At 39.1% G+C, this 57,671-nt stretch carries 54 protein-coding genes (2 of these 54 running past the window's edge); 14 read left to right on the top strand and 40 right to left on the bottom strand.

The annotated features are described in order from the left end of the window. From lepA to IGI68_RS09665, 10 genes are all read left to right on the top strand, one after another. On the top strand, nt 1-1,692 hold the 3' portion of the coding sequence (lepA, locus tag IGI68_RS09710) for a translation elongation factor 4 (protein WP_071873741.1). The gene continues 138 nt to the left of window position 1, outside the view; 1,692 of the gene's 1,830 nt are visible here — the last part of the coding sequence; its start codon lies off the left edge, out of view; it ends in the stop codon at nt 1,690-1,692. Between the two features lie 486 nt (nt 1,693-2,178). Beyond that, nucleotides 2,179-2,601, top strand: a complete 423-nt coding sequence (locus IGI68_RS09705; protein WP_438732507.1) for an ImmA/IrrE family metallo-endopeptidase — start codon at nt 2,179-2,181, stop codon at nt 2,599-2,601. Nucleotides 2,602-2,635: 34 nt separating this feature from the next. After that, complete coding sequence (locus IGI68_RS09700; RefSeq protein ID WP_438732505.1) at nt 2,636-3,043, top strand: hypothetical protein; 408 nt, start codon at nt 2,636-2,638, stop codon at nt 3,041-3,043. A gap of 197 nt (nt 3,044-3,240) precedes the next feature. After that, complete coding sequence (locus IGI68_RS09695; RefSeq protein ID WP_438732503.1) at nt 3,241-3,837, top strand: hypothetical protein; 597 nt, start codon at nt 3,241-3,243, stop codon at nt 3,835-3,837. A 47-nt stretch (nt 3,838-3,884) separates the two neighbouring features. Continuing rightward, on the top strand, nt 3,885-4,508 hold the full coding sequence (locus IGI68_RS09690) for a hypothetical protein (RefSeq protein WP_438732501.1): 624 nt from the start codon (nt 3,885-3,887) through the stop codon (nt 4,506-4,508). Nucleotides 4,509-4,569: 61 nt separating this feature from the next. Next, nucleotides 4,570-5,397 carry an EbhA gene (locus IGI68_RS09685; protein WP_438732499.1) on the top strand — a complete coding sequence of 276 codons (828 nt, stop codon included), beginning with the start codon at nt 4,570-4,572 and terminating at the stop codon, nt 5,395-5,397. 66 nt (nt 5,398-5,463) lie between these two features. Then, complete coding sequence (locus IGI68_RS09680; protein ID WP_438733270.1) at nt 5,464-6,711, top strand: DNA/RNA non-specific endonuclease; 1,248 nt, start codon at nt 5,464-5,466, stop codon at nt 6,709-6,711. A 252-nt stretch (nt 6,712-6,963) separates the two neighbouring features. Then, nucleotides 6,964-8,238: a Y-family DNA polymerase gene (locus IGI68_RS09675; RefSeq protein ID WP_438732497.1), complete on the top strand. Its 1,275-nt coding sequence runs from the start codon at nt 6,964-6,966 to the stop codon at nt 8,236-8,238. A 34-nt stretch (nt 8,239-8,272) separates the two neighbouring features. Next, nucleotides 8,273-8,626 (top strand): hypothetical protein, encoded by a 354-nt coding sequence (locus tag IGI68_RS09670; protein ID WP_071873738.1) that lies wholly within the window; start codon nt 8,273-8,275, stop codon nt 8,624-8,626. Between the two features lie 135 nt (nt 8,627-8,761). Next, a complete protein-coding gene (locus IGI68_RS09665) occupies nt 8,762-9,940 on the top strand; it encodes an AI-2E family transporter (RefSeq protein ID WP_438732495.1) in 1,179 nt (392 codons plus the stop codon). A 131-nt stretch (nt 9,941-10,071) separates the two neighbouring features. Here IGI68_RS09665 and clpB read toward each other — a convergent pair whose 3' ends face one another. The 20 genes from clpB to IGI68_RS09565 all read right to left on the bottom strand — a co-directional run bounded on the left by clpB (nt 10,072) and on the right by IGI68_RS09565 (nt 32,015). After that, on the bottom strand, nt 10,072-12,678 hold the full coding sequence (clpB, locus tag IGI68_RS09660; RefSeq protein WP_438732493.1) for an ATP-dependent chaperone ClpB: 2,607 nt from the start codon (nt 12,676-12,678) through the stop codon (nt 10,072-10,074). A gap of 180 nt (nt 12,679-12,858) precedes the next feature. After that, nucleotides 12,859-13,908: a lysylphosphatidylglycerol synthase transmembrane domain-containing protein gene (locus IGI68_RS09655; RefSeq protein WP_169818071.1), complete on the bottom strand. Its 1,050-nt coding sequence runs from the start codon at nt 13,906-13,908 to the stop codon at nt 12,859-12,861. Between the two features lie 168 nt (nt 13,909-14,076). Next, nucleotides 14,077-15,309, bottom strand: a complete 1,233-nt coding sequence (gene pepT, locus IGI68_RS09650; protein ID WP_438732491.1) for a peptidase T — start codon at nt 15,307-15,309, stop codon at nt 14,077-14,079. 21 nt (nt 15,310-15,330) lie between these two features. Beyond that, on the bottom strand, nt 15,331-16,452 hold the full coding sequence (locus IGI68_RS09645) for a Nif3-like dinuclear metal center hexameric protein (protein ID WP_084131106.1): 1,122 nt from the start codon (nt 16,450-16,452) through the stop codon (nt 15,331-15,333). After that, nucleotides 16,449-17,150, bottom strand: a complete 702-nt coding sequence (locus tag IGI68_RS09640; protein ID WP_438732489.1) for a tRNA (adenine(22)-N(1))-methyltransferase — start codon at nt 17,148-17,150, stop codon at nt 16,449-16,451. Before IGI68_RS09640 ends, IGI68_RS09645 begins: the two co-directional genes overlap by 4 nt. Nucleotides 17,151-17,222: 72 nt before the next feature. Further along, on the bottom strand, nt 17,223-17,663 hold the full coding sequence (locus IGI68_RS09635) for a hypothetical protein (RefSeq protein WP_071873733.1): 441 nt from the start codon (nt 17,661-17,663) through the stop codon (nt 17,223-17,225). Nucleotides 17,664-17,679: 16 nt separating this feature from the next. After that, a complete protein-coding gene (dnaI, locus tag IGI68_RS09630; RefSeq protein ID WP_071873732.1) occupies nt 17,680-18,609 on the bottom strand; it encodes a primosomal protein DnaI in 930 nt (309 codons plus the stop codon). Further along, nucleotides 18,609-20,009 carry a replication initiation and membrane attachment family protein gene (locus tag IGI68_RS09625; RefSeq protein WP_438732486.1) on the bottom strand — a complete coding sequence of 467 codons (1,401 nt, stop codon included), beginning with the start codon at nt 20,007-20,009 and terminating at the stop codon, nt 18,609-18,611. Before IGI68_RS09625 ends, dnaI begins: the two co-directional genes overlap by 1 nt. A 12-nt stretch (nt 20,010-20,021) precedes the next feature. After that, entirely contained in the window at nt 20,022-20,495 is a 474-nt protein-coding gene (gene nrdR, locus IGI68_RS09620; protein WP_071873730.1) for a transcriptional regulator NrdR, read from the bottom strand. A 186-nt stretch (nt 20,496-20,681) separates the two neighbouring features. Further along, nucleotides 20,682-21,281: a dephospho-CoA kinase gene (gene coaE, locus IGI68_RS09615; protein WP_438732484.1), complete on the bottom strand. Its 600-nt coding sequence runs from the start codon at nt 21,279-21,281 to the stop codon at nt 20,682-20,684. A 4-nt stretch (nt 21,282-21,285) separates the two neighbouring features. Continuing rightward, entirely contained in the window at nt 21,286-22,122 is an 837-nt protein-coding gene (mutM, locus tag IGI68_RS09610; protein WP_438732482.1) for a DNA-formamidopyrimidine glycosylase, read from the bottom strand. A gap of 20 nt (nt 22,123-22,142) precedes the next feature. After that, complete coding sequence (polA, locus tag IGI68_RS09605) at nt 22,143-24,782, bottom strand: DNA polymerase I (protein ID WP_438732480.1); 2,640 nt, start codon at nt 24,780-24,782, stop codon at nt 22,143-22,145. 140 nt (nt 24,783-24,922) lie between these two features. Next, nucleotides 24,923-25,294, bottom strand: coding sequence for an MmcQ/YjbR family DNA-binding protein (locus IGI68_RS09600; RefSeq protein ID WP_438732478.1), 372 nt, complete (start codon nt 25,292-25,294; stop codon nt 24,923-24,925). A gap of 87 nt (nt 25,295-25,381) precedes the next feature. Further along, on the bottom strand, nt 25,382-26,065 hold the full coding sequence (locus IGI68_RS09595) for a Bax inhibitor-1/YccA family protein (protein WP_071873725.1): 684 nt from the start codon (nt 26,063-26,065) through the stop codon (nt 25,382-25,384). 152 nt (nt 26,066-26,217) lie between these two features. Next, nucleotides 26,218-27,555: a UDP-N-acetylmuramate--L-alanine ligase gene (gene murC / locus IGI68_RS09590; protein ID WP_438732476.1), complete on the bottom strand. Its 1,338-nt coding sequence runs from the start codon at nt 27,553-27,555 to the stop codon at nt 26,218-26,220. 126 nt (nt 27,556-27,681) lie between these two features. Next, on the bottom strand, nt 27,682-29,853 hold the full coding sequence (locus tag IGI68_RS09585) for a Tex family protein (protein ID WP_438732474.1): 2,172 nt from the start codon (nt 29,851-29,853) through the stop codon (nt 27,682-27,684). A 16-nt stretch (nt 29,854-29,869) separates the two neighbouring features. Then, nucleotides 29,870-30,604 (bottom strand): metallophosphoesterase family protein, encoded by a 735-nt coding sequence (locus tag IGI68_RS09580; protein ID WP_071873722.1) that lies wholly within the window; start codon nt 30,602-30,604, stop codon nt 29,870-29,872. Nucleotides 30,605-30,670: 66 nt separating this feature from the next. Beyond that, nucleotides 30,671-31,051 carry a VOC family protein gene (locus tag IGI68_RS09575; protein WP_438732472.1) on the bottom strand — a complete coding sequence of 127 codons (381 nt, stop codon included), beginning with the start codon at nt 31,049-31,051 and terminating at the stop codon, nt 30,671-30,673. Between the two features lie 3 nt (nt 31,052-31,054). Beyond that, nucleotides 31,055-31,438 carry a DUF1149 family protein gene (locus tag IGI68_RS09570; protein ID WP_071873720.1) on the bottom strand — a complete coding sequence of 128 codons (384 nt, stop codon included), beginning with the start codon at nt 31,436-31,438 and terminating at the stop codon, nt 31,055-31,057. Nucleotides 31,439-31,640: 202 nt separating this feature from the next. After that, complete coding sequence (locus IGI68_RS09565) at nt 31,641-32,015, bottom strand: hypothetical protein (protein ID WP_438732470.1); 375 nt, start codon at nt 32,013-32,015, stop codon at nt 31,641-31,643. A gap of 271 nt (nt 32,016-32,286) precedes the next feature. On the opposite strand from IGI68_RS09565, the gene IGI68_RS09560 reads away from it, so the two are divergent. Then, nucleotides 32,287-32,688 (top strand): VOC family protein, encoded by a 402-nt coding sequence (locus tag IGI68_RS09560; protein ID WP_438732468.1) that lies wholly within the window; start codon nt 32,287-32,289, stop codon nt 32,686-32,688. 99 nt (nt 32,689-32,787) lie between these two features. On the opposite strand, the gene IGI68_RS09555 is transcribed toward IGI68_RS09560, so the two are convergent. Both IGI68_RS09555 and IGI68_RS09550 read right to left on the bottom strand, forming a co-directional pair. After that, nucleotides 32,788-33,612, bottom strand: a complete 825-nt coding sequence (locus IGI68_RS09555; RefSeq protein ID WP_438732466.1) for an endonuclease/exonuclease/phosphatase family protein — start codon at nt 33,610-33,612, stop codon at nt 32,788-32,790. Between the two features lie 107 nt (nt 33,613-33,719). Beyond that, a complete protein-coding gene (locus IGI68_RS09550) occupies nt 33,720-35,891 on the bottom strand; it encodes a PTS transporter subunit IIBC (RefSeq protein WP_438732464.1) in 2,172 nt (723 codons plus the stop codon). A 191-nt stretch (nt 35,892-36,082) separates the two neighbouring features. Between IGI68_RS09550 and IGI68_RS09545 the strand changes: the two genes are divergently transcribed. Genes IGI68_RS09545 through IGI68_RS09535 form a run of 3 tightly spaced genes read left to right on the top strand, consistent with a single transcriptional unit; the run spans nt 36,083 to nt 40,082 of the window. Then, nucleotides 36,083-38,362 carry a glycoside hydrolase family 65 protein gene (locus tag IGI68_RS09545; protein ID WP_438732462.1) on the top strand — a complete coding sequence of 760 codons (2,280 nt, stop codon included), beginning with the start codon at nt 36,083-36,085 and terminating at the stop codon, nt 38,360-38,362. A 56-nt stretch (nt 38,363-38,418) separates the two neighbouring features. Further along, complete coding sequence (gene pgmB, locus IGI68_RS09540; RefSeq protein ID WP_438732460.1) at nt 38,419-39,081, top strand: beta-phosphoglucomutase; 663 nt, start codon at nt 38,419-38,421, stop codon at nt 39,079-39,081. Next, entirely contained in the window at nt 39,078-40,082 is a 1,005-nt protein-coding gene (locus IGI68_RS09535) for an aldose epimerase family protein (protein ID WP_438732458.1), read from the top strand. The genes pgmB and IGI68_RS09535 overlap by 4 nt, the downstream gene beginning before the upstream one ends. Before the next feature lie 156 nt (nt 40,083-40,238). On the opposite strand, the gene IGI68_RS09530 is transcribed toward IGI68_RS09535, so the two are convergent. The 18 genes from IGI68_RS09530 to fabG all read right to left on the bottom strand — a co-directional run. Then, entirely contained in the window at nt 40,239-41,285 is a 1,047-nt protein-coding gene (locus IGI68_RS09530) for a SepM family pheromone-processing serine protease (protein WP_438732456.1), read from the bottom strand. Then, nucleotides 41,278-41,772, bottom strand: a complete 495-nt coding sequence (gene coaD / locus IGI68_RS09525) for a pantetheine-phosphate adenylyltransferase (protein ID WP_071873711.1) — start codon at nt 41,770-41,772, stop codon at nt 41,278-41,280. The genes IGI68_RS09530 and coaD overlap by 8 nt, the downstream gene beginning before the upstream one ends. Nucleotides 41,773-41,774: 2 nt before the next feature. Continuing rightward, a complete protein-coding gene (gene rsmD / locus IGI68_RS09520) occupies nt 41,775-42,329 on the bottom strand; it encodes a 16S rRNA (guanine(966)-N(2))-methyltransferase RsmD (protein WP_438732454.1) in 555 nt (184 codons plus the stop codon). A 119-nt stretch (nt 42,330-42,448) separates the two neighbouring features. Continuing rightward, the gene (locus tag IGI68_RS09515; RefSeq protein ID WP_071873709.1) at nt 42,449-42,784 is read right to left on the bottom strand and encodes a YlbG family protein; all 336 of its coding nucleotides are present in this window, start codon (nt 42,782-42,784) and stop codon (nt 42,449-42,451) included. After that, nucleotides 42,777-43,202 carry a YlbF family regulator gene (locus tag IGI68_RS09510; protein WP_438732452.1) on the bottom strand — a complete coding sequence of 142 codons (426 nt, stop codon included), beginning with the start codon at nt 43,200-43,202 and terminating at the stop codon, nt 42,777-42,779. Before IGI68_RS09510 ends, IGI68_RS09515 begins: the two co-directional genes overlap by 8 nt. Further along, nucleotides 43,199-44,323, bottom strand: a complete 1,125-nt coding sequence (locus IGI68_RS09505; RefSeq protein WP_071873707.1) for a CAP-associated domain-containing protein — start codon at nt 44,321-44,323, stop codon at nt 43,199-43,201. The genes IGI68_RS09510 and IGI68_RS09505 overlap by 4 nt, the downstream gene beginning before the upstream one ends. A 33-nt stretch (nt 44,324-44,356) precedes the next feature. Next, nucleotides 44,357-47,788 carry a pyruvate carboxylase gene (locus IGI68_RS09500; protein WP_438732449.1) on the bottom strand — a complete coding sequence of 1,144 codons (3,432 nt, stop codon included), beginning with the start codon at nt 47,786-47,788 and terminating at the stop codon, nt 44,357-44,359. 21 nt (nt 47,789-47,809) lie between these two features. After that, nucleotides 47,810-48,970 (bottom strand): FtsW/RodA/SpoVE family cell cycle protein, encoded by a 1,161-nt coding sequence (locus IGI68_RS09495; RefSeq protein ID WP_438732447.1) that lies wholly within the window; start codon nt 48,968-48,970, stop codon nt 47,810-47,812. 2 nt (nt 48,971-48,972) lie between these two features. Next, the gene (locus IGI68_RS09490) at nt 48,973-49,272 is read right to left on the bottom strand and encodes a DUF1507 family protein (RefSeq protein ID WP_071873704.1); all 300 of its coding nucleotides are present in this window, start codon (nt 49,270-49,272) and stop codon (nt 48,973-48,975) included. Nucleotides 49,273-49,730: 458 nt separating this feature from the next. Then, nucleotides 49,731-51,560: a translational GTPase TypA gene (typA, locus tag IGI68_RS09485; RefSeq protein ID WP_071873703.1), complete on the bottom strand. Its 1,830-nt coding sequence runs from the start codon at nt 51,558-51,560 to the stop codon at nt 49,731-49,733. 106 nt (nt 51,561-51,666) lie between these two features. Beyond that, complete coding sequence (locus IGI68_RS09480) at nt 51,667-52,191, bottom strand: acyl-CoA thioesterase (RefSeq protein ID WP_273230494.1); 525 nt, start codon at nt 52,189-52,191, stop codon at nt 51,667-51,669. Between the two features lie 106 nt (nt 52,192-52,297). Beyond that, entirely contained in the window at nt 52,298-53,083 is a 786-nt protein-coding gene (locus IGI68_RS09475; RefSeq protein WP_273230496.1) for an acetyl-CoA carboxylase carboxyl transferase subunit alpha, read from the bottom strand. After that, the gene (gene accD / locus IGI68_RS09470) at nt 53,076-53,948 is read right to left on the bottom strand and encodes an acetyl-CoA carboxylase, carboxyltransferase subunit beta (RefSeq protein ID WP_071873700.1); all 873 of its coding nucleotides are present in this window, start codon (nt 53,946-53,948) and stop codon (nt 53,076-53,078) included. Before accD ends, IGI68_RS09475 begins: the two co-directional genes overlap by 8 nt. A gap of 14 nt (nt 53,949-53,962) precedes the next feature. After that, nucleotides 53,963-55,327: an acetyl-CoA carboxylase biotin carboxylase subunit gene (locus IGI68_RS09465; protein WP_438732444.1), complete on the bottom strand. Its 1,365-nt coding sequence runs from the start codon at nt 55,325-55,327 to the stop codon at nt 53,963-53,965. Nucleotides 55,328-55,334: 7 nt separating this feature from the next. Then, nucleotides 55,335-55,763, bottom strand: a complete 429-nt coding sequence (gene fabZ, locus IGI68_RS09460) for a 3-hydroxyacyl-ACP dehydratase FabZ (RefSeq protein WP_071873698.1) — start codon at nt 55,761-55,763, stop codon at nt 55,335-55,337. A 1-nt stretch (nt 55,764) separates the two neighbouring features. Further along, nucleotides 55,765-56,271 (bottom strand): acetyl-CoA carboxylase biotin carboxyl carrier protein, encoded by a 507-nt coding sequence (gene accB, locus IGI68_RS09455; protein WP_438732441.1) that lies wholly within the window; start codon nt 56,269-56,271, stop codon nt 55,765-55,767. An 8-nt stretch (nt 56,272-56,279) separates the two neighbouring features. Continuing rightward, on the bottom strand, nt 56,280-57,515 hold the full coding sequence (gene fabF, locus IGI68_RS09450; RefSeq protein WP_438732439.1) for a beta-ketoacyl-ACP synthase II: 1,236 nt from the start codon (nt 57,513-57,515) through the stop codon (nt 56,280-56,282). Nucleotides 57,516-57,531: 16 nt separating this feature from the next. Beyond that, nucleotides 57,532-57,671, bottom strand: partial view of a 3-oxoacyl-[acyl-carrier-protein] reductase gene (gene fabG / locus IGI68_RS09445; protein WP_438732437.1) — the 3' end only. 598 nt of this gene lie beyond the right edge of the window; only the last 140 of its 738 coding nucleotides appear in the window; its start codon lies beyond the right edge, outside the window; the stop codon is at nt 57,532-57,534.

Raw genomic sequence — 57,671 nt, 5'->3', positions numbered from 1 at the left:
CAAGCGCAACTGCTTGATTCCATGGATTTAGAAAGAGAACGTGGTATTACGATCAAATTAAATGCGGTCGAACTTAATTATACTGCAAAAGACGGAGAAACGTATACATTCCACTTAATCGATACCCCCGGACACGTCGACTTTACCTACGAAGTTTCTCGTAGTTTAGCTGCCTGTGAAGGAGCGATTTTAGTCGTTGATGCTGCGCAAGGGATTGAGGCACAGACTTTAGCGAACGTTTACCTCGCGTTAGACAACGACTTGGAAATTTTACCAGTCATTAATAAAATCGATTTACCTGCGGCTGATCCTGAAAGAGTCAGAAAAGAAATTGAAGATGTGATTGGACTTGATGCTAGTGAAGCAGTATTAGCCAGTGCTAAAGCCGGTATTGGAATTGAAGAAATTTTGGAACAAATTGTTGAAAAAGTTCCTGCCCCTTCCGGAGACGTTGATGCGCCTTTAAAAGCTTTAATCTTCGACTCTATCTATGATGCTTATCGTGGTGTTGTCTTAAATATTCGTGTCATTGATGGTGTCGTCCGACCAGGTGATAAAATTCAATTGATGAGTAACGGCAAAACGTTTGATGTGACAGAAGTTGGTGTCTTTTCACCAAAAGCCGTTGAGCGTGACTACTTAATGGTTGGTGACGTGGGTTATGTCACAGCTGCAATTAAAACGATTAAAGATACTCAAGTCGGTGATACCGTTACACTTGCCAATAATCCCGCAGAAAAAGCACTCGAAGGGTATCGTAAAATGACGCCAATGGTTTATTGTGGTCTCTATCCTATCGATAACTCACGATACAATGATCTGAGAGAAGCACTTGAAAAACTACAATTAAACGATGCGGCGTTACAATTTGAACCAGAGTCTTCTCAAGCACTTGGATTTGGTTTCCGCTGTGGTTTCTTAGGTCTGTTGCATATGGATGTTATCCAAGAACGCTTAGAGCGTGAGTTTAATTTAGATATGATTACGACTGCCCCGTCCGTTGTCTATCATGTCAACTTAACCGATGGAAGCACGGTCGTCGTTGATAACCCTGCTGAATTCCCGGATCCAGTACGCATTGAAAACGTGGAAGAACCTTACGTTAAAGCCCAAATCATGGTGCCAAATGAGTACGTCGGTGCTGTAATGGAACTCGCTCAAAGAAAACGTGGCGATTTTGTTACAATGGATTACCTCGATGAATTTCGTGTCAATGTTATCTACGATATTCCATTATCTGAAATCGTTTATGACTTCTTTGATAAATTAAAGTCCAGTACAAAAGGATATGCGTCACTTGATTATGAAATTTCTGGCTATCGTCCAAGTAATTTAGTCAAGATGGATATCTTGTTAAATGCCGAAAAAGTCGATGCGTTAAGCTTTATCGTTCACCGTAACTTCTCCTTCGAACGAGGAAAAGCAATCGTTGAAAAACTAAGAAAACTAATCCCGCGTCAACAATTTGAAGTACCTATCCAAGCAGCCATTGGACAAAAAATTGTTGCTCGTTCAGACATTAAAGCATTACGTAAAAACGTGCTAGCAAAATGTTATGGCGGAGACGTCTCTCGTAAACGTAAATTATTAGAAAAACAAAAACAAGGGAAAAAACGAATGAAACAAATCGGTTCAGTAGAAGTCCCTCAAGACGCCTTCATGGCCGTTCTGAAAATGGATGACGATGCCTAGGCTTTTGAATCAGCGTTTGTTTGAAAAAGACTGAAATATTTTAGCTGTTTTCAGTGAATCTCCCCCCATTCTTCCCCCATTGAAAAATTTTGTGGAAGAATTAAGTTGTAAGCTACAAAAAATAAGACCACTTTTAAAGAAGCGTATCAGCGTGCACAATTTGAAAGTGGTCTTTTTTTATATATTCTATAATTTAGTACTCCAAGAAAATAATTACCTATGAGGTAGATCTCCAAACAAAAAATACTATGAACTTAATGATAAAAATGAACGAGACATCGCAAACGATCTTGAAAAAATGATTAACGATCTTTCAGGGAACGGATTGCTCTTCTCGAAGGATTCAAGTGAAGTAGACAAAGAAACAAGAAAACTACTCATCGCTTCACTTGAACAATCTCTGCGTATCGCAAAAATGGAATCGAAAAAGAAATTTACACCTAAGAAACACCGAGATTAATCTACTATTCAAAAGGGGGTCAGCTTATGGTTATTGATTCTATCGACAAGAAAATCGAAATGTTGGTCTCGCATCATGAAACACGAGATCCTTATAAAATTGCGAAAAACATGGGTATTTTCGTTGTCGAAGAAGATTTAGGGGAAATATATGGCTATTACAATCACTATAAACGAATTAAGTTTCTTCATATCAATTCTCGTTTAAATGCAACAGAACGATTAGTAACGTGCGCCCATGAACTTGGGCACGCTATGTGCCACCCTAACGAAAACACCCCCACCCTCACTCATAGCAACTTAGTATCAGAATACAAGATAGAAAAAGAAGCAAATTATTTTGCTACAAAGTTGCTTGTTGATGGTAGTCACATTGAAGATTTTGTAACAGGAAAATATGATGTTTTAAGATATTATGGTTTACCGAAGTCTTTTGAGAGATTTTTGTGAACTTTTTCTCAATATTATTTAATGGAGGGATAAAATGAAAAAGTTATTGATATTAGGATTAAGCGTTTTATTTTTGGTAGGTTGTGATACGAATAATCAAAATGAACTCACTAATAAAGAAGAAATTACGTCTCTTTCTTCTGTTTATGACATAGATGCAGAATTCAAGAAAGCAAAAAAAATGGTAGAAGAAGATCTTACTAAACCTAAAAATCTTGGAATAAGTACGACTGACATCCTTAATATATTTACTCAAGAAACAGATAGTGATATATCCTTTCAAAAAGATTTTGAACAAGAGAACGGCATTGTAGCCAAGACGTACCAAAATGATTTAGGTACAATAAAGATGGTTTTATCTTTCGAAAAAGACAACGATACTTCATTCTCAGCTATTCTTTTCGCTGATAGTAGTAACGATAGTGCTAAAAAACAATATTAAACATTATTGATAAAATCAAAAATGAAATTCCTTCTAATTTACTTTCTAATATTGGTGAACTAGCAGAAGATTTTGGCGATGGCAGATATGCAGCAGGTTTTAAAGTAATAGATAGCCACAAGACATTCTCGTTATATAAAGATTTAAATCCGGATGATTTCCTTTCTGATATAAATCGTTTAAATGATGTAAAAAAAATGATTTTCGAACTTCGCTTTAAAGATCTCTCTTTGTATATCGAAAAATTTATAAATACAAATAAACCTAATGAAAATGATTTTAGCTATTCTTTATTGTCTTTATTGAGCGACGAAGATAAAAAAGAAATTATCGAGAACCTATTCGTGGATGAAGATAAGATTGAATTCAAAAACAAGCTTTACTATAAAAATAAAAATAATATATCGGAAAATACGTTAGTTGTTCCGTATATAAATGATAGTGGATTTTTAGTTTTAGATTCAGGATTTATTAAAAACGACTGGTTGTTTGCAAACAAAGTTATTTTCACAATTAACGATAAAGAAAATGTTGAAGTTTCAGATACCTCTCCTATTAGGAATGTTTTAGACAATGGAATGATAGAAGAAATAATAACTGGTGGATACCAAACAGATTCATTTGCGGAGAAATTCAATAACGCTACCGAGATAAATATTCGATTCAAAGGTAAAGATGAAGACTTTGATAGTGAGTTAAGTTTTGAAGAAGTGGAATCTATTCGGAGTTTATCTAAAATCAATGGGTTAAAAAATAAATTATCTAACGTTGTTTTTTACTACGAAAATAAATGAAATCATTGTAATGATGGTTAAATAATAAAACAGTTAGGAGAATGAGAATGGATAAGAAATTACTTGTGGTATGCGGAATCTCTATTGCGTTGATTGGAGGAGCATTTTTCATCGGCTCAACTCAAGCAAAAGCTGAATTAAACGATGAAATTGTAACAATTAAAATAGCAGAAGAAAAATATAATAATCTAATAAAAAATATCGAAACCTCTGAAAAAATGTTAGAGAGTTTAAAGCTTGATACAGATAATAAAAGAAATGATTTAGAAGAAGCAAAAAAGCTAATAGATCAAAAAGATTCTTTAAAAAAAGAAGTCAGTACCCTTACGTCGGAAATAGACTCAAAAACAGAAAGTGTTGAATCATTAACTCTTGATATCAATAATAAAAACAAGGAAATAGAAAGGCTCCAAAAAGGAATAGTAGAGTTAAAATCAAAACCAATAAAATTGCCTGCTGGGGATTTTACTGTGGGTGTTGATATTGATGCTGGAAGATACAGAGTCACTCCTAGCGGTAGTAACACAGGGAATTTCTCTGTTAACGACGGGAGAATAGCGGGTGTTATGTTAGGAAATGATTCCTATTCAGTAAAAGAGTATATTGTAACAGTATTAGATGGGGACGATATAACCCAAACTCTCCCAGTGATTTTTCAGGCAGTTGAATAGACAATTCGCATGAAATATCATTATTTATAATATTAAATTAATTAAAAACAGGAGGTTTCAAATGAAAAATAAGAAAGTTGTTATTTCGATTGCCATTATTGCAGTTGTTTTGTTAGGAGGTTTAGGATATTGGTATACACAAATTAAAGTCCCTTACGATAATTCCGTTAAAGCTTTTGAATTAGTAAAAAAATCTGTATTAGATAATAATAATGAATTAGAAAAAAATATTGAAAACTCAGAATTGGTTATAAAATCTGATAAAAAAGCTCTAAATGAAGACTTGATTACTGAACTAGAAAGTGAAATTTCTGTTGCTAAAGATTCAATAGTGATTGTTCCTGAATTACCAAAGAAAAAAATAGATATCGATAATGCAACAAAACAGTTGTCACCCATTAAAGATTACACCTCTATTATAAATAATCTAAACGCAAAAACAGAAGATGTTTTGTTAAGTATAAGCCAGCTAGAGCAATTAACAAACCCTTCTGAAGAATTTGTAATCTCAAGATTAGAGCCCATCGAAGATATTATTGAAATAAAAGCCGTTACCGAGGATAACGATCCTAATGGTCAGCTAAATAAAGCTGGTGGTTATACATCCGCCATCTTCTTTGCTAGCGATAAAATAGATCAGAGAGAAGTATCCGGAAGAGATGTAATAGATAAAGGGACAGTTGCTGGAGGATCAATCGAAGTATACCCTACTGTTGACGAAGCGGAGAGAAGAAATATGTATTTATCTGCTTTTGACGTAGGAATGCTATCGCCAGGATCGCATTCAACTATTGGAACGCTTGTAATTAGAACTTCATACAACCTAACAGCTACTCAACAAAAAGAACTAGAAGAAAAAATAATTAATGAATTAATTAGATTAAAATAAATCTTTAAACTATCAATTATTATTCAATAAATTAATCACATTAACTAGGAGAAAAAAATGAACACTTTGTTTGGGCTGTTAATGTTTGCGAGTATGGGCGGTGTTGTTTATGGAGGGTTTCACGGAGTAAAAAATCTTGTTAAGAGAAATAATCCAAGAAAAAAAGATGCTAAGCGCATCGCTTTAAGCTCTACGGCTGCTTTTGTTATTTCTATAGTTGGTATTGGAATGACTGATGGCTCTCCTGTTGAAAAACCTGCACAAGCTAATAATACGGAGCTAGTATCATCGGAAACAAAAGAAGATTCAAAAGAAGATTCAAAAGAACAAGAAAAGATAGAAAAAGAAAAGCTTGAAAAAGAAAGAATTGAAAAAGAAAAACAAGAAATTGAATTATTAGCTGCTAAGCAAAAAGAAGAACAGTCATCGTCTGATACAAAATTAAAAGACCTAAGAGCGACGCTCACCGATTTAGAATATGACGGTACACAAACCATCGAAATAAACGACAAAGAGCCTATCTTCGGCCCTCTCGACCTTTCATTAGAAAACGGCAGTTGGGAAACGTATGGAGATCTTGATAAGTTAAATCGTGCTACATCTGCCGAAGCGATGTTAAATCAAGATTTAATGCCTACTGAAAAACGTGGGGACATTTCGAATGTCGAGCCTACTGGATGGAAAAACAAGAAATTAGGTAAGAGCTATCTTTACAACCGTACTCATCTTATCGGATTTGCTCTTTCTGGCGAAAATGATAACTGGAAGAATCTTATTACAGGTACTACTCAGTTAAACAATCCTGAAATGCTACGTCATGAAATGGATATTAAATACTACCTGGAACAAGATAAAAACAATTACGTCCGCTACTCTGTCACTCCTATATTTAAAGATAATGAACTGTTAGCTCGTGGTGTTCATTTAATGGCAAAATCCGTCAATGATGATACGATTCGCTTTAACGTGTATATCTTCAATATTCAAGACGGCGTTGAATTAAATTATGCTGATGGTTCAAGCCTCACGGAAGAAGAAATAGCTGAGAAAGATCGTATCGCTGCTCAAAATGAAGATCAAGATCGCATTGCTGCCGAGGATGCTAGTGTACAAGCTGAACAAATAGAAGCTACTACTCAATCACAAGAAACGCAGTATGTTGATGCGAATGACCAAGGAACGATTAAAGGTTCCAATTCTGGAATTTATCATCTTCCAGGAAGTACGTATTATCATAAAACAACAAATGTGGCTCAATGGTTTAAAACCATTAGTGAAGCAGAAAACGCAGGCTATAGAGCGCCTAAAAGATAATCTACTTCCCCTTCCCAAGTAAAATCTATCGTTTGCTTATTGACCAATCATTCGAAAAGGGAAATGACTCCATCAAACGATTGCCTCGCTTATTTCAACGAACAACAATAAAAGAATCTCTCTGCCGTAGAAAATGTATCATTTTCTACGGCTTTTTTCTGTCTTCTAAAGATTTAATTATTTGTTCCCCTTCACAAACAGAACAAACGTTCGTATAATTAGTGTAATAAGCGAACGAAAGGAGAACAATCGATGTATTTTAATTATGATGATGAGCCTCGAAGTGATTATCTTTGTATTGATTGTCGATCTTTTTATGCAAGTTGTGAAGCTGTGCTACGTGGACTCAATCCGTTAGAAACGATGCTTGTAGTGATGAGTGGTGGTGATCGCCCAGGGGGATTAATTTTATCTGCTTCCCCTAAAGCAAAGGAAGTTCTCGGAATTTCCAACGTCACTCGACGATTCGAATTACCTGATCATCCGGATTTAATCATCGCCCCTCCTCAAATGCAAAAATATATTGAGATGAACTTACAAATGATGGAAACCATCACACAGTACGTCCCGGTCGAAGATATACATGTCTACTCCATCGACGAATTATTTATTCGCTATGATTATGTCAAAAAACTCTATCATCACACTGATGTGAAACTTTTTGCACTAGCGATCATGCGTCAAATTTTAAAAAAAACGGGTATTCCTACGGCAATCGGTATTGGAGACAACATGTTACTCGCAAAGCTTGCATTAGATAATGCGGCCAAAAAAAATGCAAATGCTATCGCGGAATGGCGCTATGAGACAATCGCACAAACCGTTTGGAACATAAAAGAGTTAAGCGATTTTTGGGGTATTGGTCATCAAACAAAAAAACGACTACTCGATAAAGGCATTCGAACCGTTGAGGAACTTGCGCATTATAATCCTTATCTATTGAAACAATCGATGGGTGCGCTGGGTGTGCAACTCCATGCTCATGCAAATGGAATTGATCGCAGCCAAATTGGAGACATCTATCAGCCAAGTGACAAAAGTTTGAGTCATTCACAGATTTTATTAACTGATTATGATAATCGTTCAACAATTAAAGTCATTATTCAAGAAATGAGTGATTTAGTGGCCTCGCGCTTAAGACAATCACATGTTAAAACAGAGTGTCTTTACTTAAGTATTGGGTATTCTAAAACAGAACGTGAAAAAGGATTTTCAAAACATTTAAAGATTCCAGCAACGAATGATCAAAAAGAAATGACGCACTACCTTTTTTATTTGTTTGATTCCTCGTATCAAATAGGAAAACCAGTAAGACAAGTGAGCGTGGGATGCACGAAGCTCGTTCAAGATATCAGTCTTCAACTTAATCTGTTTACGGATCCATACGAGCAACTCAATCAAGCAAAACTCAATCATTTACAAGATAAAATCAGAGAAAAATATGGATTTAGTAGCTTAATGTATGCTAGCTCATTACTAGAAGGTGCCACCGCTAAGAGTCGTGCCACAAAAATTGGCGGCCACTAACCGTTAAAAATATTAATTATTAGGAGGTTTTCACATGAATTATGGCAAGAATTATACCGATCGGGGAATCATGAAGTGGGCTGGAATGTATCTAGCCGAACATACGGCACAGTTAGAAGCGTTTCAAAAAAAGGAACATACACTTGTTACACAAAAAAAACAAATGAGTAGCCTTGAAATCGATGAGATCGTAGCCTGTGCTGTTTTAAAAAATGTAGCAGTCTGTATTCAAAAAGAAGCCCGCGATCTCAATGGTCATTATTATCCTGATGTTATTGGGAAAATCCAAGGATATGATAATCGCGGACTCTTCATTAATGCTGAAAAAGTGGATTTCGATGAAATACGCCACATCAACATCCAGGCAGCCATCAAATGGTTTGAGTAGCCCAAAAATAGCTTCCATTTTTTTCAATTCACTCTCACCTTTCGTCAAATTCATTGCGTTGGTAGTTTTCATTCGCCTTTTTTTCAAGTATAATAGGTTGTTAGGTGATGAAGTAAAAATACGGAGGTACGACATTTGAAAAAAATTAAAGTCAATTGGAATGAATGGATTATTCGTTTTGTCTTTTTAATGCTAGTGATTATTGGCTATCGCGTAGTGACCAACTACAAAGAAATCTTAGGGGCACTTCAAAACTTTGTAAGTGTGCTTTCGCCTTTTATATTAGGATTTGCCTTGGCATATTTATTAAACGGCGCACAAGAGCGAATCAAAGCTTTATTAGCGAAATCTAACAATCAATTTATCAAAAAAAATAAACACGGATTGAGTGTTCTCTTGTTATACATTGTGTTGATCCTCCTTCTGTTCTTAGCGTTGAACTATATGATTCCGCTACTTATTAGTAATATCATTGATTTGATGGGATTACTCCCAACGTTTATCAATTACTTAATTGATCTAGCCTCGAAAATCCAAATTAATGGATTAGAAAAACTATTTTCAATTGATGATCTGATCGCTTCGCTTTTAGGTGCGTTCTCTTTAGAAAAAATGTTGAATCAATGGACGCAATCATTAGCTTCAATTGGCCAATTATCACTTGGTCTCTCATCACTTGTCTTAAATGGTTTTCTAACATTCGTTATCTCAATCTATGTGCTGGTTTTTAAAGAATCCATTCTAGATTTCACGAATCGTTTTTTTGGTAAGTTATTACCGGAAAAAGCCTTTAGTAGTAGTAAATATTGGATTCATACGACAAATAAAGTCTTTTATAAATTTATTACTTCTCAATTTTTAGATGCTTGTATTATTGCCTTTTTATCGTCGATTATTCTAAGTGTATTAGGCGTCCCATTTGCCATTACTTTAGGAATCATTTTAGGGTTGGCGAACATGATTCCTTACTTTGGATCGATTTTCGCTTCAATCTTTGTGGCAATCGTTACACTCTTTACAAGTGGCCCTAGTTTAGCATTTGCCGTGTTAATTGCATTAACGATCCTTCAACAAATTGATGGTAATGTTATTGGCCCCCGGATTATGGCCGGCGCGTTGAATTTAAATCCGATTATCATCATTATTTCTATCACGATTGGTGGGGCGTACTTTGGTATTTTAGGAATGTTTCTTGCCGTTCCAATCGCAGCCATTATCAAAATCATCACAATGAATTGGTTAGGTGAAGATACAACTCCGATTATCGAGTCTCCGATCGAAGTCGAAACGACAGATATCAATGACGGCATATAATTCCTACTCTTTTATTTCGATTACTAGGTAATTGCTACACACAATAAAAAAGACTCGCTGGAAACAAATATATTTCCAGCGAGTCTTTTTTTGTGTACTTCTATTTCGTTCTTTGTTCATGTTTAATCGCGTTATTCTTCTTCTACCGGTCGATTTTCAAATACTAATTGGTCATTTAATAATTCTATCGTCACTTCCGTCTTAGGCATCACGCGACCAGAGACGATTTCTCGAGCCAACGGTGTTTCCACTTCTTTCGTAATGAAACGTCTAAGCGGTCGCGCACCATACGCAGGTTCATAAGAATTCTCCGCTAACCACGTTTTGGCTGCATCCGAAATAGTTAAATAGATTTCTTGTTGAGCAAGACGTGTTGCTAAGTGACTAATAATCTTCTCAACGATTCCTTTTACATCTTCTAAGCTTAGTGGCGTAAATAAAATGGTATCGTCAATCCGATTTAAGAATTCAGGTTTGAAGTGTCCACGTAACGTTTGCAACACTTGCTCTTCCACTTCTTCAGAAATATGCCCTTGCGCAGTTACACCTGACAATAAGAGTTGGGAACCGATGTTACTTGTCATAATCAATACGGTATTTTTAAAGTCAACTACGCGACCTTTTGAATCCGTTAAGCGTCCATCATCGAGTACTTGTAATAACAAATTAAAGACATCTGGATGGGCTTTTTCAATTTCATCGAGTAAGACAATCGTATAAGGATTGCGGCGTACTGCTTCTGTAAGCTGTCCACCTTCTTCGTAGCCAATATATCCTGGAGGTGCTCCGACTAAACGAGAAACCGCATGTTTTTCCATGTACTCACTCATATCAATTCGGACCATATGATTTTCAGCATCAAATAGATTTTCCGCTAACGCTTTAGCGAGTTCCGTTTTCCCAACCCCAGTAGGTCCTAAGAATAAGAACGAACCTAGCGGACGATTCGGATCTTGTAAACCTGCTCGTGAGCGAATCACGGCATCACTCACTGCATTCACGGCTTCATCTTGACCGATTACTCGTTGGTGAAGTGTCTCATTTAACTTCATCAGTTTTTCCCGTTCACCTTCTACGAGTTTTGTAACGGGGATACCGGTCAGACGACCAACGACTACTGCAATTTCATTTTCCGTTACAGATTCTTGGACCATTTTCCCTTGTTCGAGTTGATTTTTTCGTTCTAGCTCAGCTAATTCCTTTTCTAATTGCGGAATTGTGCCATGACGTAGAACCGCCGCTCTTTCTAAATCGTAATTGTTTTCCGCATCTTCTAATTCATGTTTCGCTTTGTCAATTTCTGCTCGTTTATTGGATAAGACATTGACTTCTTCTTTTTCAGTTTCCCACTGCATCTTCATTTGATTGGCTTCTTCTCGTAATTCAGCTAACTCTTCTTGAAGAACCCCTAATCTTTTTTTAGAAGCATCATCGGACTCTTTCTTCAAAGCGGCTTCTTCAATTTCCAATTGCATCAAACGACGAATCACTTGATCTAACTCTGTTGGCATGGAGTTCATTTCCACTCGAATTGTCGCCGATGCTTCATCCATCAAATCAATGGCTTTATCAGGTAAAAAGCGGTCGGTAATATAACGATCAGATAACACGGCAGCCGCAACTAAGGCGTTGTCATGAATGTTTACGCCATGATGAATTTCAAAACGTTCTTTCAGTCCACGTAAAATCGAAATCGTATCTTCGACCGTTGGCTCTTGAACGAGTACTTTTTGGAAACGACGTTCGAGCGCTTTATCTGATTCCATGTATTCACGGTATTCATCGAGCGTCGTTGCGCCAATCGTATGCAATTCTCCTCGGGCAAGCATTGGTTTGAGAATATTCCCAGCATCCATACTACCTTCCGTTTTTCCAGCTCCTACGATTGTATGAATTTCATCAATAAATAAAATAATACGACCTTCTGATTTTTTGACTTCTTGTAAGACCGCTTTTAGTCTTTCTTCAAATTCTCCACGGAATTTCGCACCGGCAATTAACGAGCCCATGTCTAATGAAAAAATGGTTTTATCTTTTAAATTCTCTGGTACGTCTTTACGAACAATTCGTTGTGCCAGACCCTCAACAATGGCCGTTTTACCGACCCCTGGTTCCCCAATTAAAACCGGATTATTTTTTGTTTTCCGGGTTAGAATTCGAATCACATCTCGAATCTCTTCATCACGTCCGATAATTGGATCCATCTTACCATTTTTCACAAGTTGAACTAAATCAACACCGTATTTTTCAAGCGCTTTGTATTGTTCTTCTTGATTTTGTGATGTCACACGATCCCCTCCTCGAATTTCTTCAATATTTTTACGTAATTCTTTTTCAGTTATTCCTTGTTGTTTTAAATATTTCGTTAAGACATAATTTTTTAATTGCATTAAGGCTAAGACAACGATTTCCGTTGATAAATACTCGTCACCAAACGCATTTTTTAGTTGATCGGCTTCATTAAACAATTGAAATAAATTTTGACTCATCGATTGCCCGTATTGGACATTCCCACCAGAAACAGTTGGTCGACGATCGAGTTCTTTGTCGATTTCGGTTTCAAAAGCATCCACATCGACACCTGCATCTGCATAGAAGTTACGAGCAAATTGGTTTGGTTGCATAAAAATTTTCCATAAATGAACGATATCAATTTCTTGATGATGACGGGTAATCGCGACTTGTTGCGCTTCAGACAGTGCACTTTGTAAAGTGGTAGTCATTTTTTCAATATTCATTTAGTTGTTCCTCCCATCTTGAAGTTTTAACTTCATTTATTATTATAATCAATTGGTCAACATTGGTCAAATAAAAACCTTTTTAAATAATCGCTATTGAAGAAGGCACTATAATCATTTCAATGTTGTAAAAAAAATGAAAAAATAGAGTAAAAAGAGCATCCACCTTCTCTTTTTACTCTATTTTTTTAGCTCACGCTTGATGAACCCATTCGTTGAAACGACATAGATTAGGCCTACTAAAAACGGAATCAAGAATGTCGCGTAACGATACAGTAACAACGAAGACGCCGCATCGACAGTTCCAACTAACGCTCTAAAAACAACTAGATAGGCAAAATCAAATGAACCGATACCAGCCGGCGTAGGAATAACACCCGCAATCACGGTGACAAAGCTAATTAAACCAATCGTCCAGAAAATATTTATTTCCGGATAATCACTGACTAAACAGGCATACGGAATAATAAACCACGCGAGAATTTTCACGATACTCCAAAAATAGACTTTATACAGTACCGTTTTATTTTGCATCGTTTCGTGTAACATTCGTCTTAAGGCATTAATTTGGATATTTCCTCGATCAACTACAGCACGTGCTTTGTCATTTTTTAAAAAACGATTGCACAAACTCATTAATCCAATTTGCAATTTGATTGATAAGGCCGCCAAAAGGAGTCCTCCAGAGAGTGCCGCATTAATCAGTATACTCATAATCAATACCCAGAAAAAACTAGGCGACGTGGCATATAATTCTCTAAAACTCAAACTTAACGCGATTATAGCAATGGTAAGTGTCGAAATCTTAAAAAAAATAAATCGTAAAATCGCAACGCCAACACCTTGAGAAACCGTCATTTGTTTACGATGATAAAAATTAATTTCTGCAAAAATCGTTCCTGTACCAAATGTAATCAGTCGGTAAAAAGCCGTATAACAGGAAGCCATCATGCCATTCCAGGTCGTAAAGGTTTGAGAGAATGGTGCAACGGTTTCTTTGAGCATCTTCCCTTCTAAAAATAAATAACCCATTCCTAAGCTTGTCACAATAATCAAAAGACGCAGACTCGTTTGACCTAATTGCTGAAAAATATCTCCAAAAGAAGCACGTAGATAATAGGCGATAAATGCTAAAAAAATGAGTAATATGAGTACTTTTACTAAAAATTTCATCGTATTTGTTGTCTTATTTGATGTTGCCAAATCGCCACTTCCTTCTTGGTCAGTCATTCTTATCATACCATTTTTAGAGGAGGTGTACAGAAAAAAAACCATTATTTATGCGAAAATAATGGTTTTTTCGTAAGCGACAGGTGCCTTATCGTGAAAAGCTGAAAAAGGGAATCTAATCAGGCTATTGTGCAGGTAACTTAAAGTTAAAGAAAAGATGAAATATATTTATTTCGCATTCAATTCTGCTATTTTTACAATAACATCAGTTGCTTTTTCCATCGATTCTAACGCAACAAACTCAAAGCGGCCATGCATATTTTCGCCACCCGCAAAAATATTTGGTGTAGGAATTCCCATGAAAGAAATTTTCGAACCATCTGTTCCACCGCGGACGGGTTCAATAATTGGGGTAATTCCTAATTCAATCATCGCATTTTTAGCCAGTTCTACAATGCTCATGTCTTTTTCAATGACTTCTTTCATATTGTAATAGTTATCTTCTAACGTCATTTGGACACGTTCTTCGCTAAAACGAGCATTGATTTGAGATTGAATGGTGCGGACAAGTTCCTTGCGTGCTTGGAATTTTTCACGGTCATGATCACGAATAATAATGGATAATTTTGCTTCTTCTGGATTTCCTTCAAAGCTCATCAAATGGAAAAATCCTTCTGATCCTTCGGTTTTTTCAGGAACTTCATCAGCCGGCAAGGCATTGTTAAATTCAATTCCTAATAAGACTGCATTGATCAGCGTATCTTTGGCCGTGCCAGGATGAACGTTTTTACCGTAAATGGTAATATCCGCTTGGGCAGCATTAAACGTCTCGTACTGCAATTCGCCCACGGGACCGCCATCCATCGTATAAGCAAAATCAACCGCAAATTGCGCGACGTCAAATTTATCCGCGCCCACACCAATTTCTTCATCAGGACCAAAAGCAACCTTAATTTCACCATGTTTGATTTCAGGGTTTGCAAGTAAGACTTCCATGGCCGTCATGATTTCTGCAATCCCCGATTTATCATCTGCTCCAAGTAACGTGGAGCCATCCGTTGTAATTAGTGTCTGTCCTTGATAATTTTTTAAGTTAGGGAAATCCTCAATATTTAACGTGTATTTCCCTTGTGCATCTAACGAAATCGTTGACTCACCATCGTAATTTTCGACGATTTTTGGTTGAACGTTCACTGCATTAAAATCAGCCGTGTCTAAATGGGCAATAAAGCCAATCGAAGGGACTTTCTTGTCAGTGTTTGCAGGTAACGTTGCCGTTAAAAAACCATTCGCTTCATTGTAAAAAACATCCGACATGCCTAATTCTTCTAATTCTTTTTTTAGAATCATCGCAAAATCGACTTGTGATTGCGTTGATGGTGTCGTCTTGCTCGTTGGATCTGATTGCGTTTCAATTTGAACATAACGTAAAAAACGGGGTAATAAATTGTCATATTTCATTTTACTTTTTCTCCTCATCTATCATCTATCTTGGAAAGGATTCGTATTCGTCCGGGAAGGAATAATCGCAACATCCCATTCTTCTGTTTTTTTCCATTTTTCTAATATTTCTACTACTTTAGGGACACAAAGCACTTCAATATGGTGTCCAGGATCAATCACAGTCAACCCTGCAGCTTGCATATCATGAGCTGTATGATAGTAGACGTCCCCGGTAAGATAAACATCTGCTCGGTGTTTTAAAGCATCAACATAAAACTTCTCACCTGAACCACCACAAATAGCAATGCGCTTAATGTGTTTTTTAGGATTCGTGGGTTCGATTACGCGTAGTGTCTCTAAATCAAAGCAACGTTTTACTTTCTCAACAAAATCATCAAGCGACATGGCTTCTTTTAACGAACCTACTCGTCCGACGCCATAAGTCTGCGGCGGATTGTGTAAAGAGAGGATATCATAAGCCGGTTCTTCATAAGGATGAACCGCAAGCATCGCTTCTATCACTTGACGTTCAATCGTTTCAGGATAGATGACTTCAATTCTTTCTTCAGAAACTTCTTCCGGTTGATGCGCTACGCCAATGGTCGGGTCTGCCGACTCAGTAGGTGTAAAGCGTCCAATACCGGACATGGAATAACTCGTATGATGGTATTCGCCTTGTGATCCTGCTCCTGCATCGCCCAATGCTTGTCGCATCGTATGAGCATTATCTTTTGGTGTAAACACGACTAATTTGCGCAAAGCCACTTCATGCGTTTTTGTTAGATAATGATCGACTTCCACTCCTAAAGCTTCACAAAACCAATCATTTAAGCCATTTTGAGCAATATCCATATTCGTATGTGCTGCATAAACCGCAATGTCATGCTTAATCAAATCCAAATACATTTTAGTTTGCGGATTTTCAGGCGTCAAGCGCTGAATCGGACGAAAAATTGGCGGATGTTTTGCAATAATGAGATCGACTTGCTTTTCGATTGCTTCTGCAACGACTTCTGGACGAACGTCTAAGGTAACCATGATACGCTCAATATTGCGATCAAGCTCTCCAATATGTAACCCAACCGGATCGCCTTCTTCTGCCAACCATAAAGGGAAACGCGTTTCGAAACGACGAATCACTTCTAAGCCATTCACCATTATGCTAAGACCTCCTCGATCCATTGTAATTGTTCTTTGACTTCTGCTATTTTTTCCAGAGGTAATTCTTGCGCTTTTGTTAATTCTTTGAGCACGCGTTGTTTATTCGTTAACTCTTTTTGCCATTTTTGTAAGAAAATAAGCGATCGCTCCTTTAATAAAATCGGTCCAAAAAACAACTCTTTCTTTGAATACGACAAGTTACGATCACTGGGAATCGCTACAATGATTTCATAAATTTTTTGATTTTCTTCTAGTATTTCTTCATGACGAATTTCATAGTCATTTCGTATCAACCAGTTTCGCAACGTTGCTTCACCCACATTGGGTTGTAAAATCAAGGTTTCATTATCTGTTAGTTGTCCTTGTTGTTTACCATTTTCTAATATGTTGCGAATCAAGGCGCCACCCATTCCAGCAATGGAAATCGCATCAATCTGATCTTCTGCATGGATTGCCGCGAGACCATCTGCTAACCGAACAATAATCTGATTTTCTAAGCCGTTTTTTGCTACTTGTTTCTTTGCCGATTCATATGGCCCTCTAACGACTTCTCCCGCAACGGCAAAAGGAATTTGCTGCTTTAATACTAAGTAAGTAGGTAAATAAGCATGATCGGAACCGATATCCGCTAAACGTGCACCGAGTGGAACTTGTTTTCCGACTTGCATTAACCTTGATGATAAAACTTGTTCATTCACTAAAAAAACAACCTCCAAAATAAAATGATAAGAGAGTTGCGACAGGAAATCGTCGCAACTCTTAAAAAGAAATTACTTCACTAATTCCACCGAAAGAATTGAATTCCCTGGAATTTGCGGTGGGATGGACATGGTCATGATCGCTGGGTGATCCAACGATACTTTCAGTTTATCGCCCGCTTTTAGATCATTAAAATCAAAATCCAGTGTTGTAGGATCAACATTAATTGCCACCCCGTCATTAAACGAAGTCGTCGCATTTTCGGAATCTTGCACGGCTTCTACATCGGTTAGTAAAATTTGGACAGCTGATTCTTGTGTTTCTAATTCTGTTACACTTTCAACCGTTGCTGTAAAAATGGTCACGATTTCTTCCTCCTTCGTTGTAGACATGCTATTGCTACTTTCAACCATCGACTCACTCTGAGTCGATTCGGTATTTGTTGTTGTTGTACAGGCACCTAGTAACATCACTGAAAATAAGATTAAACTACCATTGATTATTTTTTTCATACTGTGTTGATCCTCCTCATGATTGATTTCGGCGATTTTTACCGGTCATTTCAATTTCTTTTGTTAAATAACGAATGCGCTCCATAATTCGCTTCGCTTTTAGTGGTTCTTCTTCTCCACGTTGTGTCACCGATAGATGGCGTTCTAATTCTAACATGGTGAAATTGGAGGAAAAGAAAGTAGGCAATTGTTCTTGCATACGATGTTGCAAGATGACACCGAATACTTCATCGCGAATCCAGCTACTCATCGCATCCGCCCCAATATCATCTAACATTAAAACGGGCGCATTTTTAATCTCATTGAGTTTTTCGCCTACTAAATCTTTGCCAATTGCTTGCTTCATTTCCACTGCAAAAGTCGGAAAATGCAGGAGGGTTGTTGAATACCCCGCTTCTGCTAAGTCACGCGCAATCGCACCTAATAAGTAGGTTTTGCCAATGCCAAAACTTCCGACAAGATATAACCCTTTGTGAAATTGTTTCGGATTTGCCGTATAGGACTCAATAAAATCAATACTCGCCATTAAGGCTTCACCGCGTCCTGTCGTGCCTTCGTAATTACTAATCCGTGCATCTTGAATATCTTTTGGCATATTAACAGCATGAATTCGATTTCGGACTTCTTCTTGATGTTTCCGTGCTAATAAGTCTTGGGTCGGGACATACGTAACATCGATTGAATGGAAATTCAAGATTAATTGCGGTTCGTAACCAGGAGCAATCATCCGTTGGTCTTGCGCATCGAATTTTCGTTTTTCTTGCACGAATTCGTATAATTTTGCATAACTTTTTTCAATATCCATTTCCGTCAAATAGTCTTTGTTTTCGTCGATAAAGCTTTTCACTTCAGGATTGGCTAGGACTTCTGCCATCATCTCTTGAAAACGCGCACGATAATTGCGTTGGTCAATCAGCTTATTTAATTCTCTTCCGACATTTTCCATTAACTTTCACCTTCTTTGCGTTTTAAATAGGCTTGCAAGCGCTGATTAATTTCAGCTTGTTTTTCGGGGTTTTCTTCTGTCACTTTTGGCTTGATGGCCCAATCTGGCAACGTTTCTTTGCGAATCGGTGGGCGCGAATAATTATTGGGACGTGTATTTTTCACTTGTTCGCGAGCTGCTTGTTTTTCTTTTGATTCTTTCACAAATTCTCGCGCATATTGAATAGCTGTTTCAGGACTTTGAAACCCTTTTTCAGACCAATTCGTCGCAATCGTATTCACAAAATTCGGTTGCAATGTACTATTGTCTTGGATAACTAAGACGTAGTGAATCAAAATATTAATCACTGAGTTTGGTAATGGGCTTCGTTCAACTAACGATTTCAACAACCATTTTTCACTGTCCGTCACATAACTCTTCTTTTCCACTTTAATTGCTTCTAAAAAATCATACGGTGCCGTTTTTTCGCTCAGTTTAATTAATTGAATATCTTTTTCAGAGTAACCCGTTTGACGAAGTAAATTAAATCGACGCACATCTGCTTCTTCACTAACCGGCTGCATGCTTGGTCTTTGAAATGTCGTTTGGTGCTTTCTTTCGACAAATTGTTTGAGTTGTCTAGCATCAACCAGACCTGTATCAAGTGCGACGACTTGGACTAATAAATCGTCTACCAGTTCGAGTTCATTATAACCATATAAGTTCGCGTATACGGTCAGTTGTGCTTTAAAATCACTCGTAAAATTCGTTTTTGAAATAAATTTTTTGTTCGCTAGCTCCATTAAGAAATGCCAATCTAGCTGCGTAGTATCCACCTTTAAACCAGGTTCTTTTGCTTGTTCGTATTCTTTTGCAACGTTTTCCAATTGATCAGAAGTACGGGAAAATAGATTTAAATCAAGATTCCCATAAACAGTCGTAAAGTTAGCTGTCACTTCTTGATAATCGGCTCTATTGATTTTTTTAGGTTTAAAGCGACGGGTTAATTGTTTAAACTTTCGTTCACCTACGGCTTGATGTAGCAAAAAGCTATACGTGACATCTTTTATAAAATTTTGTGGAACGAGTGGTTCTTCTAATTGATAAAGGTACATTTTTCCGAATTCTGGATCCTCTTTTTCAAAAACGGTTAATAGACCCATTCCTTCTAAGCGTTTGCGCGCTTCTAAAAAAGGAGATAACCCGATATTTAAGGCATTTAAACAATCTAAATGGATGAACTCACTTTCGTTTGAGTCCGCTTCATCACCTAAAAACTGAAAATATAAGGCTAACGCTTGGGCCCCAATAATCGGTTGATATAAATAAAGGAGGCCATCCTTGCCTTCTTGTGTCAGAGGGAGCGCTTTGAATACTTGATATATCGTATTTGGTGTTATTTTTTCCCACGTATTAGGCATCTTACTCCTCCTTTACGCGTCATTTTTATCCTTTGCCTTTTCAACGATATCCTGTAATTCCTTTAAGAAAACGGACATGTCTTTGAATTGACGATACACACTCGCAAAACGAATATAGGCAATTTCATCTAAATCAACTAAATATTCCATGACGTATTCCCCAATTAAATTAGTCGGGATTTCACTTTCGCCAGATTCGCGAATTTTACGTTCGACTTGATCGACAATTTTTTCCATTTGATCCATCGTTACCGGACGTTTTTCAGCCGATCGTACGAGTCCACGCAAAACTTTTTCACGATTAAATTCTTCTCGGGTACCGTTTTTCTTAATAACGAGTAAAGGTGTTTCTTCGATTCTTTCAAAAGTGGTAAATCGGAACCCACAATTTTCACATTCTCGACGACGACGAATGGTACGACCATCGTCCGCTTGACGACTATCAACAACTTTGGAATTATTGTGATGACATTTTGGACATTGCATTTTCCCACCTCATTTTCATTTTATTCGAATACTCCAACAAAGAAGTTTTCTATTTAAGGATATTATAACATGATTTCTTCCTATCGCTCTCATTTAATGACAAAAAACTCTAGATACGCTAGAGTTTTTATCGTTTTTTTAAAATGTTAGAACCTAAGTGAATAACGATTTTTTCTTTTCTTTTTCTCAAGAAATAAAGTGCTCTTGTTTCAACCAATCCATTACTTGCTTTTTGGTTGCGTCGACGCTTCCTTGATTATCAAAGACGACTGCTGCCTGCTCTTTTTTTCTGTCAATCGGTAATTGACTGCGAATGCGTGCCCATGCTTCATTTTCTGATAACTGATCACGCGCCATTAAACGAGTGAGCTGAACACTTTCTGGCACATAGACGACCGCTACTTGGTCGACCACAGATTCATATTTTCGTTCAAACAGCAGTGGGATATCGACGATGACCAGCGGCGCTTCTTGTTTTTTTTCGGCCACTTGCTGCAAGATCGCCTCGCGTAAGTATGGATCTAGTAATTGATCTAATGCTTCGCGTTTAGGCGGATTTGAAAAGATGATCTCGCCCAATTTTTTGCGATTGAGTTCGCCATTTTCAAAAAGGACTGCCGAACCAAAATGATCCGCAATCGCTGCTAAGGCGGGTTTTCCCGGTTCAACAATCAAGCGCGCAATCTCATCGCCATCGACAATTGGAAATCCTAAAGCACGAAAAATTGACACAACCGTACTTTTCCCAGTCGCAATACCACCTGTCAATCCTAGCACTCGTGTCATCTTCTCACCTCTTTATTTTTTGACAAGTTGGACAAAAATGGGTGCCGCGTTGCGCGACTTTTATTTTTTGGATTGGCGTTTGACATCTAGCACACGGCTGACCGGTTTGACCATAGACCTGAAGCGATACTTGAAATGTCCCTGCTTCTCCTAACGCATTGGCATAGGTTCGAATCGTCGTCCCACCCGCTTCAACCGCTTGACCTAAGACCGCAATGATACTCTCATACAAAAGACTTGTCTCACGCTCGGTAAGTGAACTGGCTAAGCGCTCAGGATGAATACTCGCTAACCACAATGCTTCATCTACATAGATATTGCCTAAGCCAACCACGATTTTTTGATTTAGGAGTAACGGTTTAATTGCCATTGTTTTCTTTTTTAACGCCTCTTGAAAGGCAATCTTATCAAAATCATGACTTAACGGTTCCGGACCTAATTGTTTAATGCCTTTATATTCCGAACTTTGATTTTTAGGAACGAGCGCCATCCGACCAAATTTACGCACATCACGGTATTGTAACTGACTCCCATCTTGCATTTGAAAGATGACGTGCGTATGTTTATCTTGAATAGCCGTTTGTGCGGAAGGGAAATATTCGTATTTCCCTTCCATTCGCAAGTGAGAAACTAAATCAAAATCCGTTAATTTGAGAATCAAAAACTTTCCGCGTCGTTGTACGCCTATGATTTCTTGACCGCTTAAAAAAGCTTGAAATAGTGGAACTTCCGGTAATTCAATAATTCTTGGCCATAAAACGGTGACAGTATCAATCGTTTTGCCCAAGACTAACCGTTCGAGACCTTTTCGAACGGTTTCAACTTCTGGTAATTCAGGCACAGTGCCTTCCTCCTCTTAACCTATTTTGCTTCGTACCATGTCTTACCCCAACTACTGTCCGTCACAAGTGGAACAGTCAATGTCACGGCATTTTCCATCACTTCTTTAACGAGAGCATCAAGTTGGGTCAATTCATTTTCAGGTACTTCAAAGACAAGCTCATCATGAACTTGTAGTAGCATTTTCGCTTCTAATTTTTCTTCTTTTAGACGCTTTTCTAATTGAATCATCGCCATTTTAATAATATCAGCGGCACTTCCTTGAATCGGTGAATTAATGGCTGTTCGTTCCGCAAATGAACGTAAATTAAAGTTCCGTGAATTAATCTCCGGTAAATAGCGACGACGATGGAAAAGCGTTTCAACGTAGCCGGTATCTTTTGCTTCACGCACGATTTCTTGCATGAACGTTTTTACACCCGGATAGCGCTCAAAGTAAGTATCAATGTACTGTTGCGCTTCTTTTCGGGAAATTCCTAAGTTTTGGGATAAGCCATAATCCGAAATCCCATACACAATACCAAAATTGACGGCTTTTGCTTGCCGGCGCATATTGGCAGTCACTTCTTTCGGATCCTCAATGCCAAAAACACGCATGGCGGTGCTTGTATGGATATCTTGCCCTTCAATAAAGGCTTGCTTTAAATGTTCATCATCCGAAATATGAGCCAAGACCCGTAATTCGATTTGAGAATAATCAGAAGCATAAATTAGCCAATCTTTTTGTTTTGGCACAAACGCTTCGCGAATTCTGCGTCCTTCTTCCAAACGAATCGGAATATTTTGTAAGTTGGGATCGACAGAACTGAGACGTCCCGTTTGGGTCAACGTTTGTACGTAGCGTGTATGAACACGACCGTCCGCTTGAATCATCTTCAATAAGCCTTCAATATAGGTCGATTGAATTTTTGAAATTTGACGATAAATCAAAATGTCATCGACAATGGGGGCTTGTTCTCGTAACTGTTCTAAGACATCGACAGCCGTTGAATAGCCTGTTTTGGTTTTTTTAATGACCGGTAACCCCATTTTTTCAAACAAGATCACGCCTAATTGTTTTGGCGAATTTAAATTAAACGTCTCGCCTGCCATTTCATAAATTTTCGTTTCAATTTCGTGTAATCGTTTGGCAAAATCAACGCGCATGTGTTCGAGACGTTCACTATCAACCGTAATCCCGATAATTTCCATCTCTGCTAAGACTTCTGACAAGGGTAATTCCATTTGATGGAATAACTGATCTTGATTTTTTTCCGCCAGCGCTTCTTCTAATTGATTGGTTAATCCTTTAATCACTTTAATCTTACGTGCTAAGTGTTCAAACATCACCCCGTCTTCTGGGAGTGCTCGTTTCGCGCCTTTTCCGTAAATGGAGACATCTGATTGGATTTCTGTGTACCCATATTGTTGGGCAACCGCAGCCATATCTGTCCCTAAATCATTGGTGTCGAGTAAATAGGCCCCTAATAATACATCAAAGGATACCCCTTTTAAGCGTGTGCCGTGCTTGGCAATCGCCACAATTGTTCGTTTCGCATCATAGACTTCTTTTTTCTGATTGACGTCTTCTAACCACGTTTTCATCAGCGGGTCTTGGAGTAACGCGATATTTTTTGAGACATAAACCTGCTCACTCGTTCCCCAAGCCAAGCCCACCATTTCGCTTACGTGATAATTATCATCAAGCATCTCGACATAAAGAGCCGCTTCATTCGGAAACATTTCAGCCGTCACGGTCTCCACTACTTCAAAATCAATGTCTTCCAGTGTTTCGACTTCCTCAACGATATTCAATTTTTCTAAGAAGGTATTAAAATTCATTTCTTTATAAAAAGGAATGAGTTTCTCTAAATCTTTGCCTTCGTATTGTAACTGATTCACATCGACATCGATAGGAGCATTGACTTCAATCGTCGCTAATTTCTTAGAAAGAAAAGCTTGTTCCTTGTCGTTTATCAGATTTTCTTTCATTTTACTTGGCTTTAGAGTATCAATTTGTTCGTAAATCCCTTCAACTGAACCAAATTCTTTTAATAATTTGATGGCTGTTTTTTCACCAATTTTGGTCACACCTGGGATATTATCCGAAGCATCACCAGCTAGCCCTTTCATATCAATGATTTGATTTGGCGTTAACCCGTCATATTTTTCCGCAATAAATGCAGGAGTATACGAATCAATTTCACTGACTCCTTTGACGGTAATATCCACTTTAATATCCTCTGTCGCAAGTTGCGTTAAATCCCGGTCACCCGTTAAAATCACGACGTCAAAAAGAGATTTGTCGACTTGGTGCGCAAGTGTTCCGATAATATCGTCGGCTTCATAATTATCTAGTTCGTAATAAGTAACTCCTAGCGCATTAATTAATTCGCGAATATAAGGCATTTGTTCTTTAAATTCACCAGGTGTCTTCGAACGACCTCCCTTATACGCGTCATACCACTCATGTCGAAAAGTCGTTTTTCCTGCATCAAAAGCGACTAATACATGCGTTGGTTTTTCTTTCGTCATGACATTATCGAACATCGTATGGAACGCATAAATCGCATTCGTGTGTAAGCCATTGTTATTTTTAAAGCGGCTCAAAGAATTGTGTAAGGCAAAAAACGCGCGAAAAGCCACACTGTTGCCATCAATTAATAGTAATTTATTTTTCATTGAATTAAGCTCCTTATTATTTCGTCCCTTCTTATTCTAACAAAGAACGGCCATTTAAGCATTAAGAAAGACTGGGATATTTGTCCGTCCCACATAAATAAAGCGAAAAAAATCCCACTTGCCTCTCAATAGTTTTTCAGTTATGCCAAATCCAAAATGGCTGCTTGGGTTTTCTTCGGTAGTTGCTCAAAAACTAGCTGATAAGAGGTTTGGAGCAAGTGGATTAATTCCGTGACTGATAAGTCCGATTCTTCTAAAATCACGGAAATCCAGTGGGTTTTATTGCTATAATATCCAGGCACAATAAAAGCATATTGTTCCTTTAATTGTTCATTGATTTCTGGGCGTCCTTTGACTGTCATCACCCGTTGATTCGCCTTGTTTTTTCCTAATAAACAAAACCCTTTTTGTGCGACTTGAAAATAATCACAATCCCAACTTTCCCGATAAGCAACCCTCGCTCCTGGCCACTCACTGGCTTCTTTTTTCAAACAATCTATCATCTCATTCATTTTTTTCTACCTCCTCTTGTTTTTTCAGTGAAAAAGAGTCCTTTTTCTCAAATATTCTTTGAAAAAAAGGACTCTCATTATTTTTTACTAGTCTTTTCCACCAAAAATTCTTAAAATCGATAAGAATAAGTTGATGAAGTTTAAATATAATTGTAAGGCCATAAACGCCGCAAAGCCTGTATTATCTTGACCTAATGTTCCATAGTAGACGCCGCGAATACGTTGATTATCATACGCGGTTAATCCGATAAAGATAATCACCGTTGCATACGATAAGAAATAATCAACTGCCGCACTACCCATGAAGATATTAAGGACCGTCGCAATAATGACACCCCATAACAATCCAATCGCTGCTCGTCCAACGCCGGATAAATCACGTTTGGTCATCACACCGAAAATCGACATCCCGATGAACGTACCAGCCGCCACGACAAAGGCTTGCGCCACATCTGCTGAAGAGTACATGGATAACGTAATCGATAATACTAACCCCATTAAGAGCGAATACACGATAAAACCGGCAATCGTGAGGGATGGATTATTTTTGGCTTTTGCACTTAATAAAATCACTAAGCCAATTTGAATTAACCAAAGACCGGTCATTCCGAGTGGGAAATTTTGAATAAAGGTCACGACTTCTTCAAAAAAGTAATTCATGGATAAGAATGACGTGAGCGCCGTTAACGCTAAACCTAGGCCAAAAATGCCGTATACTTTTGCATAAAACTGATTTAATCCTTTTGCTTCTACTACTGTTGAATTGTTCATGTAATTCCTCACCTTCTCTATCTATTGTAGGCTATTCACATTCCTACGTTTGTGCTCATTATAATTCTATCAAATTCGCTTCAAAGTGCAAGTCCGAATGACAAAAAGGTAAGAAAACAAACAGATTGTTACCTTACCTTTTTTCATATAAATTATAAGACGTTTCTGGTTGTCGTACTTAATAATTTTTCATAAGCCCGCTCAAATTTTTGGACATCGCCTGCTCCCATGAAAATAATGACCGCATTCTCATGTTCTAATAACGGTGAGACATTTTCTTCTTTAATGACTTGACCACCTTTAGTGATACGATTGCTGAGGTCTTCAATTTTAACAGACCCTTGCGTTTCACGAGCCGAACCAAAAATGTCACATAAATAGACACGGTCCGCTAGATCAAGTGCGGCACTGAATTCATCCATTAACGCAATCGTCCGCGTAAAAGTATGTGGTTGGAACACGGCAATAATTTCTTTTTCTGGATATTTTTGACGTGCGCCATCAATCGTTGCAATGATTTCAGCAGGATGATGGGCATAATCATCGACAATCGTCATATCAGCCATTACTTTTTCACTAAAGCGACGTTTCACGCCTTTAAATGTCAGCATTTCGCGCGCTACTTCCGCCATTGGTAACCCTTCTAAGTAACAAAGTGCGATCACGCTTAATGCATTGTTGATATTGTGTTGACCATAAGCAGGTGACACAAAATGCCCAATCTTTTCGCCACGGAAATAAACATCAAACGCTGACCCGTCCGTCGTGCGTTTAATATTTCGAGCTTGAAAATCATCTGCTTCTTCAACGCCGTAATAATAGACCGGAACGTCGACTGTTAACTGGCGTAAATGGGCATCTTCGCCAAAGGCAATAATCCCTTTTTTGACTTTTTCTCCCATTGATTGAAAAGCAGAGAAGACATCTTCAATACTCTCATAGTAATCAGGATGATCAAAGTCAATATTTAACATAATGGCATAATCGGGTGAGTAAGCTAAGAAATGACGGCGATATTCACAGGCTTCAAACGCAAAGAATTCCGCCGAATCATTTCCACTACCAGTCCCATCCCCAATCAAATAACTAGTCGGACGAATACCCGAAAGCACGTGGGCTAATAGACCGGTGGTACTTGTTTTCCCGTGCGATCCGGTTACGCCAATACTGGTGAAATTTTGAATCAATTGAGCTAAAAAGTCATGGTAACGAATGATTTCGAGTCCTAATTCACGCGCACGAACCACTTCTTCATGTGTATCAGGAAAAGCATTTCCTGCAATAATTGTTAAGCCTTCAGTAATATTTTCGGGACTAAAAACCATTAAAGGAATCCCGGATTTTTCTAAATCTCTTTGTGTGAAGAAATATTCTTCGACATCAGAGCCTTGCACTTTGAAGCCTTTTTCATGTAGAACGAGCGCAAGTGAACTCATTCCAGAACCTTTGATTCCAATAAAGTGATACGTTGTATTTTTATGATTAATCATTCATTATTTCCTCTTTTCCAGGGCAGATCATAATCTATTGTATTTCTAAGAACGATGATAATTATCTTACAAAACGGATGAAATAGCAACGATATTACTAAAATTCCAATGAAAAGATTGGTTTCTTTAGACTTTTTTAGGAGGTAACATCGTTAAGCTAATCCGGCCTTTAGCAAGCTCAACTTTTTCCACCCAGACCGTCACAATATCCCCCACTGCCACGACATCTTTCGGGTGTTTGACAAAGCGTTGACTGAGTTTGGATAAGTGGACGAGTCCATCTTGTTTCACCCCAATATCAACAAACGCCCCAAAATCAATCACGTTTCGAATCGTTCCTTTTAACTCCATCCCGACTTGCAAATCTTCCATCGATAAGACATCAGTTCGCAGTAAAGGTGCGGGCATCGAATCACGCATATCTCGACCTGGTTGCAATAGCGCATGGATAATATCTTTAATCGTTTCTTCCCCAACACCCAAATCATTGGCCAGTGTCGCTGGATGCAATGATTTTAGCTTTGCAATCGTTTCTTCTTTTCCAAGATCGTTTAACCCAACATTAATTTTTGCTAGGATATCCTTCGTCACTTGATAACTCTCCGGGTGAATCCCCGTGTTATCTAAAATATTCTTCCCACCAGGAATCCGTAAAAAACCAATCGCTTGCTCGTAGGCTTTTGGACCTAAACGTGGAACTTTTTTCAGTTGATTGCGCTGGATGAACGCCCCATTTTCTTCACGATACGCAAAAATATTTTGTGCCGTCGTTTTGTTCAATCCCGCCACGTGAACAAGTAATTGTGGACTAGCAGTATTGACGTCAACACCGACTTGGTTTACGACCGTTTCCACGACAAAATCCAGTTGTTCGCTTAATCGTTTTTGGGCGACATCATGTTGGTACTGACCAACGCCGACCGCTTTTGGTTCGATTTTGACCAATTCTGCTAACGGATCTTGCAGACGGCGGCCGATGCTAATCGCACTACGTTCTTCGACTTGTAGTTGCGGAAATTCCTGACGAGCCACGTCACTTGCTGAATAAACAGACGCTCCTGCTTCATTGACAATCACAAAGAAAATCTCACGTTTCATTTTCTTTAATTGTTCTGCGACAAACAGTTCCGATTCTCGACTAGCAGTCCCATTGCCAATTGCGACCATATCCACTTGATATTTTTCTAACAATTGCATAAAAATCTCCTGGGATTCTTTATGACGTTTTTCAGAAGAGGCATGCGGGTAAATAACCGTGGTATTCAATAATTTCCCTGTCTCATCGACAATGGCAAGCTTACACCCTGTCCGATACGCCGGATCAAATCCTAACACCACTTTACCTTTTAAGGGCGATTGTAACAAGAGATGGCGCAAGTTTTCGCCAAAGATAGCAATCGCTTGTTCATCGGCTTCTTCTGTTAACGCATTCCGGATTTCACGTTCAACGGAAGGCGCGATAAAACGTTTATACGCATCTTGATACGCCGCAACCACTAACGGTGCCACAAGCGAGTCTGCCTCTTTAATCAACTGACGATGAAAATAGCGTTCAATCAATGTCTCATCGACGACTAACTGAACTTTTAAAATCCCCTCTTTTTCGCCGCGATTCGTCGCTAGAATCCGATGAGAGACCATTTTGGGAATGGGTTCTGAAAAATCATAGTACATTTCGTAGACTTTTTTCTCATCTTTTTCAGCATCTTTGACCTGACTGACATATTGTCCTTTTTTAGTCGTGTATTCTCGAATCCATGTCCGAAATTCAGCTGAATCACTGATTTGTTCCGCTAAAATTTCATGCACGCCGGCTAAAACATCTTCCGTCGTTAAAAGATCTTCTGTTAGATATTTTTCTAACTCCGATTGGATCTCACCTTTTGGAAAAGTCATGAACCAATCAGCCAGTGGTTCTAATCCTTGCTCCTTGGCAATCGTTGCTTTCGTCCGTCGTTTTTGTTTGTACGGCCGATACAAGTCTTCAATTTCTTGTAACTTATGTGCTTTTTGAAGACGTTTCGCCAAATCTTCCGTTAACTTCCCTTGTTCGTCGATGATACGCAGAACTTCTTCCTTACGCTTTTCTAAATTTTCTAAATAATGATAACGTTCTTCAATTTCCCGAATTTGAACCTCATCTAACGCATTCGTCATTTCTTTGCGGTAACGGGCAATAAACGGCACGGTATTCCCATCATGCAATAACTCTAGTACTTTCGTAATCTGAGGCAGACGATACTGCGTTAATTCTTTTGCCAGTAATTGAATCACTGGATTTTGTGTCTCGACTGTCATAACATCACTCTTTCTTTCAAAAGTCCGGTTTCCACGGCCCTTTCATATTTTGATATTCAATATCTTGAATCAAACGCTCTGGATTAAAAATCACACCATGAACAGAACCGCCAAAAATCGCTCCGCCATCTATTCCGATTTTATCATCCGAAAACCATAGATCTGTTGTCTGGCCATCGCCATGTAAACTCGGGGTAATCGTGTGTCCAAAAACAATGACTTTCCCAGTGTGATTCTTTCCATTCAAAAAAGGTTCCCGAATCCAAATGAAATCACGTAAACTCGTTTGATGCCAATCGGCCTTCGTTAAATCAATTCCTGCATGAACAAACACATACTTTTCCCACTCGTAGTAGTAAGGCAAGTCGGTTAAAAATTGGATTAATTCCTTGTAACGCGAACGAATCATTAGCGCAATTTCCGTCGGTGAATATTCTTGTGTTGCCCCAGGATGGAGCAAACTATTGACGGTCTCTTTGCCACCATTCAACCAATACCTCTCCGCAATTTCTTCTGGGTCTTGCAAAAACTGTAAAAGATATTGTTCATGATTGCCCCGCAAGTAAATACACCCTTGTTTTTGGACCAGTTCCATTCCTAACAATAAGCATTCTTTACTCCGAGGTCCGCGGTCATTTAAGTCGCCTATTAAGACCAACTGATGCAACATAGGATCAAAGTCACGTAAAAGTTGTTGAAATAAATCGAGTTGTCCATGAATGTCGCTAATTACATACACAAGTGATTTCATGAGAATCCTCCTTTATGCATAAGAAAAATCCATCCTATTCGCTTTGAATAAGATGAATCTTCCAAATTATTCTGCTATTTCGCCTGTAACTGCAAAGTAATTTCCATCGAGATCTGCAAAATTAAATACATATTTATCCGTCAGTTGAATGAGTTCACCGACTTGAACATGATTAGCTTGCATTTTTTTGTATAACGCAAAAATGTCTTCCGTGAAAAACATCAAGGACGGTGCGTTCGTTGCGACTTCTGGTGAATGACGTTCAATAAACTCACGATCATACAGCACAAAATGAACCGCCGCACCCTCACTTATTGCGAGCTCAACGACCAATGTACCATCCATTTCTTGCTCTTCAATCAAACAAAAATCTAAAGCTAACCAAAAATCACGCGCTTTTGCGACGTCATCGACATAAACCATTAATTGAATATTCGTTGAAAACATAAATTATTCCTTTTCCTGACTAAAATTTAAGTTAATACCCGGTTGATCCGTTACGATTTCTGTTACTTCATACGTTAAACGTTGTAGCATATCAAATAATGGTGCCACCAATTCATTTGCTTCTTCTTGTGTCAAATCTTCTTGTTTTGCCACTTGACGATTAATAAAGTGATTAATTTGACCAATCGCACCACTGACGATAAAGTCTGGAAAAACCACTTCAAATTGTAAACGTCCAGCTAAAATACTATTTTCTTTTGGATAATTTTCATCCGGCGCAGGAAATGGTGCAAACCCCACATTAATTTTTGTTTTTGCTTCTTTTTTAGGATCGCGCATATCAAAATGATACGCCTCTACGATTGGTTGCTGTCTTTTAATTTCCAATTTTTTCACACTCCTCAAAGAAAATTATACCATAAAAAAACACTTTGAAAACGGAAACTTCAGGTCTTTGGGGATTTTGAGTGTTTTATTCTATGCGTGTACTTTTTCGCTGCAAATCAATTGCCATAAACTTTTTCGCCGACTATCTATTGATAATAGCATTACGAATCATTCCGGTCTTTTTCTATAACCGAACCCATTCCTAACTCGGACTTTCCTTCTTAAATGGATTTACAAACAGGACTAAAATCATTTGACACCCGAAAATGATACTAGGATACAAGAAAGAATGTCCTATCGGCGTGAGTGGTTTCAACCAACTATTCGGGGGCGATCCGATAATCAGAAATAATAGGAACCCTAAAATCACAGAGATGGCATAACACTGGAATAGCACGCGGAACATGTCGCGATTCTTTTTACTCCACATCAAAAACACCGTGATTGTTGGAACAAATATCAGTGGATACCACAACAGGCTCGGTGAAGACAACCGAATAATTTGATCGTATTCAAGTAAAATAAAGATGACACCAAGCGGTAAACAATTCAGTATGATGCCCAGTTTCTTTTTCATTTGCAAGACTCTCCCTTTCCAATTTCCCATCGCATCTGTTTGATTCATACATTATCAGAAATTTCGCTAAAAATCCAGAAACAACCAAACTCACCGCGCTCGCTACGATTGGCTATAGAGGGATTGAATATCTTTAATGAAGATTCAAATAGATAGCCATTTTTAGACAAATACGCATTCTTTTTCTAAAACGAGTCGATTGACCTAGAAAGCGATTTCACACAATAATGGATTGATAGAATACGAATAATAGTAGAAAAGAGGAAGCGAAATGACAGCCATGGTCTTTGTTAATTCCCCCGTTACGGACTTGTCACGTTCAATTGAATTTTACACTGCCTTAGGTTTTAAACAAAACAAGGAATTTTCTAACGACGAAGCCGCTGCGATGATGTGGGACGACACTTTCTGGATTATGCTTCTCACTCATGATTTTTATCGGAAATTTTTGAAAAATAAAGAGATCGCGGATACGCAAAAAGTAAGTGCTGCTTTAATTTCGTTTAGCCTCGACAGTGTATCAGCCGTCAAAGCGTTTGGGGCAACCGCCGAAAAACACGGTGAAACCGTTCACCATGTTGAAATGGGGATGCCTGAAAGTATGATGTACGGACTAGAAGTACAGGATTTAGACGGAAACTGTTTAGAACCATCATGGATGAAAATGGATTAAAGTCACCATTCATTGTCTTCGATTCAAAAAAAATACGTTCTGTTCGCCTAGAAAATTGATTTAGGTGAATAGAACGTATTTTAATCATTTGAATTCAAGTTAGATCAAATTTAGCTGTACTAATACTCCATAATGATCACTCACAATTGGCGTTTCATGACCATCAAAAATCACGCGGTATTCCAAAACGTGCCAATCATGCGAGTGAAAGATGTAATCAATTCTTAATTTTTCAGTATTTTCTTCCCAACCGTCAATCGTTTCTTGGACCGTGAAAGAACCCTTTTTATGGATTGCGGTGACATACGCATCTTGGTAAGTGCTAGTGACTAAATCATAACCTTCCTCTTCCAAATGGGCGGGACTATTGAAATCCCCCAGAAAAAGAGTTGGCAGGTCTTTTGTTTCGAGTTTTTCTAAGGTTTGTTGCCATTCAAATGCAAAGCCTGAATCTTTTGTTTCCTCCCACCATGAATAATGACAAACGCAGACCATAATTGAACCTTGCGGGCAAGCAATTTTGACTGCTAGTTGTTTTCTTCGACGGTAATTGGTGAGCTCCGCAATGTTTGAGACTAAGATTCCTTTTGGATCGATTGGATATCTGGATAAGATTGCTTCTCCTTCATGATACCGATCATACCCAATATGGCTACAAACCCAACTCCAATAATAATGCACTCCGAGCTCTCTTAATCGTGAAACTAATAAAAATGCAAAGTTATCTTCTTTCATACTGATTTCACTTTCAGCACATTGATAATAGTCATCGATCATAGCGTCTGGACTTTCTATTAATTGGTTCACCTCTTGCAATCCGATAATATCGACTTCTTCTTTCAAGAGATATTGGGCGATTTGTTCAAGTTTTTCGAGCGGCGCTGCTTCTAGCCAGCTATGTGTATTTAAAGTCAACACTTTCATGTTGCTACTCCTCCTCTATAATAATCGTTTACGTCGCCTTGATTTTCGTCACGGCAAGAAGAATTGCCAGCGACAAAACGCTCGCTGGCAATTCAACCCTTTGACTATTAAATGGTAATCGTACCCACTGTTGTATTTACTGTTGTTGCACCGGTTTTTTCAAGTTTAAACTGATCAATCGCTGCACTATTTGTAAAGACGACAACCACCGTTGTGCCTTTACCAGCTGCTCGCACTTTTTCCCAATCCGCTTCAGCAATTTTGGTTCCTTGTTCAATATAATCGCCTTCTTTTACAAAGACATCAAACGCTTGGTCAGTCATTTCGACAGTATCAAGTCCCATATGAACCAAGACTTCAATTCCATCTTCCGTCACCATACCAATCGCATGTTTCGTTGGAAAAACAGCTGTCACTGTGCCAGAAAGCGGTGCTACCACGATCGTTCCTGTTGGTTCGACTGCAAACCCTTCACCCATCATTTTTTGAGAGAAGACCTGGTCATTGACTGCTTCAATCGCGATAACCGTTCCATCAACAACAGAAGTAAAAGAACGTTTTTCACCGATAAAATTCGTTGTTTCAGACGCCTTCGCCACGTCTTCTGATGAACGTTGACGTTCAGGAATGGCCATGCCTGAATCTAAGACGTCTTGAATATCTGATTTTAAGACATCTGCTTTCGGACCGTAAATCGCTTGAATGCCATTATCTTTCACAATCAGTCCCATCGCACCGGTTTTTTTCCATTCATTTTCTGAAGCGACTTGTTGACTATCTTTAACCGAAATTCTTAAACGTGTCATACAAGCATCGACATCCGAAATATTTTCTTTGCCACCTAATAAGCCAATAATATCAAAGACTTGTTGATTACCAGCCGTTTCAGTTCCGACTTGTTGCTCATCGGTTGATGCTTCAATCTCGTAATTGCCATTTCTTCCAGGTGTCGCAAAATTAAATTTCTTAATCATAAACATTGTTAAGAAATAAGTAAAGACTCCAAAAACAATCGTCACAATCACAAAATTAATTAAATCGCCCGCAATTCCAGCTTTAATAATAATCGGTGTTCTTGTCAGAAGTTCGATATTACCAAAAGAATGCACTCTTAAGTTAATCAAATCTGCCATCGCAAACGACAATCCTTGAATCACGGAATACACAACGTAAAGTGGGACTGCTGCAAACATGAACATGAACTCAAGTGGCTCTGTAACTCCTGTTAAAAAGACTGCTAATGCGGCAGATAAATACATGGATTTGTACTGTGCGCGTTTATCGCTATCAACACTACGGTACATCGCAAACGCGAGTCCCATCAAAGTACCAGAAGCTCCGATCATTTGTCCAACTTTAAAACGAGCCGGAGTCCAATTTGATAACACATAACCATATTGATCTAAATTCGAACCATCATTTAAATTCACTAAATCAGTTGCCCACGCTAACCATAAAGGATCTTGCCCATAAACAATTGTTCCTGCTTGTGCACCAGATAAAATTTCATACGTGCCACCGAGTTGCGTATAGTTGATTGGAATCGTCAACATATGATGTAAGCCAAATGGTAAAAGCAATCGTTCTAATGTTCCATATAAGAACGGTGCCAAAATTGGAGCAGAATCTTGTGATTGTGCAATCCACAAACCAAAATTATTAATCCCTGATTGAATGACTGGCCAAATAATGGCTAGACCAAGAGAAACGATAACTGACCATAAAATCACGACGAATGGAACAAAGCGCTTTCCATTGAAAAACGAGAGTGCTTCAGGTAATTTTCGATAATTATAGTATTTGTTAAAAGCCATCGCCCCAACAAAACCGGCAATAATTCCGACAAACACACCCATATTTAAAGCAGGTGCTTCTAAAACACTTGTAAAAAAGCCTTTAACCATAATTTTTGTTCCAAACAACGTGTGTGTATAAGCTTCTTCATTCGCTAACATATCACTCGTCACGCCAAATAACGCGCCGGTAATTCGATTAATCAGTACGAACGAAATCCCCGCCGCAAATGCACCACCTGCTTTGTCTTTCGCCCAACTTCCACCAATCGCTAATGCAAATAATAAGTGCAAATTCCCAATAATTGCCCAACCAATACTTTCAACAACACTTCCTGTTGTCACTAAAAAACCTAAATCCTGATTGATTAACGGGATCGTTTTTCCAATACTAATCATCAAACCCGCTGCTGGCATCACAGCGACTACCACCATTAAAGCCTTTCCGAACTTTTGCCAAAACTCAAAATTAAATATTTTCTTCATTCGTTTTCCCTCCTGTTTTTACGCAAACGATTTCCTTGAATGATTATAGACGTAAAATGCTGATATGTAAACATCATTTTTTTTATTCTTTTAAATAAAAGACAAAAATTCTTTGCATAAAGCTATTGTTTTCGCAACCGGTTGCGTGTATGATAGCAATATAGATAAAATTTTTTGAGGAGGAATTTCAATTGGAACATTTGAAACGATTATTTGATATTGATCCATGGAAATTAACAACGACAACATTACACAAGGACGACTTCAGACTGCAAGAATCACTCACAAGTATTGGAAATGGTTATATGGGGATGCGCGGAAACTTTGAAGAAAGTTATAGTGGTGATCACCATCAAGGAACCTATCTTGCAGGAGTTTGGTATCCAGACAAAACGCGTGTTGGTTGGTGGAAAAATGGTTATCCAGAATATTTTGGAAAAGTAATCAACGCCATGAACTTTATTGCAATGGATATCTATGTCAATGATACGAAAATTGATTTAGCAACGCAACCAATTGAAGATTTCTACCAAGAATTAAATATGCAAGACGGGATTCTTTCACGTCAATTCAAGATAACAGTAGATGGATTGACCATCAACTGTCGCTTCTCCCGCTTTTTAAGTATCACCACAAAAGAATTAGCCGTGATTCAATTTAAGGCAGAAGTCCTAGCTGGAGAAGGTACGGTCAAAGTGGTTTCTCGACTGGATAACAATGTTCAAAATGAAGATAGTAACTATGATGATCGCTTCTGGGAAACAACGGATGCCGTTGACAATGATACTGCACTCTTCGTAACTGCTCGGACGATTCCAAATAATTTTGGGATTGAACAATTTACCGTGACTGGCTTAATGGAAAACCAGACAGCAAATGACGTCGTTCGTTCGAGCGAAAAATCATCATTAGCAACAGCTGAAACACTCGTATTCACTGTCAAACAAGGTGACACGATTGCCGTTGATAAAAAAGTGATTCTTGTGACAAGTCGTGACGTTGCCGCAAATGAGCAACTAGCAACAGCACAAGCTTTAATGGACGAAACAAATCAACAGTCGATTGCTGAATTAACACAAGCACATCAACAAGCTTGGGCGCAACGTTGGGCACTCGCAGATGTCGTCATTGAAGGCGATCATGAAGCGCAACAAGGGATTCGCTTTAATCTCTTCCAATTGTTCTCAACTTACTATGGAGAAGATGAGCGCTTGAATATCGGACCAAAAGGCTTTACCGGCGAAAAATACGGCGGTGCTACCTACTGGGATACAGAAGCCTACGCTGTCCCACTTTACTTAGCATTAACCGATTCTGAAGTAACGAAAAACTTATTGAAATACCGTCACAACCAATTACCACAAGCACAACATAATGCCCGTCAACAAGGATTAGCCGGTGCGCTCTATCCGATGGTAACCTTCACAGGTGTTGAGTGTCATAATGAGTGGGAAATCACCTTTGAAGAAATCCACCGTAATGGCGCGATTGCTTACGCGATTTACAACTATACGAATTATACAGGCGATACTTCATACATTAAAAACGAAGGATTAGAAGTCTTAGTTGAAATTGCACGCTTTTGGGCGGACCGTGTTCATTACTCCAAACGCAATGACCGTTATATGATTCATGGTGTAACTGGTCCTAATGAATACGAAAATAATATCAACAATAACTGGTATACGAACTATATCGCAACTTGGGTCTTAAAATATACCTTAGAAAACTATCGCGCGTTTCAATCTGAAGCAACTGTAACGCTTGAAGCGGCTGAATTAACGAAATGGGAAGATATTATCGCCAAAATGTACTTCCCTGTCGACAATGAACTGGGGATTTTTGTCCAACACGATACGTTCTTAGACAAAGAATTACTACCGACAACAGCACTTTCAGCCTCTGACGTGCCATTAAATCAAAATTGGTCGTGGGATCGCATTCTCCGTTCATGCTTCATTAAGCAAGCCGACGTTTTACAAGGAATTTATTTCTTTGGCGATCAGTTTACAACGGAAGAAAAACAACGCAACTTTGATTTCTATGAGCCAATGACCGTTCATGAATCTTCCCTATCCCCTTCAATTCACGCCGTTCTTGCAGCTGAATTAGGAATGGAAGAAAAAGCGGTAGAAATGTACCAACGAACTGCTCGTTTAGACTTAGATAACTACAATAACGATACCGAAGATGGCCTTCATATCACATCAATGACTGGTAGTTGGTTAGCGATTGTTCAAGGTTTCGCTCAAATGAAAACTTTTGATGAGCAACTAAGCTTCGCGCCATTTTTACCAAAATCTTGGGACAAATATGCCTTCCACATCAACTATCGTAATCGTCAACTCCATATTAACATCGACAAAGAATGGGTGACTATTACGTTAAAATCGGGTGATTCCTTAGCATTAACCATTTATGGCGAAGAACACGAATTAACCGATACTGTACAAATCGCATTAAAAAAATAAAAATGAATCCCAAATAGCGTGAGTTGCTATTTGGGATTTTCGAAAGGAAGTTTACGATGTTTAAAGGTGTACTATTTGATTTAGATGGTGTTATTACGGATACCGCAGAATATCATTACCATGCATGGAAGAAATTAGCCGATGGACTTGGCATCTCGATTGATCGAGCGTTCAACGAATCGTTAAAAGGTGTCAGCCGTGAAGATTCACTGCGTTTAATTCTTGCACACGGAAAACAACAAGCAGAGATTCCTGCAGCACAATTTGCCCAACTTGCTAAAGAAAAAAACGATCATTATGTTGAACTGATCGAACGATTTTCCGAAAAAGATATTTATCCTGGTATTTTATCACTACTCCAAACATTAAAAGAAAATAAGATTAAGATTGCCCTTGCTTCTGCAAGTAAAAATGGACCAATGCTTTTAGAAAAAATGGGACTGACCTCGCTTTTTGACGCCATTGCAGATCCCGCAGCTGTGGCTAGCGGCAAACCCGCTCCCGATATTTTCCTAGAAGCAGCCAGACTTATTGATGTTCCTATTACAGAATGTCTTGGAATCGAAGACGCCCTTGCAGGCATTCAAGCGATTAAAGCGAGCGGTGCAACGCCCGTTGGTGTGGGCCGCGCGGAAGATTTAGGTGACGATATTCCATTAGTTCCTTCAACCGAAGCCTTAACGTTTGATTACCTTAAAGACGTGTGGGAAAACCGTTGAGTCCGATCGTTTCGGTTCACCATGACCCTCAAACAAAAATCGATTTTATTACGTTAAGCAATGACTGTTTGTCGGCGACGTTTCTTAATTTCGGCGCTCGCTTCTATGCGTTTTTCACGCCTGACAAATATGGAAAATCAGAAAATATTTGTTTAAGCTTAGCAACGCCGCAAGATATCTTAAATGATCCGGCCCAATTTGGCGCGTTTATCGGACCTGTTGCCGGTCGTATAAAAGAGGCACGATGGCAAGACGTTCATCTGGAGAAAAATCACGGATCGCATCATATCCACGGTGGCAGCCAAGGTTGGTCGAATCAGTTTTGGGAATATGCGTTTACGACAACAGATGGACATGCAGAAGTCACTTTTTCTTTAAACGATGAGCATTCGGGTTATCCAGGACCAATTGCCGTTAAAACGACTTACACGCTCACAACAAAAGCGGTCATCATGAAAACCACTTGTACAACAAAGAAGAAAACGATTGTCAATCCAACAAATCATGTTTATTTTAATCTTTCAGGAAATACCAAAGAAGATATCACGAAGCATCAGCTACAAATTCAAGCTGCTGAAAGACTGGAATTAGACGGCGAACAACTTCCTACGGGAAAAATGCTACCCGTCAAAGGTACTGGATATGATTTCCAAGAACCAACCTTCCTTGACGAAGTACTCACGACACTAGAAAACGGGCTTGATGATGCGTATTGCTTAAAGCAGATACAACCTGCCATCGTTCTCACCCATCCCACGAGTGGCCGTCAACTAAGGATTCATACCAATCGCCAAGCAGTCGTCGTCTTTTCGACTACGGGTTTTGATTTACCACTCCCATTAAGCGAGCAACAAACCATGCGTTCACAATTAGGGATTGCTTTAGAAACACAAGAGCTTCCCGATGTGATCAACCATCCTCATTTCGGCGCAATCGAACTTTTGCCAGGGGAACAAAAAGTCTTTCAAACGACTTATGAAATTGAGTTGCAACACGATTAACAAACAAACCCCCAACAACGCGATGAACACTCGTTGTTGGGGGTTTGTTTTGATTCTCTCTGTCATGTGGTATTGACGTAATCTCGCCACTTATGCAGCAGTTTGTTACGTTTACATTTACATCAAAAAATCGAGACATCACTTGTCTTTATGGCATCATTCATTATTTTCTAAATAATCAATCGCATCTTTTACTGTTTTTACCGGAACAAGAACCATTTCAGTATCGAGTTCTTCTAATACTTGTTTCGCTTCTTCATAATTCGATAAAATTCCTGGATACTCTTCTTTCATCTCAGCCGTGATTTCATCATCAGGTGCAAAGAAGATATCAATTCCTGCGGCTACCGCACCGGCGATTTTCTTGTCAATCCCACCAATTCGACCGATTGTTCCATCTAAGTTCATCGTTCCTGTCCCTGCAATATCACGACCTTGGCGTAAATCATTGCCTGTTAATTGGTCATAAATTTGGAGAGTAAACATCATCCCAGCAGACGGTCCCCCGATATTTTCAACATGAAACTCAATTGATTCATCGGAAGAAATGGCCGTATGATCGATTAACGTAATCCCTATACCTGCTTTTTTATTGGTTGGCAGTTCCATTAATTCACCCGTCGCTTCTTTTTCTGCACCATCATGTAAAAACGTAATCGTCACCGTATCCCCGACTTTTTGACTTTGGACATATTCCATGAACTCAGGCGAACTTTCAAATTGTTTCCCATCGACTTTTGTGACCGTATCGCCAATACTAATTTGATGATAAAAATTCGAATTAGGATCAACATTCATCACATAAACGCCTTTAAATTCAAACTCAAACGGTTTATTTGCGAGGGTTAACGCTTGTTCAATGGCACTATTTTGGGAAGATTCCATATAATATTGTTGCATTTGATTATACTCTTCTCCTGTTGCATCGCCAAATAATTCTTTTTCACTTAATAAATCGGCAAACGGCTCAAACTTCGATTTAAGCGCCTGAAAGACCGTCGCCTGATAAATCGCCACAGAGGTCAACGAGTACGATCCCTCAGCCTCATCTTGCTCGCCATTGATCGTTACTAACTCATTCAAATGCGTCGGAACTCCTGGACGTTCGATATAATACGGAATTGGCACAAGAATGCTTGCAGCTACAATTATTGCTAAGATCGTTAAGAGTATCGGCTTGACCGATCGTTTATTTTTATTCATTCATCTCACGCTTCTTTTCCATCATCATTTGATAGACGTTTTCGGGTAGATAGGCTTTAACATCGCCTCCAAATAACATCACTTCTTTAATTAAACTCGAGCTAATATGGCTGTACTGTGACGTTGCAAGCAAAAAGATGGTTTCAATTTCCTCATCTAAATGTTGATTCATCTCCATAATTTCTCTTTCATACTCGTAATCTTTCACACTACGAATCCCACGTAATAAAAATTGTGCCCCTAAGCGTTTCGCCGCTGTCACAGTTAATTCTGTTTCTTGCGAGACAACCGTCACATTGGGGATCGCTGCCACTGCATCGGTTACCAGTTGGACCTTTTCTTCGGTGGTAAAAAACGATTGCTTTTGACTATTAATAAAGACACCGACAATTAATTCATCGACTAACTTTGCCCCGCGACGAATCGTTTCTAAATGTCCCATCGTAAAGGGATCAAAACTTCCTGGAAATAACGCAATTTTTTTCAAAATCATTCCTCGTTTCTATAAATGGTCACAGCAGACAAACCATAGACTTGATGACGGGTTTGCTGTAACGTCCCAATCGTTTCGGGCAAGACAATTTTTTTATCCGTTTCACAGACGATTCGCGCATCTTTTGTTAAGAGTCCTAGTTTCAGCATTTGAGTGAGTTGATCGACGATTGCTTGGTCAGCATACGGCGGATCTAAAAACACAAGATCAAAGACGTTTTGCTCAGCTGCAAATCGATGCAGCAACTTATTTGCATCGCCTTTAACTGCAGCAAATTTATTTGGTTCTTTCGTAATCGCAATGTTTTCTTGAATGACTTTGATTGCTTGGTAATGACGGTCCACACATATCGCATAGTCCATCCCTCTTGAGACAGCTTCAATTGCTAAACTTCCACTGCCTGAAAAAAGATCAAGCACCATACCACCATCAAAATACGGGCCAATCATATTAAAAATCGATTCTTTTACTTTATCACTCGTGGGTCTTGTATTGTCACCATTCAGACTTTTTAATTTTCGACCACGATAATTACCAGATATTACGCGCATATTTTCACTCCTACAGAAATAAACCACTTTTTCTTCTTAAACAGTGTAGCGATGACAAAATTTCGAGCATCTACTCCGCTGTTGCTAAGAGGAAAAAGTGGTATTTATCTTTTATTCACTTACAGATGTTCGGCTAAGCGGATTTCAGGTATTTGTACATCACTTTCAAAATCAGGTTCATCTTCCTCTTGAAAAGCAGCTTTCGTGCCAATTTTATCCGCAAAATTCATTTCGATATCTGGTCGATGAGAAACATCTACTTCCCGGACAAAATGAAGTTTATTGATTTTTTCAAGTGTCGCTTCGACATCTTCCTCGTTGACATACAGTACAACATATTTCATTTTACTAGAAACAAAATGAATTAATCCAAAACGACGTAAATTTTTTAATTGTCGTAAACTATAGACCCAAACGATTAACCCTCTTCTTTTTTGTATCACAAACTCATCCATGATGACAACCTCCCCCACAACTTGATTTTGATTCAAAAAATGGATTCCCAGTATTGACAATCACTTTCTCTGAAAAAGTTGCAGCAACTTTTAAAATAATTTCATCTAAAATCCCTTGCAGTTGCGTTTCACTTAAGCGAAACTCCGCAACTTTCGGATGCAAATCTAAGGCTCGTTTCGTCTTTCTCAACGCACGTTGGCGCTCCCGATAATCTGGCGCATGTTTTCCGTAAGCACTGATTTTGTCAAATGCTTCTTTTTTGAGAGTGAAATCTTGACGGAGGGTTGCAACTTCTTGATCTTGATACATGTCGATTTTATTAAGAATGTACTGTTGAAAAGAAGTACTTTCAATCAGTCGCTCAACCACTCGTTGAACTTGATCTTCTATCGCAAAAAAATGATCATTATATATCAAGGCTGCTCACTACTTTCTGTCGGTTGATTGATTTCTTGAAATAAGACTAACATATTTTCTTTCGAAAAGGCAACACCAATTGCTTCGGACTCATCATAAAAAAGGCGGGATACGAGGTAAGGGTTACTATACCAAGATAATAGCGTAAAAATCGGATCATAAACTGGCATTTCAAAATGAGCAAATGTCTTCTCTTCATCCAGTTCTTCGACTAACGTTCGCACCTCTTGATTCGTGAGTACCCAATTTTGATTCAATTCTTGCCGCTGGATTCGTTGAAACGAACGCAAACGTTCGGTTGAAAGGTAATCTTCCTGATTAATTAAAAAGTCTGTCAAGAGCGCTTGGGTTTCTCGTTGCAAAGCAAGTGAAGTTGAATAGGCAGGAAAATCATAACTTCGTCTGAGTTGTTGCATTAAGTAACGACTCGTTTCACTTTTCTGATCATCAATAGTAATCCAATCAGCCGCCTTTTCCGCCACAAAAAATTGTGGTTGACCCTCTGTTAGCACATACGGCGCAAGCTTTAACAATGTTTCCGTATCTAAATACATCAAACTATAAAGACCACTCCGTTTGTCTTGATGATCAAAAAATAAAATGGCATAACTACCATTATCAAAAGCGACAAGTGGACGATAATTAATATCATCTTCCATCAATTCCAAACTATAGGTTTCTCCGCCATATTCAACACTTACAATCGGTGAAATAACCGTATAGGTCGTCAACTCTTCTAAGCTCATCTGATACTCAAAAGGGCCAATATCCATCGAGGTTTCTCCCAGCACTTTAATACTGGTGATTCGTTGATCGATCGTTGTAACTTCCATAAAGGCATCTGCATCCATTCGAAATTGATGACTGAAAAAACCAAATCCTGAATCGGTTACTGATTGCGCTTCTCCGTAGAGAGTGGTAAAAGCTTTCATCGGTTGTCCAATCCACTGCGCAATTCCTTGCGTTGGGATTGATTCAAGATTTAAAGAGGTAGGCGGTGGACTTTGTAGCGGGAGTTCTTGTCCATCATTCGGACTTATTTGATAAGACCAAATAGGTTCCATATAAACAATCACCAAACTGATTAGGAACAATCCGAAAAACAATAGTCCTCGTCGCATCAAGTTACGCGCCTCCTCTTCTTTCATTTTTTACTATTTTTCTTTTACTTCCATTAATAAATCACCTGAAGCAATTGGTTCCCCAGCTGACACATGGATGCGTTCAACGACGCCATCAAAACGAGCTTCAATCGCAGTCTCCATCTTCATCGCTTCCGTCACAAGTAGCGTTTCGCCACGTTTTACTTTATCCCCTTTGCTTACAAGGACTTCTAGCACAGAGCCTGACATGGTTGCTCCAATATGTTCTTTATTCGTCGGTTCTGCTTTGCGTTTCGCTTGAACCTGACTCTTAATTGAACTATCTTTGACTAACACTTCACGACGTTGACCATTTAAGTTAAAGAAGACGTTTCGGTTTCCTTCAATATCGGGTTCACCAATCTCATCTAAGCGAATAATTAATACTTTTCCTTTTTCGATTTCAACATCGATTCGCTCACCTAAACGCATGCCATAAAAGAATGTTGGTGTATCGAGTACTTTGACATCAGCAAAGCTTTCATACGCTTTGCGGTACGTTAAGAAGACTTCAGGGTACATTAAGTAACTTAACACTTCTTCTTTCTTCGGTTCATAGCCAATTAAATCGGTTAGTTCTTGTTTCACTTCTTCAAAGTCGATTGGCGCTGCTAGTGACCCAGGACGGACAGTATATGCTTCACGATCTTTTAAAATAATTTTTTGTAATTTCTCTGGGAAGCCACCAACTGGTTGACCTAAATCGCCACGGAATAAGCTAATCACGGAATCAGGGAAACTCATTTCATGTCCACGCGCATAAATATCTTCTTCAGTAATATCATTTTGTACCATAAAGAGTGCCATATCGCCGACAACTTTAGAAGAAGGCGTTACCTTCACAATATCACCAAACATCATATTCACTTCGCGGTACATATTTTTAATCTCATCCCAACGCTCGCCTAAACCAACTGCTTTGGCTTGTTGTTGCAAGTTCGAGTATTGACCACCTGGCATTTCATGTAAGTACACTTCTGTTTGTGGCGCATTTAAGCCATTTTCAAAAGGTGCGTAGTATTGACGAACATCTTCCCAATAATGATTCAATTTTTGAACTTTTTTAATGTCAACATCTGGAACACGATTTCCATTAACGAGTGCAAAATACAAACTACTTAAGCTTGGTTGACTCGTGTTACTACTCATCGCACTCATCGCCACGTCGACGATATCGACACCAGCTGTTACAGCTGCTGAATACGTAATAATCCCATTACCACTTGTATCGTGTGTATGTAAATGAATTGGAATATCAATCGCAGACTTCAATTCGCTGATTAAACGATAAGATGCTTGAGGCATTAATAATCCCGCCATATCTTTAATCGCAATCGTGTGAGCTCCTAGTGCTTGTAATTCTTTTGCCATATCGATGTAATATTGCACATTATATTTCGCACGACTTGGATCATTAATATCACCAGTATAACAAATCGCCGCTTCTGCAATCTTACCGGCATCACGAACCGCTTGAATACTTTTTTCCATTTGAGGAATCCAGTTTAAGCTATCGAAAATACGGAAAACGTCAATTCCTTGACTTGCTGCTTCATTAATAAATTCCACAATCACGTTATCTGGATAATTAGAATAACCAACCGCATTTGAACCACGGAATAACATTTGTAGTAACGTATTTGGCATTTTTTTACGTAGTAGTCGTAATCTTTCCCATGGATCTTCTGTTAGGAAGCGATAAGAGACATCAAATGTTGCGCCGCCCCACATTTCGCTTGAGAAAAGTTGTGGAATCGCTTGTTCTGTTTGAGTCGCAATTTTCGCAAAGTCCGTTGTCCGGACACGAGTTGCTAAAATACTTTGATGCGCGTCCCGGAATGTCGTATCCGTCAATAAGACATTTTTTTGTTCTTTAATCCACTCCGTTACTGCATCCGCACCTTTTGTATCTAAAATATTTTTAGCCGTCACGATAGAAGTCGGTAACGTCTCTAACACTTTTGGTACACGAGGTAAATCAAAATGTTTCTTGCGTTGTTTTTCGATACCCGGGAAGCCATTTACCGTAATCTCAGCAATATATTTCATCGTTTTGTTTCCGCGGTCTCTCGTCCGGGGGAACTCAAATAACTCAGGAGTCGTATCAATAAAGGTCGTTGCTGCATTTCCTGAACGGAATGTCGGATGTTTCACCACGTTACGCATAAACGGAATATTCGTTTCAACACCACGAATTCGGAATTCTTTTAAGCAACGTTCCATTTTACCAATGGCTTGTTCAAAGGTTGCGCCGTGCGTACATACTTTTACTAAGAGGGAATCAAAGTAAGGAGTAACGACTGCACCTGCGTAAGCATTTCCGACGTCTAATCGAACGCCAAAACCACCTGGTGAACGGTATGTATCAATTTTTCCAGTGTCTGGCATAAATTGATTTAAGGGGTCTTCCGTTGTGATCCGGCATTGAATTGCTGAACCTTCAAACGTTAATTTATCTTGTGTTGGAATCCCGATTTCTTTATGTAAGTCTTTGCCTTGCGCAATTAAAATTTGGCTTGTCACAATATCGATATCCGTAATCATTTCTGTGATGGTATGCTCTACTTGAACACGAGGATTTACTTCAATAAAGTAAAATTGATCGCCTTCAACTAAGAATTCTACCGTTCCAGCATTCACGTAACCAACATGACGCATTAATTGAACTGCCGCGTTACAAATTTCTGCACGTTGGTCATCGTCCATTGAAATACAAGGGGCAACTTCCACGACTTTTTGGTGACGACGTTGAACAGAACAATCACGTTCAAACAAATGAATCACATTACCATGAGCATCTCCTAAAATTTGAACTTCAATATGTTTTGGTTGCGCAATATATTTTTCAACATAGACTTCATCGCTACCAAAAGCGGCTTTTGCTTCACTTTTCGCGCGTTCGTAACCTTCTCTTGCTTCTTCTTCATTGTGGGCCACACGCATTCCACGTCCGCCACCACCAAGAGCCGCTTTAATCATAATCGGATAACCTGATTGATTCGCAAATGCTAAAATATCATCAACTGTTTCGATTGGATCTTCGGAACCCGGAATCGATTGGATGCCCGCTGCAATTGCCGCTTCTTTCGCTTTGATTTTGTCGCCGAAAATATCTAAATGATACGGTGTTGGACCGATGAAGATAATGCCTTCTTCTTCACAACGTTTAGCAAATTCTAAATTTTCTGATAGAAAACCGTAACCCGGGTGAATCGCTTCTGCCCCTGATTCTTTGGCAATTCGAATAATATCTTCAATATCTAAATAAGCATCAATCGGGCGTTTTCCTTTACCAACAACATACGCCTCATCTGCTTTAAAACGATGCACAGAATATTCATCTTCTTGTGCGTACACCGCTACTGTTTTAATATTTAACTCTGAACACGCTCGAAAGACTCGTGTTGCAATTTCTCCTCGGTTTGCGACTAATACTTTTTTCATCTAACCACTCCTCTTTTATCTTTAAATCAATTGATATTGTTTTCTTCTTTCATCCGCGCTGATATTTAATACAAAGCCGATACAAATCGAAAACATCAATAAGCTTGATCCACCCTGACTAATAAATGGGAACGTAATCCCCGTCAATGGAATGATTCCAGTAATGCCTCCTAAATTAACGAAGACTGAAACTAAAAATAATACGCCAATACCCAAACACATCATGCTATTAAACGGGTCATTTGCTCGTATGCCAATCAACAAAATACGGGCAATTAAATAAAAAAGCAGACCTAAAATAGCGATGGCGGCAATTAAACCTAACTCTTCCACGACAATTGCAAAAGCAAAATCGGTATGAGCAAACTTTAAAAAGCCATTTTTTTGAATACTGTTTCCTAAGCCACGTCCGAATAACCCGCCATTGAACATTGCGTAGTATCCTTGAATAAGCTGATGACCTAAATCATACTCATACTCAAAAGGATTACGGAAGGCCGCAAAGCGATCTGCAACGTGACCTGGGACTAACGCTTTCCCAATACCATTGACAAACCAAACTACAACCACACTACCTACCACGGATAGTGCACCTGTTAGGATAGTTAAGCGGAAATTGACACCACTTGTTAAAAGAACGACCATCACCAACAAAACGATAATCGCTGCATTCCCATAATCGGGGTAGATTCCTAATAGAATAATTTGAAACACGATAGCAGCAAGAGAACCTTTAATCGTATGAAACAATTGTCCCTCGTGCACATTGTTTTGATTATTAGACAAAATAACAGCTAAAAACCAAACAACAATGACTTTTAAAAACTCGGCTGGTTGAATCGTACCAACTCCGGGAATGGGAATCCATCCCCAGCTACCATTCACCTTATTAAAGAAAAAAGCAAGGATTAACAGCACGGTAATGATAACCATCGCCGTTATGACTAAACTTTTTTGCTTAATGAAATTTAATTTCATTTTATAAATAATCGTAATGACAATTAAACTGACAATCCAAAAGGCTAACTGCGAAATGGCACTCTTCGCCGTGTTTTCACCTATTACAAGTTGGACATAGGTCGTCGTACTATAGACCATCATCAGCCCGATGACACTAAGAATCAAGTAAGGAATTAAGATTCCTAAATCTAATAAATGATGCTTTTTTAGTTTCCCTGGCAAGGCTAAACCTCCTTACCTATTTCTTTTTCTTTTCTTTCGGAAAAGACTTCGTGATACATCCTGTCCAAATCACGTTCTAAATCACTCAATAATTGTTGACCTTCGGTATTTGTAATGGCTTCTAGAGAGATTGCAAAGGCAATCTGACGCGACAAACCATACATTTGCGTATCAACAACCTCTTCAAAGGCTTTACAGTGAGCGATACAAAGCGTATTTTTTTGATTTTTAATCAAAAGACGAATCCGATTTGCTTCTTCCTCGAGGATCGACCTCGCCTTATTTTCGGAAGATGATGTCATTTCAATACCCTCCTTTTATCTATTCGTTTCATTATTATAGCACAAACTTTTTGTTTATTCCTTGGAACTTTTCAAGAAAAATGATTTTTATCATTCGTGAAACAAAGATAAAATATGAAACAAATTTTTGCGTAATTACTAAATCCCGTTTTTCGAAAAGCTTGTCTATCAACCTTTCACTTAATTCTAAAAGAAGTTACCCACAAAAAAAGTTGAATGCTTGTTTTTCGCTATCGATTTCCCTCAAAAAACCGTGATGTTTCGCCCAGGCTAAAGCCGAACAATGCAAGCACGCGTCGCTTGTTTTTGTTTCATTCTTTCGTGATGATTGAAGACAACTTATCTACTAAGTAAATAATGACACATTCGCTTTCAATCATCACCAAAAAAGGCCTATAAAAAAGGAGAAAACCCTTGTGAGGTTCTCTCCTTTTTTATTTATTAAAGCATCAACTAGTTTATTCTGATTTTTTCTTTTTCTTCGTTGCTTTTTCACGTTCCGCTTTGTTTAAGATTTGTTTACGTAAACGGATGTTTTGTGGTGTTACTTCACAGTACTCATCTTCGTTTAAGAACTCTAATGATTCTTCTAACGTTAAACGACGTGGTTTTTTGATAACTGATGTTTGGTCTTTATTTGCTGAACGAACGTTCGACATTTGTTTCGCTTTTGTAATGTTAACAGTTAAGTCATTCTCACGAGAGTGTTCCCCAACGATCATGCCTTCGTACACTTCTGTTGTTGGCTCCACAAAAATGGTTCCACGTTCTTCAATACTCATAATAGAATATGTTGTCGCTTTACCAGTGTCAATCGATACTAAAGCTCCTTGACGACGTCCGCCTAATTGTTGTTGGATCATCGGTAAATATTGATCGAACGTGTGGTGGAAAATACCATAACCACGTGTCAATGATAAGAACTCTGTCGTATAACCGATTAAGCCACGAGCTGGCGCTAAGAAAATAATCCGTACTTGACCGTTTCCTGTATTAATCATATCTTGCATTTCTGCTTTACGATTTCCTAAAGATTCAATAACCGAACCTAAGTATTCTTCTGGCGTATCGATTTGAACACGTTCAAATGGTTCACATTTCACGCCATCAATTTCACGTTGAATCACTTCTGGACGAGAAACTTGTAATTCATAACCTTCACGACGCATGTTTTCAATTAAAATAGATAAGTGAAGTTCACCACGACCAGAAACAATCCAAGAATCCGGACCGATTGGTTCAATGCGTAGAGAAACGTCTGTTTGCAATTCTGCCATTAAACGATCTTCAATTTTACGAGACGTTACGAATTTTCCTTCACGACCAGCAAATGGTGAGTTATTAATAAGGAATGTCATTTGTAGTGTTGGTTCGTCAATATGTAAGATTGGAAGTGCTTCCTGATGGTCAGCCGGTGTAACGGTTTCCCCAACGAAGATATCTTCCATTCCTGAAACGGCAATTAAATCCCCTGCACTCGCTTCTTGAATTTCGACACGGTCGAATCCTAAGAAACCAAGTAATTTTGTGACGCGGAAGTTTTTCACAGTTCCGTCAAGTTTAATTAATGACACTTGATCGCCGACACGAATAGTTCCACGGAAAACGCGGCCAATTCCGATACGACCAACGTAGTCATTATAATCAAGTAATGATACTTGGAATTGTAATGGCTCATCGCTATTATCAATAGGCGCTGGGATATGTTCTAAAATAGTATCAAACACATGGCTCATTGTTTTTTCTTGGTCTTCTGGGTTATCAGATAAACTAGATGTACCGTTTAAAGCAGACGCATAAATCACTGGGAAATCTAATTGATCGTCTTCAGCACCTAGTTCGATAAATAATTCTAATACTTCATCGACAACATGAGCCGGACGCGCAGACGGTTTATCAATCTTATTGATAACGACGATTGGCGTAACTCCTTGTTCCAATGCTTTTTTTAATACGAAACGGGTTTGTGGCATTGTACCTTCATAAGAATCGACGACTAAAATAACACCGTCAACCATTTTCATGATTCGTTCAACTTCTCCACCAAAATCGGCATGTCCAGGGGTATCTAAGATATTAATACGAGCATCTTTATAGTCCACGGCGGTGTTTTTCGCTAAAATGGTAATTCCACGCTCTTGTTCAAGCGCGTTTGAATCCATTGATTTCGCTTCCCCGCGTTTATTTGCTAAATCTGATTGATTTAACAATTCATCCACGAGTGTTGTTTTTCCATGGTCTACGTGGGCAATAATCGCAACGTTGCGAAGGTTATTTCTGTATTTCAATTAAGTTTGCTCCTTTTTTCTTTTGGCATTACATTCGACGAGTAATTATAACAAAAAAACTTTCTGAAATATAGTGAAAAGTTTTCAAATTTGAAAAAAAAACAGATTATACCCACGGAAGATCAACTGAAAGCCCTTCCGACAGTTTTTTATGTGCTTCTCTTTCGATTAATCGGTGTTTGCGACGTTCTTCATAACCGGCACAAACTTTCATTTCTTCTTCTGTTTCTGGTAGGACTTGCGGTAGCACAAAGATTTTTTCTTCATTCATATGGGATGCAATTGCCACAAACGTCATAAAACTCGTTGCGGCCAAATAACGTTCTCCTGTAACGAGGTTTTCGCCAATGACTTTGACGAAGACTTCCATTGATTTGCGATGTACTCCCGAAATATAGGTCTCAATACACACGGAATGATTCGAATGAAGGGGTTTTAAAAAATTCAATTGATCTAATGAAGCAGTCACCGCACCTCTGCGGCAATGACGACTCACAGAAATCGATGCAGCATCATCGATTAACGTCATTAATTTTCCACCAAATAAAAAGCCAAAAGGATTTAAATCAAACGGGAAAATCCGGTGTGTTTGAATGACTCTTGAGTCGCGACAAAATTTTACCTCTGTCATCTTATCTCTCCTCCAACGATTATTTAGAGCGCTACATTTCATAATAAGCATTATAAAAACAGTAGTCAAGGAAAAACGTACGTCTTTGCCTTGACTACTGTTTACTTTAATATTTTCTAAAACGTTGGTATCTGGCTTCCAGGAGTTCCGGAAGCTCTTTACTGGAAAGTTCCTTCAACTTATAAATCAGATCAGCCTTCAAGCGTTTCACGATGGCTGCTTGCGTCAAGGGCTCGCCACGGAACGTCTCAGGAATGACACGTTCAATGACGCCCAATTCTTTTAATTCACGTGCCGTGATTTTCATCAACTCAGCAGCTTCTGCACTTCGACTACCGTCTTTCCATAAAATAGAAGCAAAGCCTTCAGGTGATAAAATCGCGTAAATCGAGTGTTCTAACATCCACACTTCATCGCCCAAAGCTAAGGCTAAGGCGCCACCACTACCGCCTTCTCCAATAATAATCGCAATAATTGGCACTTTCAAATCGGACATTTCGAGGAGATTCTTCGCGATTGCTTCACCCTCGCCACGTTCTTCTGCGCCAATCCCACAAAATGCACCAGCTGTATTGATAAACGTGATGACAGGCCGCTGAAACTTCTCTGCTTGTTTCATTAAGCGTAACGCCTTACGATACCCTTCCGGATGCGGTGAACCAAAGTTACGCCGTAAATTTTCGGGCAAATTCCGTCCTTTTTGAATCCCAATCACCGTCACGGGTTTATTGTCTAATAATGCGACGCCTCCAACGACAGCCTCATCGTCAGAAAATAAGCGATCACCATGAAATTCCTGGTACTCATCAAATATTTTTTCAAAATAATCCAAGGCAGTCAACCGATCCTTTGAACGCGCGATTTGAACAATTTCATGTGCTGTTCTAGTCATGATTTTTCCACCCTTTCATTGTGTGTATGTTGATTAGATCTAAAATCCGTTGTCGCAACTGGGTTCTAGGTACGATTTGATCGACAAAGCCATGTTCGAGTAAAAATTCCGCTTTTTGAAAGTCTTCTGGCAACTCTTGCTTAATCGTTTGTTCAATGACACGACGTCCGGCAAAACCGATTAATGCTTGCGGTTCAGCCAAAATAATATCGCCTTCCATCGCAAAACTAGCTGTCACACCGCCTGTTGTCGGATCCGTTAAGACCGTCAAATAAAACAAACCAGCTTGGTGATGACGTTTGACCGCCGCCGAGATTTTCGCCATTTGCATCAATGAAAAAATCCCTTCTTGCATCCGAGCCCCACCGGAAGCCGTAAAAATCACGACCGGTAGTTGTTGTTCGAGTGCTTTTTCAAAAAGACGCGTAATTTTTTCACCCACGATGGTTCCCATGCTTCCCATAATGAAATGTGAATCCATAATACCAAGCGCAATCGCGTGACTGCCAATCGTCGCTTCCCCCGTCAAAACAGCTTCGTGTAACCCTGTTTTTTCTTGCATCTGACTTACTTTCTCTAAGTAACCAGGGAAGTCTAATGGATCCTTTGTCTGAATATCCGTGTCCCATTCTGTAAAACTATTGTCATCCACCGTCAAGGCGAGTCGTTCCCGTGCCGTAATGCGAAAATTATAGCCACAGTTTGGACAAATCTTTTCAGCACCCATTTCTTTGGTGTACAAGGTATGTTTACAACTCGGACATTTCGCCCACATGTCATCCGGAACGAATGGCCCTTCTGTCGGTGTTTCATCGCGATTTGGACGAATTCGGATATAGTTTTTTTTCTTTTTAAATAAAGCCATAACACGACCTCCTCCTAGTTTTCAGGCGTCCAATTCGGCAAAAATTCCTCTTGTAAAAAGGCAGTCGTATAGTCGCCGGCAATCACTTTAGGATCACTGATTAAATCCAACTGGAACTCAACATTCGTCGTCACACCGTCTGTTACAAATTCCCCGAGCGCACGTTGCATTTTCATTAACGCTTCAAAGCGCGTCTCTGCATGCACGATGACTTTGGCAATCATCGAATCGTAAAATGGCGGAATCGTGTATCCTGAGTACATCGCACTATCGACACGTAATCCCATGCCGCCACCAGGTAAAAATAAGTTCGTAATCTTACCTGGAGAAGGCGCAAAGTTAAAGGCCGGATTTTCAGCGTTAATACGACACTCGATCGCATGTCCAGAAATGTTAATCTCCGACTGTTGGATGCTCAGCGGTTCCCCACTTGCTATCTCTAATTGCTTTTGCACAAGATCAATCCCGGTTACCATCTCTGTAATCGGATGCTCCACTTGAATGCGGGTATTCATTTCCATGAAATAAAAGTCCCCCGACTCATCCATTAAAAACTCGATTGTTCCGGCATTACGGTAATCAACGGCTTTGGCCGCACGGACCGCCGCGTCTCCGATTGCTTGACGTTTCGTGTGATCGATTGCGACTGACGGTGCTTCTTCTAAAACTTTTTGATTATTTCTTTGTAAGGAGCAATCCCGTTCGCCTAAGTGAATCACATGGCCAAAGTGGTCCCCTAAAATTTGGACTTCGATATGACGCGCTGGATAAATGATTTTTTCAATATACATCTCATCATTTCCAAAAGCCGCTTTTGCTTCTTGCTGAGCAGAAGCAAAATGTTGCGGTAATTCTTCTTTTGAGAGCACTTTACGAATTCCTTTACCACCACCGCCGGCTGCTGCTTTTAGCATCACGGGATATCCGATGTCATTAGCAATCGTCAAAGCTTCTTCAACGGTCGATAATGCGCCGTCGCTTCCTGGAATTACCGGGACACCCGCTTCGATCATTAAACGGCGTGCATTGATTTTATTGCCCATATCATCAATTGTTTGACTTTTTGGGCCAATAAAGACAATATTGCACTCTTCGCACATCGCTGCAAAACGACTGTTTTCAGATAAAAAACCAAATCCTGGATGAATCGCTTCAGCCTTTGTCACAATGGCGGCACTTAAAATTTGTTGGACGTTTAAATAAGAATCGGCAGCTTTCGCCGGTCCAATACAAATGGCTTCATCTGCTAATTCTGTATGGAGCGCATCTTTATCTGCTTCTGAATAAACCGCGACTGTTTGAATTCCGAGTTCGCGACATGCGCGAATAATTCGAACAGCGATTTCACCACGGTTTGCAATTAATATTTTTGAAAACATAGGTCACCTATCCAATCATGAACGTTAATTCTGCTTCGGCAACTTTCTTGCCATCCACACGAGCGATTCCTTTGCCAATTCCAGCAGAAGATTTCACTTTAATAATTTCGACTTCTAAAATCAGTGTATCACCCGGTGTCACTTTTTGTCGGAATTTTGCTTTGTCAATCCCACCAAAATACGCTGTTTTCCCACGGAATTGTTCTAAAGATAATAAAGCAACTGCTCCTGCTTGGGCCATTGCTTCAACAATTAGCACACCTGGCATCACTGGTTCATGAGGAAAATGACCTTGAAAGAACGGCTCATTGATTGTGACATTTTTCTTAGCAATGACTTTCTCGCCATCAATGAGTTCCTCCACACGGTCGATTAACAACATCGGATAGCGATGTGGAATAATTTCTTTAATTTGTTGAATGTTTAATTGTGTCATGTTATGCTTCCTCCTTCACACGGAATAATGGTTGATTGAATTCAATCACTTGTTCATTTTCAATCAGAACGGCCACGATTTCACCGGTTACATCACTTGTAATTTCGTTCATGACTTTCATCGCTTCAATGATACACACCACTTCACCTTTAGTTACTTTATCGCCAACTTTTTTAAAGTTTGGTTTGTCCGGAGAAGGTTGTAAATAAGCAACACCCACGAGCGGTGACACAATATTTTTACCCGCAACTTCTTCTACTGGCGCCTTTTCTACCGCAACAGGTGCTTCAGTAGCGACTTGGACTGGTGTTTGTACAGTTGCTGCTGACTCGTTCCCTACGGATGAAGCAACAGGCATTTGAGCCGCTGGTGCCGAAGAGGTTACTTGACTTCTTGACATCGTATTTTTATTTAAATAAAGTTCAAAGCCACCATCTTTTAAATGAAATTCCATTAAATTGGATTGTCCGACTAAGTGTAACAGTTCAATAAGTTCTTTTTGTTCCATAACGATGATTAAGCCTCCCAACGTTTCATTAAAATAACCGCATTATGGCCACCAAAACCTAATGAGTTACTCATTGCAAACGTTAATTTTGTTTCGATACTGTCATTGATAACGAGATTTAAATCAATCTCAGGATCTTTTTCCGTCACATTGATGGTCGGTGGGATAAATTGGTGTTGCAACGCAAGTAAAGATGCAATCGCCTCAACGCCTCCAGCTGCCCCTAATAAATGACCTGTCATTGATTTCGTACTGCTGACATACGCGCCTTTGTAGTCCTCGCCTAAACCATATTTGATCGACGTTCCTTCTGCACTATCATTCGCCGGCGTACTTGTTCCATGAGCATTAATATAGCCAATCTCACTTGGTTGAACACCTGCTTCTGCCATCGCTAGTTTCATCGCTTTTCCTGCACCCGAACCATCAGGATTTGGTGCGGTCATATGATAAGCATCACAGTTTGCGCCGTAACCGACAACTTCTCCTAAAATATTCGCGCCTCGAGCCAGAGCATGATCAAGTGATTCCATCACAAAAATCCCTGCGCCTTCTCCCATGACAAAACCACTACGATTTTTATCAAATGGAGTGGACGCTTTATCGGGATCTGTTGCTGTCGTAAGTGCCGTAAGTGAAGCAAAACCGGCAATGCCGATTTCACAAATCGTTGCTTCTGAACCACCCGCTAAAATGACATCTGAATAGCCGTGTTTAATATTACGGAATGCTTCTCCAATTGAATGCGTTCCTGAAGCACAAGCCGTTACGGTCGTTGTACAGATTCCTTTCGCGCCGACACGAAGTGCAATATTCCCAGCTACCATGTTGACAATGGACATTGGAACAAACATTGGAGATACGCGGGCTGCTCCCCGGTCATTCATTCGTGTGACTTGATCTTGAATTGTTGGTAATCCGCCAATTCCTGATCCAACCATCACGCCTAAGCGATCCGCATCCATTTGATCAGCCGTTAGATTTGCCATCTCAAGTGCTTCTAATGCAGCATAAATACCAAAAATCGAAAACATATCCATGCGTTTCGTGTCTTTTTTCTTAAAGTATTTTTCTAACGGAAAATCTTTGACTTCTCCTGCTACCGAAATCCCTGTAGCTGTTGCATCAAATTTCGTAATCGGGCCAATCCCGTTTTTTCCTTCTTTTAAGCTTGCTAAAAATTCTTCTGGTGTATTGCCAATCGGAGATGTCACTCCGTAACCTGTAATTACTACTCGATTCATCTTTTGTTCCCCTTTCTTATCCGTGCATCACTAAGCCGCCATCAACATTGATGACTTGACCGGTAATATATGGATTCTTCGCTAAGAAAATGGCCGTTTGCGCAACATCTTCAACTTGACCAAAGCGTTGTAATGGAATATTTTGTGTGACTTGTT

It is taken from the genome of Enterococcus sp. DIV1314a (assembly GCF_051713805.1).
In the GTDB taxonomy this organism is placed as follows: Bacteria; Bacillota; Bacilli; order Lactobacillales; family Enterococcaceae; genus Enterococcus_I; species Enterococcus_I aquimarinus.
This window is presented reverse-complemented; position numbering and strand designations above follow the sequence as displayed.

Excerpts from the sequence above, each read along its gene's own strand:
- IGI68_RS09705 (WP_438732507.1), top strand. The coding sequence starts at position 2,179 with ATGGTTATTGATTCTATCGACAAGAAAATCGAAATGTTGGTCTCGCAT.
- IGI68_RS09700 (WP_438732505.1), top strand. The coding sequence starts at position 2,636 with ATGAAAAAGTTATTGATATTAGGATTAAGCGTTTTATTTTTGGTAGGT.
- IGI68_RS09695 (WP_438732503.1), top strand. The coding sequence starts at position 3,241 with ATGATTTTCGAACTTCGCTTTAAAGATCTCTCTTTGTATATCGAAAAA.
- IGI68_RS09690 (WP_438732501.1), top strand. The coding sequence starts at position 3,885 with ATGGATAAGAAATTACTTGTGGTATGCGGAATCTCTATTGCGTTGATT.
- IGI68_RS09685 (WP_438732499.1), top strand. The coding sequence starts at position 4,570 with ATGAAAAATAAGAAAGTTGTTATTTCGATTGCCATTATTGCAGTTGTT.
- IGI68_RS09675 (WP_438732497.1), top strand. The coding sequence starts at position 6,964 with ATGTATTTTAATTATGATGATGAGCCTCGAAGTGATTATCTTTGTATT.
- IGI68_RS09670 (WP_071873738.1), top strand. The coding sequence starts at position 8,273 with ATGAATTATGGCAAGAATTATACCGATCGGGGAATCATGAAGTGGGCT.
- clpB (WP_438732493.1), bottom strand. The coding sequence starts at position 12,678 with ATGAATATTGAAAAAATGACTACCACTTTACAAAGTGCACTGTCTGAA.
- IGI68_RS09655 (WP_169818071.1), bottom strand. The coding sequence starts at position 13,908 with ATGACTGACCAAGAAGGAAGTGGCGATTTGGCAACATCAAATAAGACA.
- pepT (WP_438732491.1), bottom strand. The coding sequence starts at position 15,309 with ATGAAATATGACAATTTATTACCCCGTTTTTTACGTTATGTTCAAATT.
- IGI68_RS09635 (WP_071873733.1), bottom strand. The coding sequence starts at position 17,663 with ATGAAAAAAATAATCAATGGTAGTTTAATCTTATTTTCAGTGATGTTA.
- dnaI (WP_071873732.1), bottom strand. The coding sequence starts at position 18,609 with ATGGAAAATGTCGGAAGAGAATTAAATAAGCTGATTGACCAACGCAAT.
- IGI68_RS09625 (WP_438732486.1), bottom strand. The coding sequence starts at position 20,009 with ATGCCTAATACGTGGGAAAAAATAACACCAAATACGATATATCAAGTA.
- nrdR (WP_071873730.1), bottom strand. The coding sequence starts at position 20,495 with ATGCAATGTCCAAAATGTCATCACAATAATTCCAAAGTTGTTGATAGT.
- coaE (WP_438732484.1), bottom strand. The coding sequence starts at position 21,281 with ATGACACGAGTGCTAGGATTGACAGGTGGTATTGCGACTGGGAAAAGT.
- polA (WP_438732480.1), bottom strand. The coding sequence starts at position 24,782 with ATGAAAAATAAATTACTATTAATTGATGGCAACAGTGTGGCTTTTCGC.
- IGI68_RS09600 (WP_438732478.1), bottom strand. The coding sequence starts at position 25,294 with ATGAATGAGATGATAGATTGTTTGAAAAAAGAAGCCAGTGAGTGGCCA.
- IGI68_RS09595 (WP_071873725.1), bottom strand. The coding sequence starts at position 26,065 with ATGAACAATTCAACAGTAGTAGAAGCAAAAGGATTAAATCAGTTTTAT.
- murC (WP_438732476.1), bottom strand. The coding sequence starts at position 27,555 with ATGATTAATCATAAAAATACAACGTATCACTTTATTGGAATCAAAGGT.
- IGI68_RS09585 (WP_438732474.1), bottom strand. The coding sequence starts at position 29,853 with ATGACAGTCGAGACACAAAATCCAGTGATTCAATTACTGGCAAAAGAA.
- IGI68_RS09580 (WP_071873722.1), bottom strand. The coding sequence starts at position 30,604 with ATGAAATCACTTGTGTATGTAATTAGCGACATTCATGGACAACTCGAT.
- IGI68_RS09575 (WP_438732472.1), bottom strand. The coding sequence starts at position 31,051 with ATGTTTTCAACGAATATTCAATTAATGGTTTATGTCGATGACGTCGCA.
- IGI68_RS09565 (WP_438732470.1), bottom strand. The coding sequence starts at position 32,015 with ATGAAAAAGAAACTGGGCATCATACTGAATTGTTTACCGCTTGGTGTC.
- IGI68_RS09560 (WP_438732468.1), top strand. The coding sequence starts at position 32,287 with ATGACAGCCATGGTCTTTGTTAATTCCCCCGTTACGGACTTGTCACGT.
- IGI68_RS09555 (WP_438732466.1), bottom strand. The coding sequence starts at position 33,612 with ATGAAAGTGTTGACTTTAAATACACATAGCTGGCTAGAAGCAGCGCCG.
- IGI68_RS09550 (WP_438732464.1), bottom strand. The coding sequence starts at position 35,891 with ATGAAGAAAATATTTAATTTTGAGTTTTGGCAAAAGTTCGGAAAGGCT.
- pgmB (WP_438732460.1), top strand. The coding sequence starts at position 38,419 with ATGTTTAAAGGTGTACTATTTGATTTAGATGGTGTTATTACGGATACC.
- IGI68_RS09530 (WP_438732456.1), bottom strand. The coding sequence starts at position 41,285 with ATGAATAAAAATAAACGATCGGTCAAGCCGATACTCTTAACGATCTTA.
- rsmD (WP_438732454.1), bottom strand. The coding sequence starts at position 42,329 with ATGCGCGTAATATCTGGTAATTATCGTGGTCGAAAATTAAAAAGTCTG.
- IGI68_RS09515 (WP_071873709.1), bottom strand. The coding sequence starts at position 42,784 with ATGGATGAGTTTGTGATACAAAAAAGAAGAGGGTTAATCGTTTGGGTC.
- IGI68_RS09505 (WP_071873707.1), bottom strand. The coding sequence starts at position 44,323 with ATGCGACGAGGACTATTGTTTTTCGGATTGTTCCTAATCAGTTTGGTG.
- IGI68_RS09500 (WP_438732449.1), bottom strand. The coding sequence starts at position 47,788 with ATGAAAAAAGTATTAGTCGCAAACCGAGGAGAAATTGCAACACGAGTC.
- IGI68_RS09490 (WP_071873704.1), bottom strand. The coding sequence starts at position 49,272 with ATGACATCATCTTCCGAAAATAAGGCGAGGTCGATCCTCGAGGAAGAA.
- IGI68_RS09480 (WP_273230494.1), bottom strand. The coding sequence starts at position 52,191 with ATGACAGAGGTAAAATTTTGTCGCGACTCAAGAGTCATTCAAACACAC.
- IGI68_RS09475 (WP_273230496.1), bottom strand. The coding sequence starts at position 53,083 with ATGACTAGAACAGCACATGAAATTGTTCAAATCGCGCGTTCAAAGGAT.
- accD (WP_071873700.1), bottom strand. The coding sequence starts at position 53,948 with ATGGCTTTATTTAAAAAGAAAAAAAACTATATCCGAATTCGTCCAAAT.
- IGI68_RS09465 (WP_438732444.1), bottom strand. The coding sequence starts at position 55,327 with ATGTTTTCAAAAATATTAATTGCAAACCGTGGTGAAATCGCTGTTCGA.
- fabZ (WP_071873698.1), bottom strand. The coding sequence starts at position 55,763 with ATGACACAATTAAACATTCAACAAATTAAAGAAATTATTCCACATCGC.
- accB (WP_438732441.1), bottom strand. The coding sequence starts at position 56,271 with ATGGAACAAAAAGAACTTATTGAACTGTTACACTTAGTCGGACAATCC.
- fabF (WP_438732439.1), bottom strand. The coding sequence starts at position 57,515 with ATGAATCGAGTAGTAATTACAGGTTACGGAGTGACATCTCCGATTGGC.